At 40.6% G+C, this 57,671-nt stretch carries 56 protein-coding genes (2 of these 56 cut by a window edge); 35 read left to right on the top strand and 21 right to left on the bottom strand.

Annotated elements, in window-relative coordinates:
• From glgB to WG905_RS00250, 9 genes are all read left to right on the top strand, one after another.
• Window positions 1-274 carry the 3' end of a 1,4-alpha-glucan branching protein GlgB gene (gene glgB, locus WG905_RS00210; RefSeq protein WP_339589666.1) on the top strand. Its footprint begins 1,664 nt before the window's first position, so the window shows 274 of its 1,938 coding nt (coding positions 1,665-1,938); the start codon falls outside the window, past its left edge; it ends in the stop codon at window positions 272-274.
• A gap of 45 nt (window positions 275-319) precedes the next feature.
• Complete coding sequence (locus WG905_RS00215; RefSeq protein WP_339589667.1) at window positions 320-799, top strand: TlpA family protein disulfide reductase; 480 nt, start codon at window positions 320-322, stop codon at window positions 797-799.
• 487 nt (window positions 800-1,286) lie between these two features.
• Window positions 1,287-1,688, top strand: a complete 402-nt coding sequence (locus WG905_RS00220; protein ID WP_339589668.1) for a GreA/GreB family elongation factor — start codon at window positions 1,287-1,289, stop codon at window positions 1,686-1,688.
• 5 nt (window positions 1,689-1,693) lie between these two features.
• On the top strand, window positions 1,694-1,933 hold the full coding sequence (locus WG905_RS00225; protein ID WP_339589669.1) for a hypothetical protein: 240 nt from the start codon (window positions 1,694-1,696) through the stop codon (window positions 1,931-1,933).
• Window positions 1,930-2,415, top strand: coding sequence for a class I SAM-dependent methyltransferase (locus WG905_RS00230; RefSeq protein ID WP_339589670.1), 486 nt, complete (start codon window positions 1,930-1,932; stop codon window positions 2,413-2,415). The genes WG905_RS00225 and WG905_RS00230 overlap by 4 nt, the downstream gene beginning before the upstream one ends.
• Before the next feature lie 449 nt (window positions 2,416-2,864).
• Entirely contained in the window at window positions 2,865-5,942 is a 3,078-nt protein-coding gene (locus tag WG905_RS00235; protein WP_339589671.1) for a SusC/RagA family TonB-linked outer membrane protein, read from the top strand.
• A 10-nt stretch (window positions 5,943-5,952) separates the two neighbouring features.
• Window positions 5,953-7,632 (top strand): RagB/SusD family nutrient uptake outer membrane protein, encoded by a 1,680-nt coding sequence (locus WG905_RS00240; RefSeq protein WP_339589672.1) that lies wholly within the window; start codon window positions 5,953-5,955, stop codon window positions 7,630-7,632.
• 111 nt (window positions 7,633-7,743) lie between these two features.
• Window positions 7,744-9,687: an FAD-dependent oxidoreductase gene (locus WG905_RS00245; protein WP_339589673.1), complete on the top strand. Its 1,944-nt coding sequence runs from the start codon at window positions 7,744-7,746 to the stop codon at window positions 9,685-9,687.
• Between the two features lie 85 nt (window positions 9,688-9,772).
• On the top strand, window positions 9,773-11,002 hold the full coding sequence (locus WG905_RS00250; protein WP_339589674.1) for an MFS transporter: 1,230 nt from the start codon (window positions 9,773-9,775) through the stop codon (window positions 11,000-11,002).
• Window positions 11,003-11,071: 69 nt separating this feature from the next.
• Here the strand turns inward: WG905_RS00250 and gap are convergent, their stop codons facing one another.
• From gap to pfkA, 3 genes are read right to left on the bottom strand one after another with little or no spacing between them, the layout of a single operon-like run.
• On the bottom strand, window positions 11,072-12,073 hold the full coding sequence (gene gap, locus WG905_RS00255) for a type I glyceraldehyde-3-phosphate dehydrogenase (protein ID WP_339589675.1): 1,002 nt from the start codon (window positions 12,071-12,073) through the stop codon (window positions 11,072-11,074).
• A 4-nt stretch (window positions 12,074-12,077) separates the two neighbouring features.
• Window positions 12,078-12,920: a hypothetical protein gene (locus WG905_RS00260; RefSeq protein ID WP_339589676.1), complete on the bottom strand. Its 843-nt coding sequence runs from the start codon at window positions 12,918-12,920 to the stop codon at window positions 12,078-12,080.
• Between the two features lie 10 nt (window positions 12,921-12,930).
• Complete coding sequence (pfkA, locus tag WG905_RS00265; protein WP_339589677.1) at window positions 12,931-13,920, bottom strand: 6-phosphofructokinase; 990 nt, start codon at window positions 13,918-13,920, stop codon at window positions 12,931-12,933.
• 113 nt (window positions 13,921-14,033) lie between these two features.
• Between pfkA and WG905_RS00270 the strand changes: the two genes are divergently transcribed.
• Window positions 14,034-14,723, top strand: coding sequence for an NUDIX hydrolase (locus tag WG905_RS00270; RefSeq protein ID WP_339589678.1), 690 nt, complete (start codon window positions 14,034-14,036; stop codon window positions 14,721-14,723).
• Window positions 14,724-14,793: 70 nt separating this feature from the next.
• Here the strand turns inward: WG905_RS00270 and WG905_RS00275 are convergent, their stop codons facing one another.
• Window positions 14,794-15,657, bottom strand: coding sequence for an N-acetylglucosamine kinase (locus WG905_RS00275; protein WP_339589679.1), 864 nt, complete (start codon window positions 15,655-15,657; stop codon window positions 14,794-14,796).
• A 535-nt stretch (window positions 15,658-16,192) separates the two neighbouring features.
• Here WG905_RS00275 and WG905_RS00280 point away from each other — a divergent pair.
• The 3 genes from WG905_RS00280 to WG905_RS00290 are packed head-to-tail and all read left to right on the top strand — an operon-like array spanning window position 16,193 to window position 19,349.
• Window positions 16,193-17,218, top strand: coding sequence for a threonine aldolase family protein (locus WG905_RS00280; protein ID WP_339589680.1), 1,026 nt, complete (start codon window positions 16,193-16,195; stop codon window positions 17,216-17,218).
• Window positions 17,219-17,238: 20 nt separating this feature from the next.
• Entirely contained in the window at window positions 17,239-18,726 is a 1,488-nt protein-coding gene (accC, locus tag WG905_RS00285) for an acetyl-CoA carboxylase biotin carboxylase subunit (protein ID WP_339589681.1), read from the top strand.
• A 38-nt stretch (window positions 18,727-18,764) separates the two neighbouring features.
• Window positions 18,765-19,349, top strand: a complete 585-nt coding sequence (locus tag WG905_RS00290) for a riboflavin synthase (RefSeq protein ID WP_339589682.1) — start codon at window positions 18,765-18,767, stop codon at window positions 19,347-19,349.
• Between the two features lies 1 nt (window position 19,350).
• Here WG905_RS00290 and WG905_RS00295 read toward each other — a convergent pair whose 3' ends face one another.
• Window positions 19,351-20,517 carry a tetratricopeptide repeat protein gene (locus WG905_RS00295; RefSeq protein ID WP_339589683.1) on the bottom strand — a complete coding sequence of 389 codons (1,167 nt, stop codon included), beginning with the start codon at window positions 20,515-20,517 and terminating at the stop codon, window positions 19,351-19,353.
• Between the two features lie 193 nt (window positions 20,518-20,710).
• Between WG905_RS00295 and WG905_RS00300 the strand changes: the two genes are divergently transcribed.
• The 3 genes from WG905_RS00300 (at window position 20,711) to WG905_RS00310 (ending at window position 22,173) form a co-directional block, all read left to right on the top strand.
• A complete protein-coding gene (locus WG905_RS00300) occupies window positions 20,711-21,007 on the top strand; it encodes a hypothetical protein (RefSeq protein ID WP_339589684.1) in 297 nt (98 codons plus the stop codon).
• A gap of 168 nt (window positions 21,008-21,175) precedes the next feature.
• Window positions 21,176-21,757 (top strand): porin family protein, encoded by a 582-nt coding sequence (locus WG905_RS00305; RefSeq protein WP_339589685.1) that lies wholly within the window; start codon window positions 21,176-21,178, stop codon window positions 21,755-21,757.
• Window positions 21,758-21,906: 149 nt separating this feature from the next.
• Window positions 21,907-22,173 carry a hypothetical protein gene (locus WG905_RS00310; protein WP_339589686.1) on the top strand — a complete coding sequence of 89 codons (267 nt, stop codon included), beginning with the start codon at window positions 21,907-21,909 and terminating at the stop codon, window positions 22,171-22,173.
• 9 nt (window positions 22,174-22,182) lie between these two features.
• On the opposite strand, the gene WG905_RS00315 is transcribed toward WG905_RS00310, so the two are convergent.
• Genes WG905_RS00315 through WG905_RS00330 form a run of 4 tightly spaced genes read right to left on the bottom strand, consistent with a single transcriptional unit; the run spans window position 22,183 to window position 26,232 of the window.
• On the bottom strand, window positions 22,183-23,094 hold the full coding sequence (locus tag WG905_RS00315) for a YihY/virulence factor BrkB family protein (protein WP_339589687.1): 912 nt from the start codon (window positions 23,092-23,094) through the stop codon (window positions 22,183-22,185).
• A gap of 32 nt (window positions 23,095-23,126) precedes the next feature.
• Complete coding sequence (locus WG905_RS00320) at window positions 23,127-23,867, bottom strand: DUF72 domain-containing protein (protein WP_339589688.1); 741 nt, start codon at window positions 23,865-23,867, stop codon at window positions 23,127-23,129.
• A 14-nt stretch (window positions 23,868-23,881) separates the two neighbouring features.
• On the bottom strand, window positions 23,882-25,012 hold the full coding sequence (hppD, locus tag WG905_RS00325) for a 4-hydroxyphenylpyruvate dioxygenase (protein ID WP_339589689.1): 1,131 nt from the start codon (window positions 25,010-25,012) through the stop codon (window positions 23,882-23,884).
• Window positions 25,013-25,065: 53 nt separating this feature from the next.
• Complete coding sequence (locus tag WG905_RS00330) at window positions 25,066-26,232, bottom strand: homogentisate 1,2-dioxygenase (protein WP_339589690.1); 1,167 nt, start codon at window positions 26,230-26,232, stop codon at window positions 25,066-25,068.
• A 346-nt stretch (window positions 26,233-26,578) separates the two neighbouring features.
• Between WG905_RS00330 and WG905_RS00335 the strand changes: the two genes are divergently transcribed.
• Both WG905_RS00335 and WG905_RS00340 read left to right on the top strand, forming a co-directional pair.
• Complete coding sequence (locus WG905_RS00335) at window positions 26,579-27,595, top strand: fumarylacetoacetate hydrolase family protein (RefSeq protein ID WP_339589691.1); 1,017 nt, start codon at window positions 26,579-26,581, stop codon at window positions 27,593-27,595.
• A complete protein-coding gene (locus WG905_RS00340; protein WP_339589692.1) occupies window positions 27,573-28,466 on the top strand; it encodes a flavin reductase family protein in 894 nt (297 codons plus the stop codon). The genes WG905_RS00335 and WG905_RS00340 overlap by 23 nt, the downstream gene beginning before the upstream one ends.
• A 13-nt stretch (window positions 28,467-28,479) precedes the next feature.
• On the opposite strand, the gene WG905_RS00345 is transcribed toward WG905_RS00340, so the two are convergent.
• From WG905_RS00345 to WG905_RS00355, 3 genes are read right to left on the bottom strand one after another with little or no spacing between them, the layout of a single operon-like run.
• Window positions 28,480-28,995: a C40 family peptidase gene (locus WG905_RS00345; RefSeq protein ID WP_339589693.1), complete on the bottom strand. Its 516-nt coding sequence runs from the start codon at window positions 28,993-28,995 to the stop codon at window positions 28,480-28,482.
• 38 nt (window positions 28,996-29,033) lie between these two features.
• Window positions 29,034-29,735: an SDR family NAD(P)-dependent oxidoreductase gene (locus tag WG905_RS00350; RefSeq protein ID WP_339589694.1), complete on the bottom strand. Its 702-nt coding sequence runs from the start codon at window positions 29,733-29,735 to the stop codon at window positions 29,034-29,036.
• Complete coding sequence (locus WG905_RS00355) at window positions 29,736-31,523, bottom strand: aromatic amino acid hydroxylase (protein ID WP_339589695.1); 1,788 nt, start codon at window positions 31,521-31,523, stop codon at window positions 29,736-29,738.
• Between the two features lie 291 nt (window positions 31,524-31,814).
• Between WG905_RS00355 and WG905_RS00360 the strand changes: the two genes are divergently transcribed.
• Entirely contained in the window at window positions 31,815-32,135 is a 321-nt protein-coding gene (locus tag WG905_RS00360; protein ID WP_339589696.1) for a helix-turn-helix domain-containing protein, read from the top strand.
• Window positions 32,119-32,472, top strand: a complete 354-nt coding sequence (locus WG905_RS00365; protein WP_339589697.1) for a helix-turn-helix domain-containing protein — start codon at window positions 32,119-32,121, stop codon at window positions 32,470-32,472. Before WG905_RS00360 ends, WG905_RS00365 begins: the two co-directional genes overlap by 17 nt.
• Here the strand turns inward: WG905_RS00365 and WG905_RS00370 are convergent.
• From WG905_RS00370 to WG905_RS00385, 4 genes are all read right to left on the bottom strand, one after another.
• Window positions 32,469-32,942 carry a GtrA family protein gene (locus WG905_RS00370; protein WP_339589698.1) on the bottom strand — a complete coding sequence of 158 codons (474 nt, stop codon included), beginning with the start codon at window positions 32,940-32,942 and terminating at the stop codon, window positions 32,469-32,471. The genes WG905_RS00365 and WG905_RS00370 overlap by 4 nt on opposite strands.
• A gap of 19 nt (window positions 32,943-32,961) precedes the next feature.
• Window positions 32,962-33,678 carry a CAP domain-containing protein gene (locus WG905_RS00375; RefSeq protein ID WP_339589699.1) on the bottom strand — a complete coding sequence of 239 codons (717 nt, stop codon included), beginning with the start codon at window positions 33,676-33,678 and terminating at the stop codon, window positions 32,962-32,964.
• A gap of 14 nt (window positions 33,679-33,692) precedes the next feature.
• A complete protein-coding gene (locus WG905_RS00380) occupies window positions 33,693-34,322 on the bottom strand; it encodes a DUF4142 domain-containing protein (RefSeq protein ID WP_339589700.1) in 630 nt (209 codons plus the stop codon).
• Between the two features lie 268 nt (window positions 34,323-34,590).
• Window positions 34,591-36,072 carry a glycine--tRNA ligase gene (locus WG905_RS00385; RefSeq protein WP_339589701.1) on the bottom strand — a complete coding sequence of 494 codons (1,482 nt, stop codon included), beginning with the start codon at window positions 36,070-36,072 and terminating at the stop codon, window positions 34,591-34,593.
• A 144-nt stretch (window positions 36,073-36,216) separates the two neighbouring features.
• Between WG905_RS00385 and WG905_RS00390 the strand changes: the two genes are divergently transcribed.
• The 4 genes from WG905_RS00390 to WG905_RS00405 all read left to right on the top strand — a co-directional run bounded on the left by WG905_RS00390 (window position 36,217) and on the right by WG905_RS00405 (window position 40,172).
• Window positions 36,217-36,741 (top strand): outer membrane beta-barrel protein, encoded by a 525-nt coding sequence (locus WG905_RS00390; protein ID WP_339589702.1) that lies wholly within the window; start codon window positions 36,217-36,219, stop codon window positions 36,739-36,741.
• Between the two features lie 440 nt (window positions 36,742-37,181).
• Entirely contained in the window at window positions 37,182-38,306 is a 1,125-nt protein-coding gene (gene dnaN, locus WG905_RS00395) for a DNA polymerase III subunit beta (protein WP_339589703.1), read from the top strand.
• 75 nt (window positions 38,307-38,381) lie between these two features.
• A complete protein-coding gene (locus WG905_RS00400) occupies window positions 38,382-39,053 on the top strand; it encodes a DedA family protein (RefSeq protein WP_339589704.1) in 672 nt (223 codons plus the stop codon).
• 111 nt (window positions 39,054-39,164) lie between these two features.
• Window positions 39,165-40,172, top strand: a complete 1,008-nt coding sequence (locus WG905_RS00405) for a hypothetical protein (protein WP_339589705.1) — start codon at window positions 39,165-39,167, stop codon at window positions 40,170-40,172.
• A 3-nt stretch (window positions 40,173-40,175) separates the two neighbouring features.
• Here WG905_RS00405 and WG905_RS00410 read toward each other — a convergent pair whose 3' ends face one another.
• On the bottom strand, window positions 40,176-41,147 hold the full coding sequence (locus tag WG905_RS00410; RefSeq protein WP_339589706.1) for a YpdA family putative bacillithiol disulfide reductase: 972 nt from the start codon (window positions 41,145-41,147) through the stop codon (window positions 40,176-40,178).
• Window positions 41,148-41,460: 313 nt separating this feature from the next.
• Here WG905_RS00410 and WG905_RS00415 point away from each other — a divergent pair, with 313 nt between their 5' ends.
• Entirely contained in the window at window positions 41,461-44,016 is a 2,556-nt protein-coding gene (locus WG905_RS00415) for an adenosylcobalamin-dependent ribonucleoside-diphosphate reductase (RefSeq protein WP_339589707.1), read from the top strand.
• Between the two features lie 111 nt (window positions 44,017-44,127).
• On the opposite strand, the gene WG905_RS00420 is transcribed toward WG905_RS00415, so the two are convergent.
• The 4 genes from WG905_RS00420 to WG905_RS00435 are packed head-to-tail and all read right to left on the bottom strand — an operon-like array spanning window position 44,128 to window position 49,473.
• Window positions 44,128-45,084: a zinc dependent phospholipase C family protein gene (locus WG905_RS00420; RefSeq protein ID WP_339589708.1), complete on the bottom strand. Its 957-nt coding sequence runs from the start codon at window positions 45,082-45,084 to the stop codon at window positions 44,128-44,130.
• A gap of 39 nt (window positions 45,085-45,123) precedes the next feature.
• On the bottom strand, window positions 45,124-46,983 hold the full coding sequence (gene dnaK / locus WG905_RS00425) for a molecular chaperone DnaK (RefSeq protein ID WP_339589709.1): 1,860 nt from the start codon (window positions 46,981-46,983) through the stop codon (window positions 45,124-45,126).
• Between the two features lie 39 nt (window positions 46,984-47,022).
• Entirely contained in the window at window positions 47,023-48,138 is a 1,116-nt protein-coding gene (locus tag WG905_RS00430; protein WP_339589710.1) for a DUF3810 domain-containing protein, read from the bottom strand.
• A complete protein-coding gene (locus tag WG905_RS00435; protein ID WP_339589711.1) occupies window positions 48,139-49,473 on the bottom strand; it encodes a dihydroorotase in 1,335 nt (444 codons plus the stop codon). It lies immediately after the preceding gene.
• A gap of 58 nt (window positions 49,474-49,531) precedes the next feature.
• Between WG905_RS00435 and WG905_RS00440 the strand changes: the two genes are divergently transcribed.
• The 10 genes from WG905_RS00440 to ccsA (WG905_RS00485) form a co-directional block, all read left to right on the top strand.
• Window positions 49,532-50,845, top strand: a complete 1,314-nt coding sequence (locus tag WG905_RS00440) for a DEAD/DEAH box helicase (protein ID WP_339589712.1) — start codon at window positions 49,532-49,534, stop codon at window positions 50,843-50,845.
• Window positions 50,818-51,123 carry a hypothetical protein gene (locus WG905_RS00445; protein WP_339589713.1) on the top strand — a complete coding sequence of 102 codons (306 nt, stop codon included), beginning with the start codon at window positions 50,818-50,820 and terminating at the stop codon, window positions 51,121-51,123. Before WG905_RS00440 ends, WG905_RS00445 begins: the two co-directional genes overlap by 28 nt.
• A gap of 7 nt (window positions 51,124-51,130) precedes the next feature.
• Window positions 51,131-51,463, top strand: a complete 333-nt coding sequence (gene gldC / locus WG905_RS00450; protein WP_339589714.1) for a gliding motility protein GldC — start codon at window positions 51,131-51,133, stop codon at window positions 51,461-51,463.
• A 14-nt stretch (window positions 51,464-51,477) separates the two neighbouring features.
• Window positions 51,478-51,870: a hypothetical protein gene (locus WG905_RS00455; RefSeq protein WP_339589715.1), complete on the top strand. Its 393-nt coding sequence runs from the start codon at window positions 51,478-51,480 to the stop codon at window positions 51,868-51,870.
• Window positions 51,857-52,516, top strand: a complete 660-nt coding sequence (locus WG905_RS00460; RefSeq protein ID WP_339589716.1) for a heme exporter protein CcmB — start codon at window positions 51,857-51,859, stop codon at window positions 52,514-52,516. Before WG905_RS00455 ends, WG905_RS00460 begins: the two co-directional genes overlap by 14 nt.
• A 151-nt stretch (window positions 52,517-52,667) precedes the next feature.
• Window positions 52,668-53,342: a cytochrome c biogenesis protein CcsA gene (gene ccsA / locus WG905_RS00465; RefSeq protein WP_339589717.1), complete on the top strand. Its 675-nt coding sequence runs from the start codon at window positions 52,668-52,670 to the stop codon at window positions 53,340-53,342.
• 132 nt (window positions 53,343-53,474) lie between these two features.
• Window positions 53,475-53,693, top strand: a complete 219-nt coding sequence (locus tag WG905_RS00470) for a CcmD family protein (protein WP_339589718.1) — start codon at window positions 53,475-53,477, stop codon at window positions 53,691-53,693.
• Window positions 53,694-53,841: 148 nt separating this feature from the next.
• Window positions 53,842-55,263 (top strand): Glu/Leu/Phe/Val family dehydrogenase, encoded by a 1,422-nt coding sequence (locus WG905_RS00475; RefSeq protein ID WP_339589719.1) that lies wholly within the window; start codon window positions 53,842-53,844, stop codon window positions 55,261-55,263.
• 278 nt (window positions 55,264-55,541) lie between these two features.
• Window positions 55,542-55,952, top strand: coding sequence for a cytochrome c maturation protein CcmE domain-containing protein (locus WG905_RS00480; RefSeq protein ID WP_339589720.1), 411 nt, complete (start codon window positions 55,542-55,544; stop codon window positions 55,950-55,952).
• Window positions 55,953-55,959: 7 nt separating this feature from the next.
• Window positions 55,960-57,671: the 5' portion of a cytochrome c biogenesis protein CcsA gene (ccsA, locus tag WG905_RS00485; RefSeq protein ID WP_339589721.1), read on the top strand. The gene runs 763 nt beyond the window's last position; only the first 1,712 of its 2,475 coding nucleotides appear in the window; it begins with the start codon at window positions 55,960-55,962; its stop codon lies beyond the right edge, outside the window.

Raw genomic sequence — 57,671 nt, forward strand, 5'->3', positions numbered from 1 at the left:
TATTTATATTTATCAAAGAAAAGGGCTGAAGGCAAAAGACACCTTAATTGTAATTTTAAACCTGACGCCGGTTTACCGGGCTAATTACAGGGTAGGATTGCCGTTTAAAGCTAAATGGAAAGAAATATTTAATACTGATGAGCCGGAATTTTTCGGCAGCGGAAAAGTTAATGACCACGTTCATTTGCCTGAACAGATTGCTTGCCATTACCGGGAGTATTCCATAAATATGGCAATCCCTCCCTTAGGTGCAGTGGTGTTAAAGCAGGTTTAGGAGCTAATGATAACTTCATTACCATTTAAAAACAATAATATTCAAATGAAAACATTACTGATTGGGTTCGTACTTACTTTGTGTTCTTTTACAATGATGGCACAAAGTCCGGCAACGTTTATGCCGGCATTTAAATTTTATACTGCTAAAAATACAGGTTTTACCAAGGCACAGGTGCCAATAGGGAAATCCTCTTTAGTGGTATTCTTCGATGGCACTTGTGGACATTGCCAGAAGGTGATGACCATGCTGTCGGCACGAAATAAGGAATTACAAAATGTGAATGTTTATCTGGTTTCCATGGATGAATTCAGGACAATCAATTACTTCATGGACAATTATGGAAGTGCCTTAAAAGGCATGAAGAATGTCATGTTGCTGCAAGACCGCGACCAGATTTTTATACCGTTGTTTAAGCCCACTAAATACCCTGCGATGTTTGTGTACGGCGCAGATCAGCGCTTAAGAATATATTCTTCTGATGAAAAAGATATTCCTAAAATACTCAGCATGTTGAAATCTTAGCACTTGGTAGTTAGTTATATTTGTTCTATCTTTAAGATCTCGAGTCCAAAGCTTGAGATTTTTTGTTAATGGAAAATTTTAAAGATTATTATTCTGACAGCCTAATGTGTTACGCGATGAAGTCGCAGTGCGCCTATTTGTCGTATAATACGATAAATAACTTCCATTTCAGATTTGGATTTTCATTCCAGACAACAAGCAAAGACTTTCTAGTCTAAGCCCCAACCCGTATCGCTTCAGGTTTGGGGCGTTAATACAAAATCCATCTCGTATAAACATCACCATTCAGGACTAAGCGCTACATCGTATGTACGTTTGCAGATTTGTTTCTGCATTTGAAAAGAACTTAAATAAGAAAATTCTCATTTGGTTGTCTATTAGAAGGAAAAGATTATCAACAACAATTTTTTGATCAGTATTAACGTATCTATTAAATTAACGCATCTATAAAAAACGAATTAAGTAACCATTTACTAATATAAAAAACATGGAAACCGAAAAATTAATCATCACAAAAAAAGAGTATGATTTACTAATGAATCATTTGAAACTCAGTACCAATTTGTCTGAATTCAACAAGAAAAAGTTGAATAATGAGTTGAAAACTGCAAAAATTGTTAAAAAAGAAGTATTGCCCGATAATGTAATTGTCATAGATTCACTAGTAACCATTCAGGATACCAAAAGCGGACAGGAATTTACCTTCCATTTAGTTACCCCGGAGGAGGCTAATATGAAAAAGAATAAGCTGTCTGTACTTGCGCCAATAGGAATTGCTTTACTAGGTTATAGCAGTGATGCCATAGTGGAATGGGACATGCCAAATGGTGTAAAGCAATTTAGAGTCAAGAAAGTGACCAGGCATGAAAAGGACAGTGAAGTAGCATAAAATCGATGGCAGATCATGGTATAAATAAGTCTACAGTAGCAGAAATCAGAGAACGTTTTGATAAGGATGTAGCTCGTTTTTCTAACCTTGAAACTGGTCAGTTAACGACAATTGATGCAGCAATTACGATGGAATTATGCACGGATGCAGCTTTATATGTAAATCCAGATGCGATAAATTTGTTAGATATTGGCTGCGGTGCAGGAAATTATACTATGAAGTTGCTGGAAAAATGCCTGGCTTGAATTGTACCTTAATTGACTTAAGTATGCCGATGCTTGAAAAAGCATTTGAAAGGGTAAATTCCAGTGCCAGCGGACAGGTGAATATCTTACAGTCAGATATCAGAACTGCGGAACTGCCGGATGCACATTTTGACATCATTTTCGCTGCAGCGGTATTGCATCACTTACGTGATGACCAAGATTGGGAAGCTGTATTTACTAAATTATACCGTACACTTAAACCTGGCGGAAGTATGTGGATTTCAGATCTTATAACTCATGATACGCCTGCACTGTCGCGCTTGTTTAACCAAAATTATGCTGATTACCTTGATGCTTTGGGAGGGACGGAATACCGGCGAAATGTGCTCGCTTATATTGAGAAAGAAGATTCACCGCGTTCTATTAATTTTCAGCTGGAATTAATGAAAAAAGTAGGGTTTAAGTATACCGAAGTTTTACATAAAAATGGATCCTTTGCCGCATTTGGTGGAGTTAAATAAGGATGACTTAAAGTTATTTGCTATAAAAATATTTCCCGGGGCTTGTATCTGAAAATGATACAAGCCCTTTTTTTGTGCGCCGGGTACGGCGATTCGCTACAAAACATGACCACGCTGGGCACCTTAAACCAGCTGATCATTATTAAAGTCTTAAGTACTTGTTAGTCTTAAATTCTTTATCTAAAATAATACTTAATTAATTTTGAATTTTTTATATAATTATATAATATAATAATTATAATTTAAATAAATTAGAACTTCTAATTATTGCTATATTGTATTGACCAATTGAAAAGCTTAATTACTAATTGTAGAGCTTAATAGTTTCACAAACTCAATAGAGCAACTTATATACTGATAAAACAAAATTTAATTACCGCATTTACTCTGGTTTTTCAACAAGCAAGAGTGAGTTAACCAATAAATTAACCTAACCAAATGTATTACGTATGAAAATTTTTACTCAAGCCAGGGGTAAGCTATGGGCTTATTTCCAAAGAAATTTCATCCCGAAATTCAACCTCATTTTTATCTTTCTAATGAGCAGCTTCCTCCAATTAAGTCTTGCGGCAGACGCCCGCAGCGTGACATTGGATATGCCTCCAATTACAGTTAGAGGAAAAGTAACAGATCAGTCCGGAGGGGCTCTTCCGGGTGTAAGTGTCAGGTTAAAGGGATCTTCCACTGCTGCAACGACAGATAATGAGGGAATGTACACGATAAATGTGCCGGATGGAAGCGGCATTTTGGAGTTTCGATACATTGGTTATGCTCCTGCCGAAATTGACATTAACGGCCGAAATGTAGTTAACATTACCCTGAATGCAGAAACAACTGATTTAAGTGAAGTGGTAGTAGTTGGATATGGCACACAAAAGAAGGTAAACCTCACTGGCGCCATTTCAACGGTATCGAGTAAAGAAATAGGCATGAGACCGGTTGGACAAACTTCTGCCGCTTTACAGGGAATTGCACCTGGTGTAACGGTTACGCAGGCGTCCGGGAGACCAGGTGGGGATGCAGCTACGATCCGTATCAGGGGTATTGGTACATTAAGTGATGCCAATCCTTTGGTTTTGATTGATGGGATTGAAGGGTCTATGAATAACATTGATCCTAATGTGATAGAGTCAGTTTCCATTCTAAAGGATGCTGCCTCAGCTTCGATTTATGGATCTCGTGCTGCAAACGGCGTAATTCTCGTGACCACCAAGCGTGGAAGTACCGAAATTGGTATTAACTATAACAATTACCTCGGTTGGCAAAGTCCGACAAATATGCCTAAGGTAGTAAATGCCCTCGATCATATGTCTTTGATGAATGAAGCATATACCAATGTCGGCAGAACACCACTTTATGCGAACGCGCTTTTAGAACAGTACCATGCGCAAGGCGGCGTCAGTTCAGATGAATTCCCGAACACGGGTTGGCAGGATGCAGTGCTCACAGGATCTGGTTTTCAGCAAAGTCATTTTGTTACGGTAAATGGCGGGTCAGAAAAAGTTCGGATGCTTGCTTCCGCTGGGTATTTTGATCAGAAAGGTATCATTGAGAACTCCGGTTTTAAACGCTTTACCATAAGGAATAATACGGATATCACGATCTCTAAAAAACTTAGCGCCAAATTAGATCTTCAATATGTCAAAGCAGTAACTACTGAACCTGCGGTTGGAACGGCAAACATTTTTAATTACATGAATGGTATCCCTGCAAGCCAGTTGGGGGTGAATTCAAATGGAACCTGGGGTGTTGGATGGAATGGCCTCAATCCGATAGCCGCTAGTATAGATGGAGGAACAAATCAAACTACTGGTCCATTTGGCAGCATCAATGCTTCCCTTAATTATCATCCGGTCGATTGGCTGTCAGCAGAGGTAACCGTTGCACCGAAATATGCTGAAACTATCCGTAAAAACTTTAATAAATCCATTCAAACCTTCCTGCCGGATGGCACACCAAGTTTTAAAACACCTGCTTTAACTTCTCTTACGGAAAGTAGTAACCGTACGGTCTTTAATAATATGAGAGCATCCCTAACTGCTGATAAAACTTTTAACACACATAACGTAAAAGTGCTATTAGGTGCCTCTCAGGAAGACTTTTATGATGATTTTGTAAGTGCGTTCCGTGATACTTATATTTTACCCGATTACCCGGTTATTGACGCCGGTTCTGCTGTTAATCAGCAAACTGGTGGTTCCTCTGAAGAGTGGGCGTTGCGCTCTTTCTTCGGAAGGTTAAATTATGACTACAAATCGAAATATCTGCTGGAAATAAATGGCCGGTATGATGGTTCATCACGTTTTAACGAGGGTAATCGTTATGCGTTTTTTCCATCGGCTTCGGCGGGCTGGCGAATTTCTGAAGAGACTTTCATGCAACCCTTAAAAAAGGTGATCAATGAATTAAAATTCAGAGCTTCCTGGGGCCGCCTTGGAAATCAAAATATAGGAACTTATCCGGCAGCATCTCTGATTGCACTGGGATCCGCCACGCTTGGAAATCAAATTGTGAATATTGCGGCGCTTAATAACCTGTCTAACCGGGATATTTCCTGGGAAACTACCGAAATGACAGATATAGGTGTTGATATGGTTTTGTTTACCAATATCACCCTTACCGCAGATTACTACATCAGGAAAACGAAAGATATTTTACTCAATTTAAATATTCCTTTGATCATTGGGTTAGGTGCACCTGCTCAAAATGCAGGGATGGTTGAGAATAAAGGATGGGAGTTAGGAATAGGGTACAAGAACAATATCAACGAGTTTAGATATAACCTGAATTTCAACTTGTCTGATGTGAAGAATAAAGTTGTTGACTTAAAGGGAATCAACCAGACCGGCTTAACGGTAAGTAGGGAAGGTTATGCGATCAATTCTGTGTTCGGTTACGAGGCGGAGGGTTTCTTTAATGATGCGGCAGAAGTAGCAGCACATGCAAGGCAGTTCGGCGCTGTTGCGCCAGGTGATATCAAGTATAAAGACCAAAACCAAGACGGAATAATTAATGAAAGTGACAAAATAGTTTTAGGTACTTCCATTCCACGCTACACTTTTGGTGCGAATTTAAATGCCTCTTATAAGGGGATTGATGCTGGAGTATTCGTACAGGGTGTAGGAAAAGGTAATGGTTATTTATTTGGGCCTGGAATTATGCCTTTTAGTGTTGGAAATTTGGGAGGTACTATACTTGAACAAAACAAAGACCGGTGGACACCCGAAAATCCCAACGCTACTTATCCAAGACTTGCTTTTGGCGAATCCAATAATGAACAAGCTTCTAGCTTCTGGATGAAAGATGCTGCATATATCAGACTTAAGAATGTGCAACTGGGTTACACTTTTCCTGTTGGTTTAACCCGGAAAATCGGTGTTAAAAATCTTCGATTGTTTGCCAATGGCTCTAATCTTTTTACTAAAGATAATTTCTGGGGTGGTTTTGATGTAGAATCTCCTATCGGAACCGTAAGCGTATACCCGCAGGTTAAAGTATATAGTTTTGGTTTAAATGCAAATTTTTAATTTTTGAAAGATGAAAAATTATATAAAGATATCATTCCTGTTAACTTTTATTTTCATAGGTATTTCGGGATGTAAGGACACCTATTTGGAAAAAGTTCCCTTATCCGGCCCCTCAGATCAAACCTATTTCGCTAATCAGGATGAGTTGATTTTAGCAGTCAACGGAATTTATAGTGCAATGGTTATTCATCCAACTGATGATATGCCTTATGTGACTACGATTGATGCCGCAACGGATATTAACTGGGACCGGAACAACAGTGGTCTGCAGTCACTGGGTAAAGGAAATCAAGACAGTAACAATGATTATGCGCGGGCCCTTTGGACGCAGCTATATAGGCTGATAGCTAGGTGCAATTTTATCCTTGATAACGTGGAAAAAGTAAAAGATAAAACCTCACCGGAGATTTACGCCCGCTCTATCGGCGAGGCGAGATTTGTAAGAGCTTATGCCTATCAGAATTTAATCGAAATGTTCGGCGGGGTTCCTTTGGTTACCAAAATGTTAAGTTTGAGCGAAGCTCAGCTACCTAAGAACTCGAAAGATGAAGTACTAACTTTTATTTTTAGTGAATTAGATGCTGCTTCCGTAGATTTACCAGTAACGTATGGTGCAAATGATGCCGGGAGGGCTACAAAAGGTGCGGCCCTTGCCATAAAAGCGAGAGCTGCATTATTTAATGAAAAATGGGACGTTGCAGCACAGGCTGCTAAAAGTGTTATGGATCTAAATACTTATACCCTTCATCATAACTTTACAGAGTTATTCTCCTATAATGGTGAAAATTCAAAAGAAATCATCCTTTCTTTGCAATATCTAAAAACAGCCAAACGTACGCATGCGGTAACCAGGAACCTGCTGTCACGAAATGGGCAGGGAACCTCGAATAAAGTACCTTCACAATCTTTGGTAGATGCCTTTACATGTACCGATGGGTTGCCAATTGATAAGTCTCCGCTATATAATCCGTCGAAACCTTTTGAAAACCGTGATCCAAGACTCGGTTATACTGTGGCATTGCCAGGTTCTACATTTTTTAACTATCAGTTTGAAACGCATAAGGACAGCTTAAAATGCTGGAATTATAACAGCACACCAAGAGCCAGGGTCGATAACCAGGATGCCATCAATGCGTTTTCAAGTTTTACCGGCTACTGCTGGCGGAAATATGTAGATGTCATTGATAAAGTTGATGTAGCAAGATCGGAATTAAACATCATTTTAATCCGCTATGCAGAAGTTCAGCTCATCTATGCAGAAGCTAAGATTGAAAAAGGTGAAATTGATCAATCTGTTTATAACGCAATCAACCTTGTAAGACAAAGACCGGGGGTAAATATGCCGCCTGTTCCAACCGGATTATCTCAAGCGGCGCTACGTTCTATCGTCAGGAAAGAACGTTTATTTGAGTTGGCGATGGAAGGCTTCAGGCTTTTTGATATCAGAAGATGGAAGATTGCTGACAAGATAATGACTGGACCTTTTTATGGCCGTGTGCCCCGTGGTTTATTAGCAAGCGCGCCTGCAATCGATGACCATGGAATCGCCAATTACGCTGGTGTAGCTAACAGAGCTGAATTGCGGGTGGTGGAAACAAGACAGTTCGATGCTGGCCGGGATTATCTGTGGCCTATTCCTAATATCGAGATTGTAACCGACCCTAATATAATCCAAAATCCAGGGTATTAACTGAAAGAAAGAATTGTAAACAGACTAAAGATTAAAATTATGAATATTTATAAGTCAATATTAACGCTGTTTTTAATGTTGTGTGTCTTCACAACCTATGCTGCTAATTCTTTGAAAAATAAAGTTTTAGAGGCAGATATTGTGGTTTATGGAGGTACATCTGCTGGGGTAATTGCCGCATACTCGGCAAAAAAGATGGGTAAGAAGGTAATACTTGTCGAGCCGGGTAAACACTTAGGCGGAATGAGCTCCGGCGGATTAGGGTATACTGATATTGGTAATAAATATGTGGTAACGGGCTTGTCCAGAGATTTTTACCGCCGGATTGGTCAACATTACGGGAAGTTTGAGCAGTGGATTTTTGAACCAAAAGTAGCCGAAGGGATATTTAATGATTACGCAAAAAAGGGTGGTTTCACCATTTTATTTAAACATCGGCTAAAAGAGGTGAAGAAGACAGCTGATCAGATTCATGAAATTGTTGTTGAAGATTCGTATGCGCCTGCTGCCGAAAACATTGTCATTCGCGCAAAAGTGTACATTGACTGCAGTTATGAAGGTGACCTTATGGCTCGCTCTGGCGTTTCCTATACTGTTGGAAGAGAAGCAAACAGTGAATATAATGAAACCCTAAATGGTGTTGAACTCATGGATGGACATCAATTTCCAGATGGCATTGATCCTTACATTGTTCCGGGTGATTCAACAAGCGGTCTATTATATGGGATAGGTAACACGGCCTTACAGGCTCAAGGGTCAGCTGATAAAAAGGTCCAGGCCTATAATTTTCGTATAGCATTAAGCAATGTTCCAGAGAATCGTGTGCCGATCACTCAACCTGAAAATTACGATGCAAAAAAGTATGAACTGTTGTTGCGCTTAAAAGAAAAACGACCTTGGAAGACCCTTAGTGATGTGATGATATGGAGCAAAATGCCAAATGGTAAAACAGATATCAACAATCGAGGCGGTTTTTCTACAGATATGATCGGTGAAAACTGGGATTATCCTGAAGCTTCTTACGAGAAAAGGGCTAAAATTTGGAAGAACCATGAAGATTATACCAAAGGTTTTCTTTACTTTATTGGCAACGATCCAAGAATTCCAGCTGCTATTAGGGCCGAAATGAAAGAATGGGGCTATCCTAAAGACGAATATGTTGATAATGGAAATTGGACACCACAATTATATATCAGGGAGGCACGTCGGATGATTGGTGAACTGGTGATGACGCAGCACCACTGTCAGGGAAAGGAGTTGGTAAAAGATGGTGTCGCTATGGCGGCCTATACTATGGATTCACATAATTGTGATCGTCATGTGGTAAGTGGTATGGTTAAAAATGAAGGAAATGTTGAAGTAGGTGGTTTTGGGCCATATCCTATAGCTTACAGGGCTATTGTTCCGAAAAAAAACGAAGTAAGTAATCTAATTGTGCCTGTTTGTTTATCAGCTACACACATCGCTTATGGTTCGATCCGTATGGAGCCTGTATTTATGGTTCTTGCTCAGTCTTCTGCTATTGCTGCCTCTCTGGCAGTTGATCAAAATATTTCGGTACAGGACGTCGATGTCGCCAAGATCCAGCAAATACTTAAAAGTAATCCATTGTTAGATGGAAGTACACCAGAAATCCTTGTTGATAATGAAAATAGTGAATCAATTAAATTAACCGGAAATTGGTTTACCGAAACTAAAGGCGGTTATGGTCCTTCTTTTCTGATTGATACCACTGGTATGGCATCAGAAAAAGCGGTTCAATTTATACCCCAAATTGTAAAAGATGGAAAATATTTGGTGTATGCTTATTTTCCAAAACTAAAGAATGCTTCAAGTAAAACTTCCATACAAATTTTTAATAACGGGAAAGCTGCCGAACATACAATTGATCATGCTAAAACGCTGATCGAAGGTCAGACATCTGGAGAGTGGGTTCCACTTGGAGCACATAATTTTAAAAAGGGTAAGGGTGGCTATGTGCAAATTTCTAATAAAAATACTGATGGTACCTCCATTGCTGACGCAGTGCTATTTGTACCGGAAAAATCAAAATAAATGTTAAGTTGTTTAAATGAGCAGGTGCCATTAACCAAACTGGTCTAAGGTACTTGCTCTCTTTACTGAGTTGAATTTAACTACTGTGGAAAGGAAAATAATAAAGCAACATCTGTTAAGTACAGCAGTTATTGTTGCATCGTTAGGATATTTTGTTGATATCTACGATTTGCTGTTATTTAGTATTGTCCGTGTTACCAGTTTACAATCATTAGGCTATAGTGGGGCAGAGGTAACAAATTGGGGTATTTTTCTCTTAAATGTTCAAATGATGGGGTTGCTGATCGGTGGCATCGTCTGGGGTATTTTAGGTGATAAAAAAGGCCGCTTATATGTACTGTTTGGTTCTATCTTCTTATACTCAGTGGCCAATATCGCCAACGGTTTTGTTCAGTCTATAGAAAGTTATGCAATATGGCGTTTTGTTGCGGGCATTGGCCTGGCTGGAGAACTCGGTGCTGGTATAACGCTGGTTGCAGAGATCATGCCTAAAGAGAAAAGAGGTTATGCCACTACGATCATAGCCTCTGTGGGGATTAGCGGTGCAGTGGTGGGCTATTTTGTGGCTCAACATTTTGACTGGCGTACATGCTTTTTTATTGGCGGGGGCCTGGGGCTTTCCCTGCTGCTCTTGCGTATAGGTGTGGCTGAATCTGGGATGTTTGGTAAAATAAAAGAGGAGCGTGTGCGTCGGGGCGATTTTTTCTCCCTCTTTACCAGAGAACGGTTTTTTAAATACCTGCGGTGCATCATCATCGGTATTCCGCTTTGGTTTGTGGTAGGGATTTTAATCACACTTTCACCCGAGTTTGGAAAAGCACTCGGTGTAAGGGGTGTAGTAAATGCAGGTGCTGCAGTAGCTTGTTGTTATGCTGGCCTGGTATTGGGCGACATCGGCAGTGGTTTGCTCAGCCAGGTGCTGAAAAGCAGGATCAAAGTGGTTTATACTTACCTTTTTTTGTCTTTCCTGACCATTGCTACCTATTTTTCAATTCAAGAGGTCAGCTTGTTTACTTTTTATATCATCTGCTCTATTCTGGGTTTTACTTCAGGCTACTGGGTCATATTCATGACCATTGCTACAGAACAGTTTGGTACCAATGTGCGGGCAACGGTGACTACTACAGTACCCAATTTTGTGCGGGGCTCTGTTGTGCCACTTACTTTGCTTTTACAGTTGTTGCAGCGGTGGTTTAATGGGTCCATCATCAGTGCTGGTATTGTGGTGGCGGCTATTAGCCTGGCGCTTGCCTTCTGGGCCTTGAGTAAAATGCAGGAGACTTTTCATAAGGATTTAGATTATATAGAAGTTTAAACAAAGAAAGGGATGTTCCATCCAGACACATCCCTTTTCTAACCAAATATAAACCTGTATGAACGGGTTTTACTTTAAATTTCCATAGTATTCTACGAATTTCACTAAAGCTGATGAATAGCCCCATTCGTTATCATACCAGGAAACCACTTTTACGAAGTTGTCGTTTAATGCAATACCTGCCTCTGCATCGAAAATTGATGCACGATCATCTCCTATAAAGTCAGAAGAAACAACTGCGTCTTCTGTATATCCTAATACACCTTTCAAATACCCTTCTGAGGCATCTTTCATGGCTTTTTTAATTTCTTCATATGTTGCCGCTTTCTCTAAGCGTACCGTTAAATCTACCACTGAAACATCAGCAACTGGTACTCTGAAAGACATACCTGTTAATTTACCTTTCAACTCAGGAATAACTTTCGTTACTGCTTTAGCAGCTCCTGTGGATGAAGGGATGATGTTTGAGAAACCACCACGGCCACCTCTCCAGTCTTTTGCAGACGGACCATCAACAGTTTTCTGAGTTGCAGTTACTGCGTGTACTGTGCTCATTAAACCTTCAACAATTCCAAAGTTATCATGTAAAACTTTAGCAATTGGCGCTAAACAGTTAGTTGTACATGAAGCATTAGAAACAATTTTCTGATCTGCTGTCAATTTATCATGATTAACTCCCATTACATAAGTAGGAATTGAATCATCTTTAGCTGGAGCTGAAAGAACAACTTTCTTAGCACCTGCGGTTAAATGTTTCGAAGCATCCGCTTCAGTTAAGAAGAAACCTGTAGCTTCTATAACAAGTTCCACGCCAACTTCATCCCATTTCAAGTTTGCAGGATCTTTTTCTGCAGTAATACGGATGGTTTTTCCGTTAACAACTAAATGTCCGTTTTCTACTTCTACAGTTCCATCAAAACGACCGTGAGTAGAGTCATATTTTAACATGTAAGCCATATAATCCGGCTCAACAAGGTCATTTATAGCAACAATATCTAATCCTTTTTTTAAAGCAGCTCTAAAAACCAGTCTGCCGATACGGCCAAAGCCGTTAATTCCAATTTTGCTCATATTATTAATTTGAATAGTAGTTTAGTAAATTATATATTGGTTCTTTAGTAATTGTTGTAATTTGAATTCCGTACTTTTTGACGATGTTGCGTAACCTGTCTTGAAAATGTCCTGCCACAATGCCAACAAAATGTACTTCTTTTCCCGGATGTTTCTCTATTGTCGGCAACAAATAAGTTTGCGTATATGTTTCAAACGCTTCATCTATGCATTTTTGTATAAAACTGTGATCTCTGTTCTCAACCAGGAAATCAAAAAAAGAACTCAGGTACTGTTGCGCCAGGGGTTTTTTATACACCCTTTCCAGTATTGTTGGTCTGTCCAGATTGTATTTTCCTTCCAGTTGTATGCGTAAATCCTGCGGCAGTTTATCTGTTAAATAACTCATTAGCAACTTTTTGCCGAGGTAGTTCGATGAACCTTCATCACCAAGGATAAAGCCAAGTCCGAAGTTGTTATCTTCAAGATGTTTACCATCGAAATAGGCGCAATGTGCACCGCTTCCTAAAATGCAAACAATACCACTATCAGTGAAACAAGCCGATACAGCAGCGCCATATAAATCGTCTCTAACAAAAATTTTGCTGTTTTTAAAAAACAAAGACAGTGTCGCGGTGAGTTCATCTCTTTTTGCCACTGAGCTTGCACCTGCAGCAAAAACATAAATCTTTTTAATGCTTTCTGCATGATTAATCAAAACAGTTTTTTTATTTAATAACTGCAGAATTGATTTTGTATCATTAAAATAAGGGTTAATACCAGGCATACTACATTCAGCGATGGTTTTACCATCTTTCGCTAATTTCCAGAATGCAGTTTTCGAACCGCTGTATACTACCGCTATCATCTTATATATATTAAATTGACAAAACTTTTGTCATCTCTAAAAGGTCTTCCTCTAACTTAAAATTGTGGTTATTAAGCGCGTCGTCTATTTTTACGGTTTTAATTTCATTTCCACGTAAACCGACCATCTCGCGTGTATTACCTTTTATCAGTTCATTAACTGCTGCAAAACCGAGGCGACTGCCCAGGATGCGGTCGAAACTACTCGGACTACCACCACGTTGAAGGTGCCCTAATATGGTTACCTTGGTATCATAATGGTTAAACCGTTCTTTTACCTGCTTGGCGATGTCATAGGCTCCTCCGGCTTTATGTCCTTCAGATACAATCACAATACTGGAAGATTTTTTAGTGCTGGCACCCAGGGCTAACTGGGTTACCAATTCATCAATACTGGTAAAGCGCTCTGGTAGTAATACAGCTTCTGCACCACTTGCAACGGCACTCCTTAAAGCAATACAGCCAGAATCACGGCCCATTACTTCAATGAAAAATAACCTGTCATGTGAATCAGCTGTGTCCCTGATTTTATCTATTGCTTCGATAACTGTATTAATTGCAGTATCGTAACCAAGTGTAAAATCTGAACCGTAAAGATCATTGTCTATAGTGCCGGGGATTCCCATCACCTTGATGTCCTCATGTTTTTTGGAGAAATTCCGGGCGCCGGTAAAAGTGCCATCACCTCCAATAACGATTAATCCATCAATATCTCTTGATTTTAAATTCTTATAGGCAGTTTCCATGCCTTCTTCCGTTTTGAACTCTAAACAACGGGCTGTTTTTAAAATGGTACCACCTAAATGGATGATATTACTGACGGAGCGTGCGCCCATCGGAAAGATACTGTCGTTAATCAATCCCTGGTAGCCTTGTGTTACTCCAAACATATTGATACCATTGTATATGCCCGTGCGAACTACAGCTCTAATGCAAGCATTCATTCCCGGGGCATCTCCTCCGGAGGTAAGTACAGCTATATTTTTTATATTTGGCTTCATTTATGATACGAATATAGTGTGTATTAGGTACACTAAGTAATTTATTTGTGTTTTTTTTGTGTAATATTGCAAAAAGCGCATTTATTTGCTTCTATATTTAAAATATTAACGATTTGAAAGAAGACTTGCCACAGTTTAACTCCACCTTCTCCATTGATTGTGTTGTTTTCGGATTTGATGAAGGAGAATTAAAGATTCTTCTGATCGAAAGAAATGAAGAACCTTTCAAAGATTGGTGTGCTTTGCCTGGAAATATTGTGGATCCGGGTGAAAGTTTAGATCAATCTGCTTCAAGGATATTAAAAGAGCTTACGGGTTTGGGCGATATCTTTATGGAGCAGTTTTATACTTTTGGCGATGTAGACAGGCACCCTCAGGGTAGGGTAATCAGTATAGCTTATTATGCGATGCTGCGCCTCGGAGGGGAAAAGGCAGTAAAACCGATCAGTAGTTATGCAAAGAAGGCATTCTGGAAAAATATCAATGACCTTCCAAAACTGGCCTTCGATCACCAGCAGATCTTTGAAAAGGGATTAGAGAAGATCAAGCGAAGAATTAAACACCAGCCTATTGCTTTTGAATTACTGCCAGAAAAATTTACTTTAACACAATTACAGAATGTATATGAGCTGATTTTAGGTAAAAAGCTAGACAAGAGAAATTTCAGAAAAAAGATGTTAAGTTTTGGCGTACTGAAAGAATTAGATGAGAAGCAAAAAGGGGTATCCTTCCGCGCAGCCATGTTATACAAGTTTGACAGAAGGAAATATGCCAAATTATTCGGTAAGGAAATATCATTTTAAACATAGTCACCTAAAATAGGTCATAAAAAAACCGGAAGTTGATCTTCCGGTTTTTTTTATGTGTAAAGAATTAAGCTTCTTTTCTCGATTTTTTAAGGTGGTAATCTACCAGGTCATCTATAGGTGAGCGGATCAGTTTTCCAACTCCCATTTCATAACGGTCTGCAACAACACTTAATATATCTCTAAAGCTATAGCCGACTGAACCGACAACGTTTAAAGAATAGTTTTTGTAATTCGGGTAATGGACTACAAGGTTGTCGAAAAATGCTGTAAACGCATATTCAATGGTAGAAAAAGTGTAATCTTCGTAAGTATCTTTATAATCGTATAAAAATTTACTAAAACTTGCGCAAAAGCGGTTCGGCAGCGGTTTGTTATAAATATTATCGAATATATCTTCATTGGTCAGGGCAAAGTTATCATAAAAACTTTCCCTTAATCCTTTAGGCATATAACCTCTCATGTAGTCGCTTAAAATACGCTTTCCAATGAAACATCCACTTCCTTCATCACCAAGAAAATAACCTAAGGAATCTATGTTAAGGGTAATATCTTTACCGTCATATAAACAGCTGTTGGTGCCTGTACCCAGGATAGCTGCAAAACCAGCTTCATCTCCCAGTAGGGCACGACAAGAAGCCAAGAGATCATGGCCAATGTTTACTTGTGCATTAGGGAATATCTGTTGCATAGCATCGGCGACAATTTTTCTATTGGTATCGGTTGAACAACCTGCACCGTAATAGTGTACTTCTAAAAGTTTATCTGATTCTATGTGATCCGGGAGCGTTTTCCTTAAAGACTCTACGATATAATTGGTATCCGAAAAATAAGGGTTATAGCCCTCTGTATTAAAATGAATTTTTCTACCAGCTTCGTTAATTAAACACCAATTGGTTTTGGTTGAACCACCATCTGCAATAACTATCATCTTAATTTCTTTTTTTCGGGATAAATGTAATGTTTCTCACTGCTATATAGCTATTTTTTTTCATAATTTGATATATTTTAATAATTAAACACTTGTTAGTTGGTTCTCGGTTTTAGCTAGTAACTAAATGAATTTTATCAGTGTTTTTTCATCAGTATATTAGTTTGTTAGTTAATGGTGAGGAAGCTATTATAAGCTGATGATTTCATCAAAAATTATAACCTTTTTAGTCACCTTAAATCCTTAAATTAAGATATTGTGAAATAAACACTAAGCCTAAATTACATTTGTTATTTTAATTTGCAAATTTTATAAACCTAAATCCCTTCGGGCACCTACACTTAAAGATTAAAATTAGAAAGATTTTCGACGCTTAAATATATTAAAATCAGCGCTTAATGGCTGTTTTTAAGGAGTTTAATCTAAAATGGGGTGGTTGTAAAATCTGGTTTTTGTTTTTTATAATAATTTATTCAATTTTCAACATTTAATTAATAAAAACCTAATATTTGTAAACAAGTATTTTGATTAACATATGTATATAGATATGAGAAGTGATACGGTAACCAAGCCAACTGCAGGTATGCTGGACGCGATGATGAGTGCAAAGGTTGGCGATGATGTTTATGGTGAAGACCCTACTGTTGATGAACTCGAAAAAAAACTCGCAACTATGTTTCATATGGAGGCTGGTTTGTTTTGTCCGTCGGGTACAATGACCAATCAAATTGCCATCAAATGTTTTACCCAGCCCATGGATGAAGTCATTTGCGACCAGACCGCCCATGTTTATCGCTATGAAGGCGGGGGCATTGCTTATCATTCCCAGTCATCGGTTCGGTTATTGAATGGCCCCCGGGGAATATTATCTGCTGAAATGATAGAAAACGAGATCAATGAAGATAATATTCATTATCCTCATTCCAGTCTGGTCGTGTTGGAAAATACGGTCAACAAAGGTGCCGGCGCATGTTATACCCTCGACCTGATTGAACCCATCCATACTTTATGTAATATCAAAGGTTTAAAACTACACCTTGATGGAGCCAGGTTATTCAATGCCTTAGTTGCCACAGGTGATAAAGCCGCAGGCTACGGTAAATATTTTGATGGTATCTCTATCTGTTTGTCCAAAGGGCTGGGTGCTCCTGTAGGTTCAGTATTATTAGGATCGAAAGAAACCATCAAAAAAGCCAAAAGGGTAAGGAAGGTTTTTGGCGGAGGTATGAGGCAGGCTGGTTTTCTGGCTGCCGCAGGGATCTATGCACTGGATCATCATGTTGAAAGAATGGTCATTGATCATCAGCACACAAAAGTGCTTGCCCAGGTGCTCGAAAAACTACCGTTCGTGAAATCGGTGATGCCTGTGGAAACAAATATCTTGATTTTTGAAGTAGCTCCACCCTTTAATGCAACTCAAATTGTAGAGGCGCTGCGTAAAAAGGGACTTTTATGCAGTCCTACCGGACCGAAAACAATTAGATTTGTGTTGCATTTGGATGTTTCTGCACAAATGATTGACCGGGCCATTGAAATGCTGATACATTTACAACCATCATAAGTAAACCACAATATTGTCTGATGAAGAAAATTTTAATAGCTAACAGGGGCGAAATAGCCTTACGCATCATGCGGTCTGCCAAAGAAATGGGAATTAAAACTGTGGCCGTGTTTTCAGAAGCTGATCGTGAAGCCTTGCATGTTCGTTATGCTGATGAAGCTGTTTGTATAGGACCGGCGCCGTCAAACCAGAGTTACCTGGTAGGACAGCACATCATTGACGCTTGTTTAAAAACAGGGGCTGATGCCATTCACCCGGGATATGGATTTTTATCTGAAAACGCAGGATTTGCGAAAATGGTAGAGGCTGCTGGGTTAATTTTTATTGGTCCAAGTCCCGAAGCCATGGAGATTATGGGGAATAAATTATCTGCTAAGGCTGCCGCTTTAAAGTATAACATTCCCATGGTGCCGGGCACAGAAGAGGCGATCACAGACATTGAGGAGGCAAAACGCCGTGCGGTAGAAGTGGGTTTCCCTATTCTGATTAAAGCTGCTGCTGGTGGTGGCGGTAAGGGAATGCGTATTGTAAATCACGTTGATGATTTTGAAGAGCAGATGCAACTTGCTGTCAGTGAAGCTACATCAGCTTTCGGCGATGGATCTGTGTTCATCGAAAGGTATGTTTCTTCTCCCAGACATATCGAGATCCAGGTCTTAGGAGATACCCATGGTCATATTGTCCACCTCTTTGAAAGAGAATGTTCCATTCAGCGACGCCATCAAAAGGTAATTGAAGAAGCACCGTCCAGTGTATTAACAGAAGAAATCAGGTCAAAAATGGGTAAATGTGCTGTTGATGTAGCCCGGGCCGTAAATTATGTGGGGGCAGGGACCGTTGAATTTATACTGGACGAAAACCTGGATTTCTTTTTCCTCGAAATGAACACCCGCTTACAAGTAGAGCACCCTGTTACAGAACTTATCACCGGAATTGACCTGGTGAAAGAGCAAATTAAAATCGCCAGGAAGGAAAAGCTAAGTTATACACAAGCGGATCTGAAAATTAATGGTCATGCCATCGAATTAAGGGTGTATGCTGAAGATCCGCTGAATAATTTCCTGCCTGATATTGGTACTTTACAAACCTATCGGACGCCTAAAGGTAATGGTGTAAGGGTTGATGATGGTTTTGAGGAAGGGATGGAAATTCCCATTTATTACGACCCCATGATAGCCAAGTTAATTACTTATGGCAAGGATCGCAAGGAAGCTATTGACCGTATGACCAGGGCTATTGACGAATATGAGATTACAGGTATACAAACCACACTGGGATTTGGTAAATTTGTGATGCAGCATGAGGTGTTTACATCAGGTAAATTTGATACACACTTTGTTGAAAAATATTTCAATGCTGATAGCCTGAAGAACGATCTTGAAGATGAAGCATTTATTGCAGCTATAGCAGCGGTAATGGCTTTACAGCGAAAACCTATCCTTGGAGGGGCGGTTACAGCAGTTGCCGAACAGCAGCATTGGCGGAAAAACAGAACACAATTATCATAAACACACGAAATACTAAAAATAATAAATTCTACCCTTATATGTTTACAGGTATCATAGAAACCCTCGGACAGGTAACCGCAAGGGAATCAGCGGGCACTAACGTTCATTTCACCATTCAATCCGAGATCAGTAATGAATTAAAAATTGACCAAAGCGTGGCCCATAACGGGGTTTGTTTAACGGTCGTGAAGGTAAATGAGGGTACACATACCGTTACAGCAATTCAGGAAACGCTGGAAAAGTCAAATCTTGATCAGCTCCATGTAGGTCGTAAAATTAACCTGGAACGTTGTATGCAAATGAATGGCCGATTAGATGGGCATATTGTACAAGGCCATGTTGATCAGACTGCTGTATGTATCAAAAGAGAAGAACTGAATGGCAGCTGGGAATATCGTTTTAAATATGATGCCGCTGCCGGCAATGTGACGGTGGAAAAAGGTTCTGCCTGCGTAAACGGCGTGAGCTTAACGGTCGTAAATTCGGATACAGATGAATTTTCTGTATTTATCATTCCTTATACTTTTGAACATACAAACCTTCATGAAGTAAACGTCGGCGATACCGTGAACCTGGAATTTGATATCATTGGGAAATATGTAGCCCGCCTGATTAACAGGTAGGCTATCTTTTCAAATCCTCGAGCTTATTTTTGATAAAAGTGGCAAGCCTGGGGTTTTTCGCCATGCCGTCGAAATTCTTCAGATACAGGTTATAGTAAGTAATGGCATTTTTTTTATCGTTAAGCCTTTTTTCATAGACCAGGGCGATGTTATAATAAAGACTGCCATTATTTTCAAATAACAAGCCCCTTTTATAAGCTGCTATGGCTTCCTGGTTTTTATTGCTGTTTTCATAAGAATCTCCTAGCAAGCCATAGTAGGAAGCTGTTTTAGGAGAAATACCCTCATTAATTGCCTGATCCAGGTATTGACTGGCGCGTGTATAGTCTTTTATCCCGCGGTAACATAAAGCGATGTTATAAAGCAGACTTTCGGTGTCTTCAGCGCTTTCCTTTACTTTTAAAAAACAGTTTAGGGCATTCTTATAATCAAGCATTAAAAAATAACTTTTCGCTAAATTGCTCAATACAAAAGTCGAACTGTCTCCATAGCTCAACAATTGTTGTCCGGTTTGAATGGCAGCACTGTATTTTTTTGAAGCCATACTGATGGGCATTTTCATTTTTAATAACTGTCTGTTGGCAGAATCAGCTTTTATGGCCGGCCCCAATATTTCATTGGCTTTTTGATGCATCCCCATTTTAAAATAAATCTGGCAAAGCTCCACAACCACATCTGCTTCAGTAGGATAAAGACTGTTGGCTTTCTTTAGATAATTCAGTTTTTTTCCCGAAGAGTCTGCCTTGCTCAAACTGGCCAACTGCTTATAGGCATTGAAATTAGTGCTGTCTATTGCCACAATCTCCTGGTAGTAGCCCCTTGCTTTATCATCAGCTCCTCTTTTTAGCTGTATATTGGCAAGACTAAACAATACAGGCAAACTTTTGGGCTGCAGTGTATATAATTTAAGGTATATATTTTCGGCAGCAGACAGGTTGCCGGCCATCAGGTTAGCATAGCCTAATTGTGTGAGGGCCTTCTCGTCATTACTTTCTTCATTACCAAACTGTGCAAGGTAGTTTGCGGCTTCGGCATAACGCTGGGTTTGGTAATATTCCAGCAGCAAGTCTTTGTCCAGTTCATCCGACTGTTTCTTGTTTTGCCCCTTGACTGCAAATGCAGGGGTAAGGATTAGAAGTAGTAAAACAAGTTTTTTTATAGAATTCATAGGCATCAAATAAGGCTAATGATAAACTAAATTATTAGTTATAATTGAATAATGCAAGTAAGATTTTTTTTAACCTTATTTATCGCCACCTCTTCACGTCCAATAAACAAATATTATACAAAGGAATAGATCTTGGCAAAGTAATTGGTAGTATAGAGCTAGATAATATTATCAAATATTAAAAAATAAGCATATGGATACTTTAAAGAAGTTTGAATTAATGGCAAAGATTGTGCGTGAGTTGGAAGATCTACAACATTCGCAACAAGCTATAATTCAAAAACTAGGAAAAATAGAGGTTGATAACATTGAATTGGACGACAAGAGGCTAAGTAGTGATCTACCAGACATGCACCAAAGGGTTGCCGATAACTTGACTAGCATTGGTGGCATTCTTGAGTATTTTGCGGAGAAAACCCAAAACTTTGGTGATAAACATAATGTTGAAGCGCTAAAGGATCAGCAGAATATAGATAACGCTGGCCTTTAATTGGTCAACACGGTGGTTTTGAAAGATGCGAAAAGATATTGGGCTCAGTACCAATTACTTTTCGCCCATTAACAGGAAAATAAGCACAACATGATCCTGAATGAAACTATATGCGTATTTTTACGAGGATAAATCACACAAATATTCACGTCTATTAATTAAAATTTTATGAAAAAAATACTTTTATCTGCATTTCTGATGTTCTTCAGTACTGTAGCATTCAGCCAGTTGCTACCTTCTTTTCAATTTGGTGTCAAAGGGGGAGCCAATCTTTCAAAATTTTCGACCGAGAATACCTTCGGCAGCGATAATCGTGCTGGTTATTACGCGGGTATTTGGACTCGTATTGGTGCAGCAGGCTTGCATTTGCAGCCTGAAGTATACCTGTCTGGAAAAAACACCACGTTTACAGATGACAATAACATTGAAAACGATATTAAATTTACCAGCCTTGATGTTCCCGTATTGATCGGAACAAAATTAGGAGCAGCTGGAGTAGGTTTGCGTTTAAATACAGGTCCGGTATTTTCTTTCATACTGGACGATGAGCAGAAGTTTGGTGAGGCTGTAGGAAATGTCTCAAGATTTGACTTTAAAGGACAAAACATTGCCTGGCAATTTGGTGCAGGCCTTGATGTAGGTAATTTAGGTATCGACTTGCGTTATGAAACCGGATTATCAAAAGTTAATGAAAATCCAGATGTTAAATTGAAACTTTTCACTTTAGGTTTGGCTTGGAAACTATTCTAATTAAAAAGTTTTCCACATTTAAAACAAAAGGGTAAACATTAGTTGTTTACCCTTTTGTTTTGGCGCCATTTTTAAATAGCTTTAATTGAAATTATATCATATCTCAACAAAGCTTGTGATAGCTTCATGACCTTTAAAATCAAGATACTATGAAAATCAAGGAATTATTGCTAAATGGAAACAGTTTCGCTATGCTTTTGAAACAATTGTCTATGAATGTTGAGGATATAAATATAAAAGATGAAGAGTTGATCCTATTTGGCATTAATATGCGCAATCAGGAAACGATGAAGCAGAATATTTGTATCGAAGGCAAAAATAAAGATGGAGAAGTGAACTTAATTGGTACACTACATTACAATATGCTCAATCAGCTTGCAGTATTTGAAATGCAGGGTGTTGAAAAGGTTAATTAACAGATTGGATTAGACCACTTCTTTGATTTCATAGTTAAATGCACCTTTTATCGGACGGATCGGTGTTTCATGTGCATCACTTAATACTTTCACGAAACAAGCACCGAAGTAAAAAATAAAAGAGGAATAAAATACAAACAACATAATCAGTACAATAGATCCTGAGGCTCCATAAATGTTCCCGATATTACTTAGTGGAAGCATGATCCTCAGGATAAATTTTCCGACAGTAAAGAATATCCCGGTTAAAATTCCTCCACGAACCGCATTCCTCCAGGTTGGCCGTCCATTCGTTAAAAACCTGAATAATACAGTAAACCAGGTAGTCACAATGGCAACAAATAAAACCTGATTAAGGATCATCAGAAATACTTTCCCAAAAGTAGGTGCTGCGGGATTGATATAAGAACCTATGATCGCCTGGATGCTATCCGTCATTAAACCTACAAAGAACAATATTCCGGCAAGGATGATAATGACCATAGACCTGCCTCTTAATTTGAGTTTAAAAAAGAAAGAGGTCTGATCTTTTATGCCAATAGACCAGATCTGGTCCAGTGAATTTTTAATCACCCCGAAGAGTGTAGTCCCTACGAATATAAAAAAGACAAAGCTGATGAGCGTAGCATACCAGTGTTGATCCATCGAGCGGATATTGGTTAAGGTTTCTTTAACCTGTCTTGTGCTGGCATCGTCTATAAGATTTGATAACCTGTCAAAAAGACGGTTTGCCAGAACTTTCTTGTCTATAAATGAACCGAAAAGGCGTATCAGGATGAGCAGGATAGGTGGTAGCGCGAAATTCGCAAAGAAAGCAGTAGCGCCGGCCAAACGTAAAGGATCATTCTTTTGAAGTAACTCGAAGGCCATTTTAAAATGAACGATGAAGCGTTTTGCCTCGTGTAATAATTTCTTTAACATCCTCTGCCAGCTTTCTTAAGGTTCGAAAATAGCTATTTTTTATGAAATAAGGCTTGGAAAATTTGCTGTAGTGATTTCGCATTGTAAACCGCATTGGTATGGATGTCGTTATTAAAGAAAACGTAACCTTCTTCAATAGCTGCGAGTCCCGCTACTTCTGCCGCAAAGTCCTGTAATTGTTTGTCCGAGTATCTAGAAGCGTAAAGCTGGTCTTCCCCATGAAAACGGTAATAAAACAGAGAACTGTTCTGGATAATTGCTGATGGTAATTCAGGATGGCTCAGGCCACAAAAACTGATTTGATGTTTTGATAATTCCCTAAAAACAGCCTCCTGCCACCAACTTTCATGTCTGAACTCCATCACATTGCGGAAGGTTGGCTCAAGACTGCTGGTGATTTTTTCCAATCTTTCCGGTGTATAATGATAGGATGGGGGTAATTGGAAAAGGCAGCAGCCGCATTTTTCTTTTAAGCCTTGGTTTAAGGTGTTGTAGAAATTATCCAGCAGGCTTTTGCAGTCGTTGAACTTTTTATAATGCGTAATTAACCTCGGCGCCTTTACCGAAAAGCGGAAATTAGGCGGAGTTTTTTCATGCCAGTTTTGAAACACCGAAAGCTGTGGGAAACGGTAAAAAGTAACGTTAAGTTCCAGTGTATTAAAATGCTCGATATAATAGTCAAACCAGTTTTTTACAGCTAGCTTTTCAGGGTAAAAGGTCCCCCGCCAATGCTTATAATGAAATCCTGAACAACCAATATGCCATTTTTCCATGATAACCGCTGATCTTACAAATTGCCCCTTAGTTCCTGCTCCCTTTCCAGTGATTCAAAAAGTGCTTTAAAATTACCGGCACCAAACGACTGCGCACCTTTTCTTTGTATGACTTCAAAGAATAGCGTAGGCCGGTCTTCCACAGGTTTAGTGAATATTTGCAACAGGTAACCCTCTTCATCACGGTCGACCAGGATGCCCAATTCTTTTATTTTCTCCACATCCTCATCGATATGGCCAACACGCTCGGGCATCATGTTGTAATAAGTTACTGGTGGGGGACTTAAAAATTCTACCCCTCTTGATTTAAGTGCGGTTACAGTTTCTAAAATATTGTTGCAAGCCAATGCAATATGCTGTACACCTTCGCCTTCATAAAATTCCAGGTACTCCTCAATCTGAGATTTCTTTTTCCCCTCAGCAGGTTCATTGATCGGAAATTTAGAATAACCGTTTCCGTTGCTCATCACCTTACTCATCAAGGCAGAGTATTCTGTGTTGATTTGTTTGTCATCAAAAGTAAGAATGTTCACAAAGCCCATCACATCCTCATACCATTTTACAGTGGGGTTCATCCTGTTCCAGCCCACATTACCAACGCAATGGTCAATATATAATAAGCCGGTTTCAGCCGGATGATATTCACTCTCCCAGGCGCGGTATCCCGGTAAAAAAGACCCGTGATAATTCTTCCGTTCAATAAACAGATGCACGGTTTCGCCATAAGTGTATATTCCTGAAAGTCGTGCCTCACCAAACTCGTCAGTTTGTGTGACCGGCTCCAGGTAAGGTTTGGCTCCGCGGCGGGTAGTTTCTTCAAAAGCACCATAAGCATCATCAACCCATAACGCTAAAACCTTGACGCCATCGCCATGTAATTTTACATGTTCTGCGATACCACTGTCGGATTTTAAAGCTGTTGTTAATACCAGGCGGATCTTGCCCTGCTGCAAAACATAAGATGCCCTGTCGCGCAACCCCGTTTCTGGTCCGGCATAGGCCAGTGACTGGAAGCCGAAAGCAGTTTTATAGAAATGTGCAGCCTGCTTTGCATTGCCCACATACAATTCAATATGATCAGTACCGTTAATTGGCAGAAAGTCCTTTGCTTTGGAGATCTTTTCCGCAAATGTTTGTGTTGACATGACTTTTTAATTTTAATGAAGCGTTAGTTTTTCAGTTTTTTTATCTCGCCAGCTTATTCAATATTAATCTGCCAGCTCTTGTGGTAACTCTCATCTTCTATAGCAAGTGCATCCTCGGTTAACATCAGCGGACGGAAGGGATCGATCATAACCGCCAGTTCATCTGTTCTCTCTTTTCCGATGGATTTCTCCACTGTACCCGGGTGCGGGCCATGAGGAATGCCACCGGGATGCAAGGTGATTTGTCCTTTTACCACACTTTTTCGGCTCATGAAATCGCCATCAACATAATAGAGCACTTCATCACTATCCACATTACTGTGGTTATAAGGCGCAGGTATCGACAAAGGATGGTAATCATATTTACGGGGCACAAAAGAGCAGATCACGAAGTTATGTCCTTCGAAGGTCTGGTGTACGGGTGGGGGCTGGTGTAAGCGGCCGGTGATGGGTTCGAAATCGTGGATAGAGAAGGCCCAGGGATAATGGAAGCCATCCCAGCCTATAAAGTCAAACGGATGGGTGCCATAGGTATAAGGGTAAATGATATCTTGTTTTTTGATCAGCACTTTGAAATCGCCAAACTCATCATTTGTTTCCAGGTCCGCAGGGCGCCTGATATCCCGCTCACAATAAGGTGAATGTTCCATCAGCTGACCATATTCATTGCGGTAACGTTTAGGGCTCCTGATCGGGCTAAAACTCTCTACAATAAACAAGCGGTTATTTTCGTCATTAAATTCAAGCTGATAAATCGTACCGCGCGGTACCACTAAATAATCACCGTAGCCGAATTTAATCTTCCCATAGCCCGTTTTTAAAGTGCCGCTCCCTTCATGAATGAAGATGACTTCATCAGCCTGGCTGTTTTTATAAAAATAGCCTGTCATCGATTGCCGCGGCGCAGCGAGCGAAATGTGTAAGTCGCTGTTGACCAATACTGGTTTTCTACTCTGTAGGTAATCATCTTCAGGCTTGATGTTAAAACCAATTAAACTGGTATGGCGTAAATGCTTTTCGCGGGCAATTTTTGGAGCAACAGAATAGGGTTCTCCAAGTGATTTAACGATGGTGGGTGGGTGGGTGTGATAAACCAGAGAGTAGAGACTTGAGAAACCTTCTGTGGAAACCAATTCTTCTGCATATAATTCTCCATCAGGTTTGCGGAAAACGGTATGGCGTTTTTGAGGAATCAGTCCTAAAGTATGATAGATAGGCATAGCGTTAGGTGTTTGGTTAGTAGTGTTTATATTAGGGGTAACTATAAAAACGTGAAAACGTTTTTATAAAAAGCACGGTGGCGTAGCTCTATAAGGAATATTGCGCAAAAATGATTTTCGAAAGCATCGAATACCTGAAAGCAGCCAGTATTTCACTGGATATTTGCTTTTGGTAAGTGATTTGTTTTCGTGTCATAATTGCCTTACTAAGTAACGAAATTATCTTCATCATAACAAATCTATTATCTGCGCCGAAAACTGTTTGCTTTTTTAACCGGGTTTGAGTTTAATTTATCTAGCTTTGAAGAAGGAGATGAAATTCCTGGGCACCTAAATCAATTAAATTATGAAACTAGTATCTTATAAAACGGAAGACATAGAACATCTTGGGGTTTATGTAAACGGGCATATTTATAATTTGAATTCCTGCGACAAGCAGTTACCAGATCAAATGAATGCTTTTCTACAAGGTGGCGAGGTATTGATGGAAAGGGCGCAGAAAATTGATGCACAAATCAAAGCCCGAGCGATACAACCGAAAATAGAAGTATTCTTCGAAATCATTGCCCCTGTGCCTCATCCTGCTTCCTGTCGTGATGCTTATGCCTTCCGCCAGCATGTTGAAGCAGCACGCCGCAACCGCAGAATGGAAATGATTCCAGAATTTGATCAATACCCCGTATTTTATTTTACCAACCATAATGCGATACAGGGGCCGGGAGAAATTGAATGCATGCCTGATCACTTTCAGCAACTTGATTTTGAACTTGAAATAGCCGCAGTTATCGGCAAAAAGGGCCGTAATGTTACTGCTGCCGAAGCCGATGATTATATCGCTGGCTTCATGATCATGAACGATCTGAGCGCGAGGACTTTACAGATGGAAGAAATGCGACTCAACTTAGGTCCTGCAAAAGGGAAAGATTTCTCTACCGCTATTGGTCCCTGGCTGGTAACACCGGATGAACTCGAGCCTTATAAAACAGCGCCAAAACCCGGGCATACAGGCAATGCCTATAATTTAAAGATGACCTGTACCGTCAATGGCGTTGAAGTCTCAGCTGGAAATGCTGCGGATATGGACTGGACCTTCGCAGAGATCATTGAGCGTTGTGCTTATGGCGTTGATATTTTACCTGGTGATGTGATCGGGTCAGGTACTGTTGGAACCGGTTGTTTCTTAGAACTGAATGGAACGGGACTGCTTCATGATGAAAATTACCAGCCGCAGTGGCTTCAGGACGGTGATGAAGTAGAAATGGAAATCACTGGTTTGGGCCGTTTGATCAACATCATTAAAAAAGCAGACGCTGATTTTTCTTTACTTGCACTCAAAAAACATGCTGACTTTAAACACAGCTGATCTTAGTCCGGCGCAATTGCAGAATTACATGCAGTATGCCATTGCGCCGCGGCCCATCTGCTTTGCCAGCACCATAGACCAGGCTGGAAATATCAATTTAAGTCCCTTTAGCTTTTTCAATATGTTCAGCACTAATCCACCGCTGGTCATATTTTCTCCTGCAAGACGGGTGCGCGACAATACGACCAAACATACCCTGCAGAATATTTTAGAAGTGAAGGAATGTGTGATCAATATTGTTAACTACGCCATGGTACAACAAACCAGCCTGGCGAGTACAGAGTATGCCAGGGGTGTGAACGAATTTGAGAAAGCTGGCTTCACCATGCAAGCTTCACAAATGGTGAAACCACCAAGGGTTGCTGAGGCGCCGGTTCAAATGGAATGCATCGTAAGAGAGGTGATTCATTTAGGCGAAAATCCCGGTGCCGGAAACTTGATTCTGGCAGAAGTTAAACTGATCCATATCAAGGAAGAAATACTGGATGAAACGGGTAAAATCGACCAGGCAAAAATCGACCTGGTGGCACGTTTAGGGGGCGACTGGTACTGCAGGGTAACGCCGGAGAATCTTTTTAAAGTACCCAAGCCATTGACTACATTAGGGATTGGTGTAGATGCATTGCCTTCCGGGGTGAGAAATTCTTACGTGCTGAGTGGAAATGACCTGGGCATGCTGGGGAATATAGCGCACTTCCCTGAGGCCGAGCAGATAGCAGAAATCCGCAATGATGCCGAAGTGAAAGAAATATTGGATGCCACCATTGGCGATGCCAACAACCGCCAGCGGGAATTACATGAGCTGGCGAAGCTATGGCTCCGGCAGGGTAAATTTGACGAAGCGCTTAAGGTCCTGTTACTAGAAAGCTAAAAATTTAAAAACATTAAATGATGCTCACCGCCTTCATAAACCTGCTTTTATAATAAGCATTCATTTCCGTAATGGTAACGCCATTTGCCTTTCCAGAGCTGGAATGGATAAATTTAATGCCTTCTTCATCAACTGCATAAACAATGCCTACATGGCCTATAGCGCGAACCTTTGGGTTTGAACCCGTAAATATCAGTACATCGCCTACCTTGGTATTTTTAAGACTAACAGGCTTGCCCGCCGTCGTGAACTCACCAGAAGATCGTGGTACAGCGATACCAAAGTTTTCAAATACATAATTCACAAAACCTGAGCAGTCGAAACCTTTTTCAGGGCTGCTCGAAGCGTAACGGTAGGGAATGCCAATCAGTGTTTTAGCAAAACTGATCAATGCAGTGGCTTGTTGTGCTGGTAATTCCAGTGCCAGCATTTGTATTTTTTCCTTGAATTTTAAAGGAACAGCAGTTTGGGATTTTCCTGGTAAAGCAAACAGAAATACTAAGCAAAAAAACAGAAGGACTTTGTTCATACGGGGCTAAAGATATAAAAAAAAATGTAACCGCCTTTTTAAGGGGTGGTTACAGCTACTGGCAATATCTTTCCGTTAAAAAACTGATGGCCAGTTCGGGCAAAGTCTGCAATATATTTCCCCATTTCAAAAGCCATTACGGGCGACTGGTAACCAGGGAAAGCTTTTTCCAGCATCTCCGTTTGCGCAGAACCTAAAGCCAGGCAGTTCACCTTAATGCCTTTGTCGGCAAGCTCAAAAGCCAGGCATTCTGTTAAAGCATGTAAAGCGGCTTTGCTTGAGGAATAAGCAGCCAGGCCGGGGAATTTTACGCTGCCCTGGAAACCACCCATGCTGCCGATGTTCACAATATGAGCGCCGCTTTCCATCAGGGGTACAACATTTTTAATCATATTGAAATGGCCTACCACATTGCTTTGCAGCATGTTTGTCAGATCTGCTGTCGTGGTGTCCATAAATGATTTATTAATCAGGGCCCCGGCATTATTGATCAGGATATCAACATGTCCTAAGCGGGACTCTAAAAAAGGGATCAACGCTGCGTAATCATCATTAACGATGTCAAATTCAACAGGTAATAAAGTACACTCGGGATTAAGGCTCCTGGCAATTTCCAGTAATTTTCTCAATTTATCGGCAGAGCGCGCTATGCAGACTACTTTATTTTCGGTTTTTAAAGCAAATTCCAATGCGGCTTCAAAGCCTACGCCACTACTGGCACCAGTAAGTATAATATTCATTTATAAATCTTCTTCTGTAATTAATTGTGTAACAGGATGTTCTATAACATATAGGCCATCAGTGATCAGCTTTTTGTATGCTACTTGTTTTTCAGCTTTCTGCTGCAAATATAGCCGGATTTCTGTTTCCAGCTCAGGGAATAATTTTCTGTGAAAAACAATCTCAAGGATTTCAAGCGCACAAAGCCAGTCGGCCGGATAATCCTGCTGTAAATATTTGAATAAGGCGGGAAGTTCTCCTTCACCTTGTTCCTGCTCCCTTACCGAACGAACTTTTGCATAAATTTTATGCAGGTTTTGTGTAGCCTCATCGTATACGATCTTTTCTGTGTGCTTCGTACTCACATAGGTGTTTTCTTCAAAAGCGTCCTTATCTGCCGCACCATTAAAGACAGAAACGATCTTTTCCCCAACAGCCATGTCATAGGTGCCCCATTCAGGCTGGAACAACACATTGCCATCGCTTTCACGTACGGTGCAATCTTCCATCACTATCAAAATCGTTTTTTCTTCATGTCGCAAGATCCGGGTCACCCGGCCCTTCACATGTATTCCACTTTCGAAGGTAAAATCTGCTTTTTTACCTTCAGCAATGCCCAAGGTTGTTAACTCATCGGCACTGAATTCTTCCAGTGGCTTATCTGCATCCTTGAGTTTACCAACGGGAGATGAAAATCCATCTTTATGGTAAAACTTACTATGCCCTTCCAATTGTTTTGCAGCTGCGGCCAATGCTGTGCCGCCCGTAGTTTTAAGGAAACTCAGCTGGCCGGAAGCATCAACCCCCATTGTTGTAAATATTCCCGACACCTGTAAGCCTGAACTGTAGACAGCGGTAGCTACATTTTTGCAGTCAATGGCTTTTTTAATGCTTTCCGCGCCACCGCGCCTGAAGGCCATGGTATCTGCAAATTGTTCAAGCACATCAATCAGGTTTTGGAAGGTTTCCGTTACAAAAAGATAGGGCTGCGGTTTAGTGATGTCGTAGTTATAATTAATGGCGTCAATGGTGTATGGAATTTTCTTCACCTCCGGATTGCGGCAGCTTGCGCTCTCACCGATCGAGGAAAGTAGCCCCGCCCCATAAATTTTAGGGTCATCAAGACTGCCGATCAGGCCATATTCTACCGTCCACCAATGTAAGCGGCTTAACAAAGCCATTTCAGAAGGTTCACCAAGGTTCTCTGCAAGGTGTTGTAAATTTGCTTCTGCTTTTTCAATTTCAAGGGGATTGACACCTATAGCTTCTTTTAAAATGGATAGGTGTCGAATCGCTTCATATAACTCAAAATCACGGGCAGAGAACATCGCTTTTGTGCCAATAGATCCAAAATAGCTGAGGTAATTGTTATAATCAGGGTCAGCAATAATAGGGGCATGGCCTGCAGACTCATGAATGATATCTGGTGCAGGTGTGTATTCAATATGGTTGATTTGACGGATGTCTGCAGCAATGACCAAAACCCGGTAAGCCTGGTATTCCATGAAAGCCGACGGAGGTATAAAACCATCAACGGTTACGGCACCCCAGCCCAGCTTTCCGAGGTTGTCATTCATGTTTTGCAGATCTGGTATGCGCTCAATGCTTAAGCCTGCACGCTGTAAACCCTTGATGTAAGGGTAATAAGCGACCTGTTTAAGGTAGCTGTAGTTCTGTCTCATCACATAGCGCCAAACCGCCTGGTCGATTGGAGTATATTTTTCATAATGTTGATCTACAATAAATTGCCTCAGGTGTTTTGGCAATTTCGCTACTTGTGGATTATTGAAATCATTAAAATTGCTCATCTTGTCGCCCTTTTTTCCATGAAATATACCTGGTTATGTAAAGTTAATCAAAATTATTCTAGTTGAAATGAAACCATCTTAAGCTTACAGACTATAAATAAAATGAAAGAATTATAGACAGATGAAAACCCGGGCAACAATATCACTATCCAAATAATGATTTAAAAGGCATATAAAATTATTATTCTGAAATATTAATTATTTTCTTTTATAAAATAAATTCAATACTTTGGTTAATCAAAATTTGATGTTAATTTTGATCACCGACCAACCAAAAAAACTGAAGAACCAATGAAAAAAATTCTATCTAAAATCGCTGCCTTGCGGATGAAAAGGGGGCTCGGCAGGGGCAACCTGGCCAGCATCATCAATGTGAATACCAACACCTATACCAAAATGGAGAAGGGTGTTTACGTGGTCAGCATTCCGCGCCTGTACGAAATTGCTGATGCTCTAAATGTAAAATGTGATGCCTTATTGGATAATGACGATCCGGAAGCTGAATACCTGGAAGAACAGTACAGGAAAGCGCAGCAAAAACTGCAGGAGTGTCATCAAATGATTATTTCAGAACAAGGTAAATTAATCGAATTACATGAAAAACTTAAGTAATATCCATCAGGCAGCGGCATCTGTAAAGCTTTTAAGAGAAACTCATTCTTATGAAAAAGAACAAATAGCAGTTCTTCTTGGGCTGAACGTCAAAGAGTATGGTAAATTAGAGCGTGGAAGCAGGGCACTTAACCTGGCGCATTTGTGCATCCTTGCTGATTTTTATAATGTGCGCAGAAGCGTTATTCTCGATTATGGCAATCCGGAAAGTCAGGATACCAATGAGGCTATTCAGGATACCTTAGCCCAGCTGGAAACTTCAACGAAATGGCTAAAAGAAATCCAGGATAAGATAGCGGTATTGCAAATGAAATTAAATAAAAAGAAATCTGCTTAATTTTTTACTTTGAAAGAAAAGTGCTTTTGGGAAAAGTAGCTGAATAGCGCCAAAACCACTGTTGTAAGAAACTTTGCAATGGTTGGATAGAAGCCAAAAGCCTCAATAAGCACTTTTAAAAAAGCATAGTTCAACAGGATATTGGTGAGGACGACTGAGCCATACCTGAATAACTGCACCCTTCCCTTTAGGTTTGATTTCGTAAATACAAGGTATTTATTGAGTGTAAAACCTATGGTAAAGGTAATAAGTGACTCGATGGCTAAAGCTGCAATTGGCGCCGTAACCAGTAAAGAACCAACCTGTACATCCTGTTGTTTCAAAATGAGGTTATATACCAGGAAATATACAAAAACGCCTGTTGCCGAAGTAGCGCTGCCCGAGGCAAGGTACCTGAAAGTGTGCAGGGATAGCCAGGAGGAAAATGGTGGATAGAAGAAATCTATAAGCTTTAAAAGGGCTTTGCGCATGGTTAAACTTTGGGCAAAGTTAATTTTTTAGTTTTGGAATGCCAACAAAATTGATAGTCGCCGAGTATTTATACGTAGGATGGTTCTGTATGCTGACCCCTACCATGTTTAATCCGTTGCTGGTATTCAACATATTTTTACGGTGCCCAAGATCCGGCACCCCTTTGTCCAGTAAAAGCATACAGACATTGTCAAGGCCCTTAACAAACCCAAAAGCCAGGTTCTCTGCCATGGCATTATTCGGGTAGTATTTCGCGATTCTATCCTGCGGGCTACGTCCGTCGGAAGAGTTGTGGCCGGCAATATCATGACGGTTCATGTCCTTACCATGCTGCAAGGCTACATAAGTTAACGTTTCATCAGGGTAATAAAGTCCGTAGTTCTTTACCTTTTTAAGATCTATTTCCAGTCCGCGGTAATAACGATCGTACTCATTAATTTTAAGCTCTTCGTAATTACTGTATTTTTTCATTCGCTGGTTGTGCTCTTTCACAAATGCTTTGAAATAAGTATTGAAAAACTTCGAACCATCCATGCGGATCAGGTTCATATAGAATATAATGCGCTGTTCCTCCAGGCTAAGGTATTCAATATCTTTGGCGGTATTAGCCAAAGATAGCTCTTCCTCGCTCCACTTTTCATTCGCTAAGGTAGAGGTGTTTTCAACAACCGGCCTCACTTTTTCGGGCAATGGCAACACAGGCAAGGCCAGAAACAAGGCTAAAATCAATTTCATGAACTAAGTAACGCTTAATTAGGCTTTTTAGCATCCCGCTCCACATTGGAGTTGTCCTGGCCCATGTTCACTTTTTCTTTATGCAGGCTGTCGTTTAAAGTATTTGCCGCTTTATAATGACTTTCTAAAACCGGGATGGTGTTTGCAGCAAAGGCTTTAATGTCAGGATCTTCAAATTGTGCGGCCTTTCTGAAAAGTTCAAGTGTTTTGATGTGATCACTCACCATCATCTCCATGTACTGCCTGTCTAAACCTTTATCAGAAAATTCTCCCAGGGCATCCAGGTGTTTTTGCTGTTCTTCAGGAAACGTTGCAGGTAGCTGCAAGCCTTTGTTGGTCGCCAACTTTTGCAGTGCCGCATTGGCTTTGGCATGATCGCTTACCATCATTTTCGCAAATTCTTTTACTTTAGCGTTTTTAGACTTCTGCAGGATGAGGTTAGCTGCTTCGACTTCCATCATGCCGCCTACACCTGCTTGCTGGATGAAACCGGTCTCATCGTCTTCAAGATCAGCTTTGCTGTTTGTACCAATGGTATCCAAAGTGGAGTCAGAAGCAAGGGTATTGGTGTTTTCTTTATTCTCTGAGCCCTGGCAGGCCTGCAGCAGGCAAAATCCGGTAAGGAGCAGTACAAATAACTTCATGGGTTTCATAAGCATCTCTGTTTTTAGTCGGTGAGCATACCTGCATGAGCTTGCAGGAATTGCATAAAACTTTTTTTTGGGTTGTAACAAAATATTGTTCCCAAAATCTAAACATTAAAACTTGCTAAATGGTTTTAAAGAAAAACTCGATAAAGATTTTTTTATCTATAGGTGGATGTCTAAGATAAAAAAGGTGAATAATAATAATAATAAAAACAAAGGCCGGCTAAATTTAGCCGGCCTTGTCATTTACTTCAAATGATCTTTTCTATTTCAGTAGATTTTTCCAGCTTACTTTGCTGCCGATCACAAAATTAAGTTCCTTTATTTCTATACGCTGTTGTTCCATGGTATCACGGTGGCGAATGGTTACCGTATCATCTTCCAGTGTCTGGTGATCGATGGTGATACAGAATGGTGTACCAATGGCATCATGCCTGCGGTAGCGTTTACCGATTGAATCTTTCTCCTCGTAAATGATATTGAAATCATATTTTAAGGCATCCATGATTTCCCTGGCTTTTTCCGGCAGACCATCTTTTTTAGTAAGAGGTAAAATTGCCGCTTTAATTGGTGCAAGGGCAGGGTGCAGGCGCAACAAAGTCCGGCTGTCTTTTTTATCCCCAACACTTAAATCTTCTTCCTCAAAAGCATTGATCAGGGTTAACAAGAACAAACGGTCGAGGCCAATAGAAGTTTCAATCACATAAGGGATATAATTTCCATAAGGCTTACCCTCTTCATTCAGGTCGTTATCGAAATACTGCATCTTTTTACCAGAAAACTCCTGGTGCTGCTTTAAATCAAAATCTGTACGGCTATGAATCCCTTCCACCTCTTTAAAACCAAAAGGAAAATCAAATTCAATATCCGTGGCGGCGTTGGCATAATGCGCCAGTTTAACATGGTCATGAAAGCGGTATTTTTCCGCTGAAGTACCCAGTGCTAAATGCCATTTCAAACGCGCTTCTTTCCAGTAGGCAAACCATTTCTGATCTTCACCCGGACGAACGAAGAATTGCATTTCCATTTGTTCAAACTCACGCATGCGCATGATAAACTGGCGGGCAATTACTTCATTACGGAAAGCTTTACCGATCTGGGCAATTCCAAAAGGGATTTTCATCCTTCCGGATTTCTGTACGTTTAAGAAGTTCACAAATATACCCTGTGCTGTTTCCGGACGAAGATAAACTTCATCAGATCCCTCTGCCATGGCACCAAACTGTGTGCTGAACATCAGGTTAAACTGGCGTACTTCAGTCCAGTTTTTTGTGCCGCTCACCGGGCAAACGATATTGTGTTCTTCAATGATCGCCTTTAAACGGGGAAGATCTTCTGCTTTCAAAGCATCATCCATATCTGCCTGCAATGTTGCGGCTTTATCTGTTTTGCCGTCTTTTTCATAACGGCTAATTTTATCTTCAATTAACTGGTCGGCACGGTAACGTTTGTTAGAATCCTTGTTGTCAATCATCGGATCATTAAAACCATCTACGTGACCGCTGGCTTTCCACACTTTCGGGTGCATGAAAATTGCAGAATCTATGCCTACAATGTTTTCATGCATTTGTACCATGGCCTTCCACCAGTAGGTTTTTAAATTGTTTTTTAGCTCGGCACCCAGTTGCCCATAGTCATAAACGGCACTTAGTCCATCATAAATTTCGCTGCTTTGAAATACAAATCCATATTCTTTAGCGTGGGATATTACATTTTTGAATTGTTCGTCGTTGTTAGTTTTGGCCATAGTATCGCAAATATAACAAGTTGATCATAATATCATTGTTTATTTTAGTTTTGAAAAACATTTGACTACAATCTATGGATTGGCTACATTTTTGCTTATGGAGGATTGATGGTGCTATTGCCATTGATATTTAAAATTTAGGTTATGAAAAAATTACTTTTACTTACTGCAATTTGTGGCTTTTTATCGTTCTCCAGCGCTTATGCGCAAAAAGATCCGGCTATGACTGGTCCGAAATTAGGTGTAGGGGTGGAGTTTGGATTACCTGTAGGTGATTTTGGAGACGTTTTTAATTTAGGTGTAGGTGGATCATTGGTTTACCAGCACCCGATAGCTGCTAACTTGAACTTTACAGGTAGTGCAGGATATATCAATTTCTCTAATGAAGATAACGCATTAGTTGATGTCAATCTTGCTGCCATACCGGTTAAAGCTGGTATCAGGTATTTCTTTGCAGAAAACTTTTACGGAGGTGCTGAACTAGGTGCAGCATTTTATACAGGTGATGCCAGCGGAACTGCTTTCGCTTACTCACCAGGTATCGGTGTAGAATTTCCAGTAGCAGATAAAGCAGCCATTGACTTAGGTGTACGCTATGAAGGCTGGTCGAGAGATGGCCATACCAATTCTTTCATTGGTATCAGAGCTGCTTTTAACTTTGGTTTGTAGACTATAAATCTTATTCAATTGATAAGCCCGTCTCCTAAAATAGGATGGCGGGCTTATTTTGTTTTGCTGTATACTTGCAGGACATTAAAGGACCGCTAAACAACTCGTTGATATCCGCCCGCACCTGGCAGGGTATTAAACCGGCTCTCCTAGCTGATTTCCGGTACGAGGTCGGTAGCAGGTCCGGGTTTGTCCGGCTTTATTTTCTATTATACACCTGGTTTACTTCAACGCTTCATCAATTCTTTTATGAGGGGACATTAATGTCTCTTTAAAGATTTCTTGAACGCATCAATGTTAATTGGCGGTTAAGCTGCGGTATATTTTTGGCGCGAGTATGCCTTAAAAAGAAACGAGTTTGAATTTTTATCAACATTATTGAGGTAAATCTACGTATGCAAGGTTATTTTTATATTTTTGAGAATTGACAAGATCATATTATGAGATTTATAGTTTCCACTTCAACACTGTTAAAACATTTACAAACGGTTAATGGTGCTTCCAGCAGCAGTACTGTTTTGCCGATATTGGAAAACTTCCTTTTCGAGATTAAAGAAGGCAACCTGACCATTTCTGCAACGGATCTCCAGACCAGCATGACCACCTCTTTACCGGTTGAGTCTAAAGAAGACGGTAAAGTAGCTGTACCAGCAAAAATCTTATTAGATACTTTAAAAACCCTTCCCGATCAGCCTATATCATTCAATATTGATAACAACACTTTCTCTATTGAGATTAGTGCAGGTGAAGGAAAATATAAATTGAGTGGTGAAAACGGAGATGATTTTCCGAAAATACCTGTTGTAGAAAATGCTTCTTCGGTAAGCTTGCCTGCATCTGTATTAAGTGAAGCGATTACCAAAACTATTTTTGCCGTAAGTAACGATGAACTGCGACCAGCAATGACCGGGGTATTTTGCCAACTGTCTGACCAGTTCATTACTTTTGTAGCTACTGATGCCCATAAATTGGTTAGATACAGACGTATGGATAGCAAGGCTGATAAAACAGCTTCCTTTATTTTGCCTAAAAAAGCATTAACCTTGTTGAAAGCGGCGCTGCCGACAGGAGATATCAATGTGGCTGTGGATTACAATGCCACCAGCGCATTCTTTAAATTCGACAATATTAACCTGGTATGCCGTTTAATCGATGAACGTTATCCTGATTATGAAGCCGTCATTCCTGCTAACAATCCCAATAAATTAGTGATTGACCGTGCCCTGTTCTTAAATACTTTAAGAAGGGTGGTGATCTTCGCCAATAAAACTACTCACCAGGTACGCTTAAAGATCAATGGCAGTGAGTTAAATATCTCTTCTGAGGACTTAGATTTTGCAAATGAGGCTCATGAGCGTTTGAGCTGTCAATACCAAGGGGAGGATCTTGAAATTGGCTTTAATGCCAGGTTCCTGATCGAAATGTTGAGTAACCTCAGCGGTGAAGAAGTTACTTTAGAGCTTTCTACACCTAATCGTGCAGGCTTACTGATCCCTCAAACAAATGATGAAAACGAAAACGTACTGATGCTGGTGATGCCAGTTATGCTGAATAATTATAATTAAAATGACATTACACGGGTTAAAAACATCATGGTATTTAACATGATATTTTTATTTTTGTACCTTAAATAAAAGATATTGGAATTTTTCTCAGCACTCGTAGACTTTATCCTTCATATTGACAAACATTTGGAGGATATTATCCAGAATTATCAAACCTGGACTTATTTTATTCTTTTCCTGATTATTTTCGCAGAAACTGGTTTTGTGGTGACGCCATTTTTACCTGGTGATTCGCTTTTATTTGCCATGGGCACCCTGATTGCTGGTGGAAATACAGGTCTTAACATCTGGGTAATGGTCGCAGTTTTAATTGTAGCTGCCATACTCGGAAATACCTTAAATTATAAGCTGGGGAGTATTCTCGGTGTCAAGGTGTTTAAGGAAGATAATAAGATCCTGAAACTCGAATATTATTACCAATCACAGGAATTCTTTGAAAAACATGGCGGCAAAGCCATTATTTTCAGCAGATTCCTGCCTATTTTCAGAACAATAGCACCTTTTGTAGCTGGTATCGCTAAAATGCCTTTCGGCAGATATACCTATTATAATATAGTTGGTGGGTTTGCCTGGATCATAAGTTTAACGTTGGGTGGTTATTTCATCGGGCAGATTCCGATTGTTAAAAACAACTTTGATATTGTGATTATTACCATTGCCGTGGTAACTTTTGTTCCTGCAGTATGGGCTGCTGTTAAATCAAAAATGGCCAAAAAAGCAGAGAAAGAAGAAGAAAAAGTAGTGTAATAAATTGTTATCAGTCTTATAAAAAAAGACCTTATCAATCAAATGATAGGGTCTTTTTTTATATACTAGTTTTCCATTTAAGTCGTTAATACACCTGATTAAGGGCGAATTATGATGCAAACCCTCCTATTCATTAGCATACTTTTATTTTCCTTTACCACTTACGGCCAAAGTTCCTCACTTGATGACGCTGACCTTTTCAAGCCTGCCGGGTACTACATTGCTGCAGTGGCCGACGAAAGGGCAGAAACAAAGCCTGTAGCCGAGGGAATCAACCTGGCTTCCGTCAGCCAGTACTTTGTAAAGCATGTGCAAAAGAACACTTCGCAAGCTCCTGTGGTCATTACAATTAAAAATTTAACACGCACGGAAATCCCTTATGGTGATGGAGTGGATGGGCGGATTGCATTACATTTAGCCTTTGGCCTGGAGAAAAATTATGGTGTAGAGCACCTCACCGACTATCGTGGGGCATTGAATTATAAAAGAAGCGCTGGAAACAGGGCTGCCATGGAGCGCGATTTGCGGAGTATCCTTAGGGCGAGCCTGGTTTATTTCAATGACTGGATTCAATCCAATTCGGATTCCAACAGGAAGCTAGCCAAAAATGTGAAGATCAGCTTTACAGATTACACAGAAGACCTGGAAGGAGATACCCTCTATTATTCGGCTAAAAGACCTTTAACCTGGTCAGATTTTCAATCCAGAAACCGGCCCAGCAGCAAGTTTATGGCTGTAGTGATGCCAAGCCTGGGTTATACGCAGGAAGCGAAGCTAATTAATGGTACCATCCATGTGAAGATTGCCATGAAGGCTTTCCTGCCCAAGAGTGCCTGCTACGCCGATGTGACCGGCAGGAATGCTTATACCTTAAACCATGAGCAAAGGCATTTTGATATCGTAAAAATAATCAGCGAACAGTTTAAGCAAAAGATCCTCGCTAAACCTTTAACACCTGATACCTTTGAGGCCATCATCAATATTCAATACCTTGATTCTTTCCGTGACATGAATGCGATGCAGAAGGCTTACGACAAGGAAACAAGTAATGGCATGAACCGGTTTGCCCAGGAAGAATGGAACCAACGTATCGACAAGGAATTAAAGTCTTTTAAATAGGCGCTATTTGACCGGCTGAAGCATACAATTTCTGATGATCTTGACCGCATGTTCTCTCGAATTTTCGATAAACCACAAATGGGTATCCATGCCGCCACAAACCACCCCAGCCAGGTAAAGTCCTTTTTGATTGGTTTCCATAGTTTCAGGATCATGCTCCGGGAGCAACTTTTCATCTTCAGAAAGTTTAACACCAAAATTCCTCAATAATTTAAAGTCAGGACGATAGCCCGTCAATGCCAGAACGAAATCGTTAGGTATAGTTACTAAACCATCAGGTGTTAATATATCAGCATCGAAAGGTCGGACTTCTGTGAGCGACGAATTAAAATAGGCCTTAATACTCCCTTCTTTAATTCTGTTGATGATATCAGGGCGCACCCAATATTTTACCCGCTGACTGATCTCCGTATCTCTCACGACCATCGTTACCCGTGCACCCTTTCTGTAGGTTTCCAGTGCCGCATCTACAGAGGAGTTGCTGGCGCCAACTACAATTACGTTTTGCATAGCGTAATAGTGGGGATCTTTATAGTAATGGGTTAGTTTGGAAAGGTGCTCGCCGGGGATATTCATGGTATTGGGAATATCGTAAAAGCCCGTGGAAATGATCACATTTCTTGCCTGGTATTGCCCTTTAGAAGTGCTGATGTGATAAACATCTGCTATTTTCTCTACCTGTTCAACCGTCTCAAATAGGCGTACCTTCAAGCTGAATTTAAGCGCCACCCGACGGTAATATTCCAATGCTTCTGCACGTGTGGGTTTGATATTGGTGGATACAAAGGGTACGCCTCCAATTTCCAGTTTCTCGGAAGTAGAGAAAAAGGTCATGTTCTTTGGGTAGTTGAACAGGGAATTAACCAGACAGCCTTTCTCAACAATTGCATAAGTTAACCCTGCTTGTTGTGCCTCTATACCACAGGCCAGACCGATTGGCCCTCCACCAATTACAAAAACATCTAAAACATCCATTCGGGCTAATTTAATAAATTTTCATTATTTAAACCGCCGGCTTGTGTAGGTGTAATGCCATTTTCGGGTGCAGTAGTCAATGTTACGCTGCTTCCCCGGAGCTAAAGCCTTGATAGCAATGCGCTTAGGGTAAATTTCACACCTCATGTCTTCGTTGTGTTTTAAAATTTGTAAACATTTTGGGGTTGTGGAAAATGTATTTTGTTGATATTCAGAATTTTACACTAAATTAATGAAAACTTTATTTTTATTCCACTGTTCCGAGTTTTCAAATAAGTACTTTTGTTCTTTATAAAAATTCAATAAAATATTCATGAAAGTTGTAAATCAATCTGAAATTCAGGCTACTTATACTGCTGATGAAGCATATAACGCATCGCTGGATTACTTCAAAGGTGATGATCTTGCTGCACGTGTTTGGGTAAATAAGTATGCACTGAAAGATTCTTTTGGTGCTATTTTTGAGAAAACGCCTGACGACATGCACAGGCGTATCGCACGTGAGATTGCGCGCATTGAGGAACGGTATGCAAATCCCCTCAGTGAAGATGACATATTCGAGTTGATCCGCAATTTTAAATATATCATTCCCCAAGGAAGCCCGATGACAGGTATTGGTAATCCTTACCAGATCGCTTCCTTGTCCAACTGTTTTGTAATTGGTAATCCGGGGGATTCTGATTCCTACGGGGGAATCATGAAAATTGACCAGGAGCAGGTTCAGCTGATGAAAAGAAGAGGCGGCGTAGGTCATGACCTTTCTCACATTCGTCCGAAAGGTTCACCTGTTAAAAACTCTGCTTTAACTTCTACAGGTATTGTTCCTTTTATGGAACGCTATTCTAATTCTACCCGTGAGGTAGCGCAGGATGGAAGAAGGGGTGCGTTGATGCTTTCAGTAGCGATTAAACATCCTGATGCTGAAGATTTTATCAATGCCAAGCTGGAACAGGGTAAGGTAACCGGTGCCAATGTGTCTGTACGCATTGACGATGAGTTCATGAGGGCTGTTCAATCCGGGCAGACTTACCAGCAACAGTATCCAATAGACAGTAAAGATCCTTTATACACAAAAAATATAGACCCATTAGCCTTATGGGAAAAAATTGTTCATAATGCATGGCGTTCTGCAGAACCGGGCATTTTGTTCTGGGATACCATCATCAAGGAATCTGTTCCTGATTGTTATTCAGACTTGGGTTATAAAACAGTTTCTACAAATCCTTGTGGCGAAATACCTTTATGTCCATATGATTCCTGCCGCCTGCTGGCCATTAACTTATTCTCTTATGTAGAGCAGCCCTTTACTGCTGAGGCTTATTTTAATTGGGAGTTGTTTAAAAAACATATCCATGTTGCGCAACGGATCATGGATGATATCATTGACCTTGAACTCGAGAAAATCGATGCCATTTTACAAAAGATTGCAGAAGATCCGGAAGATGAAGAGGTGAAACGTACAGAGCACAACCTATGGCTTAATATCAAGACTAAAGCTAACGAAGGAAGAAGGACCGGTATAGGCATTACTGCTGAAGGCGATATGCTTGCTGCTTTGGGTTTGCGTTACGGAAGTGATGAGGGTGCTGACTTTTCAGTTGAAGTACATAAAATCATTGCGCTGGAGGCTTACAGGGCATCGGTTATCGCAGCAAAAGAACGTGGCCCTTTCGCCATTTTTGATGCAGAAAGAGAAAAAAACAATCCTTTCATCCTTCGTTTAAAAGAGGCTGATCCTGAACTTTATTTCCAGATGCTTGAACATGGCAGAAGAAATATTGCCCTGCTGACCATCGCACCAACAGGTACCACCAGCCTGATGTCGCAAACAAGTTCTGGTATTGAACCTGTATTTATGCCTGTTTACAAAAGAAGAAGAAAAGTGAATCCAAATGATAAGGATGCACGGGTTGATTTTGTTGATGAGGTGGGTGATTCATGGGAGGAATATATTGTTTTTCACCATGGTTTTAAACTGTGGATGGAGATCAATGGCCATGACCTGACTAAAAATTATGGTCAGAAAGAGTTGGACCTGTTGGTTAAACAGTCGCCATACTATAAAGCAACCAGTAACGATGTAGATTACCTTAAAAAGGTAAAAATGCAGGGCAGGATCCAGAAATGGGTTGACCATTCGATCAGCGTGACCATTAACATGCCTGCTGATGTAACCGAAGAACTGGTTGGTGAATTGTATATGGAGGCTTGGGAAGCGGGATGTAAAGGGGTAACAGTTTACCGTGATGGTTCGCGTTCAGGTGTGCTTATCGCTAATACGGAAACACCGCCAAAAGCTGAAGAAACCAGTGCCAGCACTAATTTCCCTACACAAAGACCAATCATTTTAGAAGCAGATGTTGTCCGTTTCCAGAATAACAGAGATAAATGGATTGCTTTTATTGGCCTCATTGATGGAAAACCTTACGAAATCTTTACCGGGTTTTCTGATGATGAAGATGGCATCCTGATCCCTAGATGGGTGAACGATGGCCTGATCATCAAAAACAGAGAGGCTGACGGCAGCTCTCGTTATGACTTCCAATACCAAAATAAACGTGGTCACAAGACTACGATTGAAGGTTTGTCTTATAAATTTAACCCAGAATACTGGAACTATGCGAAACTGATTTCCAGTACGCTGAGACACGGTATGGCGATAGAGAAAGTTGTTGACCTGATTAACAGTCTACAATTGGATGAGTCTATCAATACCTGGAAAAATGGTGTTGCAAGGGCCTTGAAACGTTATGTTCCTGATGGTACCGAGGCAAAGAAACAGAAATGTCAGAACTGTAATTCAACGAACCTGCTTTACCAGGAAGGTTGCCTGACTTGTAAAGATTGCGGCTCGTCTAAATGCGGGTAATTTTTTAGTCGTCATCCTGAATCCATCGTCATCCCGGACCCCGTTCGGGGATCTATTTTAAGGATGATATAAACATAAAACAGGCTGTATCAACATGGTTGGTGCAGCCTTTTAATCTTCCCTTCCTATAATTTTCCCTTGTTTAAACTTCTCCTCTTGTTGCCGGCTTTCCTGCTTTTCGGCAGCATTGAGTTCTACTTTCTTTAAATTTTCTAATGATGGCTGCCCTGCATCAACCCAGGCAGAATACCAATAGGCACCCGTTAATAAAATGGCTGCACGCATTTGCTTTTCCACCATGTTGTTCATGGCCTCATGGTAGGCTTTGGAATAGCCTTCTGAATATTGCCTTTGTAAGACATGGTTTCTTTTTGAATAACTGTATTTGCGGTAAAGTGGGAAACTGGCATGGAGCCTTGCCTCCAGGGTGAGTACAGAATCTACGAGGAGGTGTGTATGTGTGATTATTTTCCAGGCTTCTTTCAGCGGGTCGTCCAGATAAGGTGCCCTGCCGACCACAAAATTATATTTATCTGCAAATAACTCCGGCAGCCTGCTTTCCCAGAAAGCATGAAGGCCAAGCTGATTGCTGAGTTGTCCGTTATGGTTATGTGTTGTGTGTAATGGTACATGTGCATCGGCAATGTAATGGCCAAGGGCAGCAGAATTGGTTAGAATTCTGATGGAGTCTTTTTGTTTAAAAGCGTTTACCAACTGAAAATAGCTGCGTTGAATATGCCAGGGGAGGATGCCGTTTTCGTTTAGCTTTTTAAGCCCGTACTTTTTAACGGCATCGTCCCATTTCCTGGGGATGCTGTCGATGTGCAGCTCGTAAAGTTCTACATCAAGGTAATGCCGGGGTGCTTCTGCCGTGTCTGCATAACGGCGTTTATCGGGATCTACGGCATGATCGCTTAAATAAGCAATGTTGGCCTTGTAAAACCTTCCCGGTCCGGCAGGCAGAGTGAAAACGGCCAGGCGGTTAATACGCATGTGTGCATAAAACCCCCAGGAGCTTAAGGTAAGAAGGAGTATAAAAAGCAAAACGTAAATCAAGGTGACCTTCATTTACGTAAAGCTATATTAAAGACCAGTTGCGGTGGTTATTTAATCAATACTTTTGCCTTTCATGGCTTTACCTACAGCGATGTCCATCAATCGTTCTGCAAAAGGACGGGTAAACTCATTCAGCTCATCAGCCTTCTTCAAAATCAGATCTTTGTCTCCGCTTTGCAGGGCTTCCTTTAAAGCATCAACATAAACAAGGGTATCTTTTATTTCTTCTGCGGTGAGCACCTCTCCGTTTTTAGTAACGAAACGTTCGACGGTATAAACCAGTTGCTCACCCTCACTTCGGGCTTCGATCAGCATGCGTTGGGCAACATCACTCTTGGCGTAAGTGATACTGTCGACCAGCATTTTTTCTACCGTATCATCCGTTAAGCCAAATGATGGCGTGATTTCTATTTCCTGTTTAACACCCGAGCGCAATTCAACCGCCTGAACGGTTAAAATACCATCAGCATTCAGCAAGAAATTGATGTCCACTTTCGGTAAACCTGCAGGCATGGCTGGTATCCCCTTAAGGTCAAACTCAGCAAGCTTACGGTTTTCGTGAACCAGGTCACGTTCACCCTGGTAAACCGCAATCTTCATGTTTACTTGTCCGTCGATCGAAGTGGTGTATTGGCGACCTGCTTTAGTAGGCACCTTAGTGTTTCTCGGAATAATGACATCCATTAAACCACCCATGGTTTCTATACCTAAAGAGAGGGGGGTAACATCTAATAAAAGGATATCTGAACGGTTACCGGCAAGGATATCTGCCTGTATGGCGGCACCAAGTGCAACAACTTCATCAGGATTGATCTGGTCATGCGGCTCACGGCCAAAGAAATCGGTCACTTGTTTTTTTACATAAGGGGTTCTGGTAGAACCGCCCACTAAAACAACCTCATCTATGTCGGCAGTACTTAATTTGGCATCTTTCAGGGCCTGTACACAAGCGTTCAGCGTTTCCTGCACCTTCGCCTGGATCAGTTCCTCGAAAGTGATTTTGGTGATGCTGCACCAAATCTCGCCCAGCTTTTCATTGTAAATATTTTGTGTGCTGAGGGCAACTTTGGCTTCTTCTGCTTTGAGGCGAAGTTGCTGCATAAAACCAGGATCTGCTTCCAACTCAGCTTCACTTAAATTATTTTTTTCAATCCAGTAATGTACAATGGCGCGGTCAAAATCATCACCCCCTAAAAAGGTGTTTCCATGCGTAGACAACACTTCAAAGATTCCGTTTTGTATCGCTAATATAGAGACATCAAATGTGCCGCCACCTAAATCGTAAACTGCAATTGTTTTATGTTCTGTAGGGTTCAGGCCGATGCCATAAGCCAGACTGGCTGCCGTAGGTTCGTTAACGATCCGGAGCACATCAAGTCCTGCAAGTTTTCCGGCGTCACGGGTGGCCTGGCGCTGACTGTCGTTAAAATAGGCAGGGACAGTGATCACAGCCCTGTTGACAGGGGTTTTCAGCGTGTGCTCTGCACGTGCTTTTAATTCTTTTAATATCTCTGCTGATAATTCAATAGGGGTATAAAAGCGGTTTCCTGCTTTGATTTTTACCAGTGAATCATTGTCGTCATCATCGATGATCTTATAGGAGAAAGTATCCTGATGAGCAGCCACATCTTTATAAGAGCGGCCAAGGAGTCTTTTTACCGAAAAAATGGTGTTCTCAGGGTCTGTAGTTAAAAATTCTTTGGCTTCATTACCAACCAGTGCATCGCCAAGTTCATTGAAGTGAACCACAGAAGGAACTAGCAGTCCTCTGCCCAAATCATTAATGACCTGTGGGTTTTTATCCGGATTAATAAAGGCAACCAGGCTATTGGTGGTTCCTAAATCAATACCGACGATGATTTCTTCTTGTTGTAATGATCCCGTTCCGAGGTTAATGGATATTTTTGCCATAGTGTGGCAAATTTAGGAATGTTTTAAGGGATTTTTGTTTTAAGGCTGTAATGTTTTTCCTTTAATACCCTTTATTTCTTGTTCATGCACATTGTAAACCCATAAAACAATGTCCTGGTAGCTGTCGATCCCTTTTTGCTGGTTATTGATTTTCAGAAAACTATCCAGGGTTGCACTCATATAGCCGAACATTTTGTTGTTGTAGTAGCGCCAGAAGGCAATGCCGTTTTGATAGTCTTGCATCGTGGCGGGGTTGATACTTTCATATAATGCTTCAAATTGATCGGGGGCAATCAGCCGCACTTCAAAAAGCACATTTTTTAAGATGGCATAATAGCCTGAATATTGGAAATGTAAATCATCGCTGTTGGTGGCGACAAGATAGCCTACTAAATTGGCTTCATCTTCGCGGGCGACACCGATCTGGTGAGCAATTTCATGACTGGTGACAAAGGGCAGATCTGGTTCAGGAAGGCGCATGTTGACATTGGCTTCGCCCGACAAAGGGTTATAATAGCCTTCGAGGCCAATGATTGTGATGAGCCAGCTGTTGATGACTGGTTTTACCACCGGGCTGCGGTACCTGAAAAACGCTTGGTTTTTACTGAGTTTATAATAGGATTTGGTGGCCTCTGCCTGCAGTTCTTGAATGGTGTATGGCCTTTTTGAAGGTGGCAAATCCCGGCGAAGTGTTTGCAAGTGATTGATTTTTCGGATCAGCAACTGCGCCAATTGCACCAATTGTTTGTCGCTGTATTTATTGTTACTGATGCCGAGGGTATTGGAGATGGAAGGCCTTGAATAGTTTAACCCCCATAATATTTTAAAGGCAATATAAAGGATTAAACCAAAGTTCAGCACCTGGAGGGGGATGAGCAGGCGGTGAGTTTTGTTTAATTCTTTTCTGAATAGTTTTTTGGCGAAAACATAAATACGCCTGATCATATATAGAATCAGTAACACATATAATATATCCCCGATTGGGAAGGGGAGCAGGGAACTGATGGTTCTTAGGCAAACAGAAATCACGGGATAAACCGTGTTGGAATACAGGTTTTCTGCGAGGCTGCTGCTAAGGCCCCAAACAAAAACAACTGCCGCCAGGGTGCCCGTCAGCAGCAGTTGTCTCCAGGTTTTCCTGTATATCGGATTCATTTATCTGTTGAAAGATAGTCTTTTACCGGTTTCGTTGGTGGTGAATTTGCCCTTGTGGTAGGCCAGATTACCAGAAACAATAGTATGGGTAATTTCAGACTGAAAGATTTGTCCTTCAAAAGGCGACCAACCGCACTTGTAAAATATATTGTTCCTGGTCACCTTCACCGGATCCTTAAGGTCTACCAACACGAGGTCTGCCCAGTAACCTTCCCTGATATAACCACGGCGGTCTATGTTGAAGCAGACTGCAACGTTATGCGCGGTTTTTTCAACGATCTGCGTTAAGCTTATTTTTTGCTGGTGATACATTTCCAGCAAAGCCGGAAGGGCATGCTGTACGAGTGGTCCGCCGGAAGGTGCCTTTATATAAGGTTGTTCTTTTTCTTCAATGGTATGTGGGGCATGATCTGTAGCAATAATATCAATATGACCATCCAGTACACCTTTTAAGATGGCGTCTTTATCGGCCGCGGTCTTTACAGCAGGGTTCCATTTGATCCAGTTGCCTTTACTGGCATAATCGCGGTCATCAAACCACAAATGGTGTACACATGCTTCTGCGGTAATCCTCTTTTCTTTTAACGGGATTTCATTGTTAAATAAAGCAACTTCCCTTGCGGTAGAGATATGAAGGATGTGTAAACGGGTATTGTGTTTTTTTGCCAGTTCTACGGCCATTGACGAAGAAAGGTAACATGCTTCCGCGCTGCGGATCAGGGGATGCATTTCTATGGTGAGGTTGTCGCCGTATTTCTCCTGATATGCTTTGAGGTTATGCTGTATGGTTTGCTCATCTTCACAATGTGTGGCAATCAGCATTGGTGCCTCTTTAAAAATATTTTCCAATACTTTTTCATTGTCGACCAGCATATTGCCTGTGGAAGAACCCATGAAAACCTTAATGCCACATACGGTTGCAGGGTCTGTTTTCAGTACTTCATCAAGGTTGTCATTGGAAGCCCCCATAAAGAAAGAATAATTGGCGAGGGACATTTCTGAAGCAATCTGGTATTTGTCGGCCAGTAATTTCTGACTCAGTGTATTAGGTACGGTATTGGGCATTTCCATGTAAGAAGTGATCCCTCCGGCTACGGCAGCCATACTTTCCGAGAAAATATCTGCTTTGTGTGTTAAGCCCGGTTCACGGAAATGGACCTGGTCGTCAATCATGCCAGGTAACAAGTGCAGGCCCTCGGCATTGATTTCATTTGCGCCGGGATGGCTGATGTTCGTTGCAATTTTTTCTATTAATCCGTTTTTAATTAATACATCAGCAACAAAGATTTGACCTTCGTTAACCAGTGTTGCCGCTTTTATCAGAATGGTATCCATGGCTCCAAATCTATAAAAATGTAATTAGCCATCCTATAAATAAACGTATATTTGCAAAATGCCCAAAAAATTCGAAGAGTTCAATCTCAACCGACAAATTTTAAATGCCGTTGAAGATGCGGGGTTTACCGTAGCGACGCCGATACAGGAAAAAGCTATTGCACCTGTGCTTTCTGGTCAGGATATCTGTGGGATAGCTGAAACAGGAACCGGAAAAACTGCTGCTTACGTGTTACCGATGCTGATGCAGTTAAAATATGCGCAGGGAGATGCTGCGCGGGCTTTAATTCTTGCTCCTACACGTGAACTTGCTATGCAAATTGCTGAGCATGTGCTAATGTTCTCCAAATATACCGACTTAAGGTCTGCCGTTATTTATGGTGGCCTGGGCCCGAAATCGCAGATTGCCAAGTTAAAAGAAGGTGTCGATTTGATTATTGCCACCCCAGGAAGATTTTTAGATCTGTACCTTGCCGGACATATCAATACACAGTACATCAAGTTTTTAGTGCTGGATGAAGCCGATAAAATGATGGATATGGGCTTTATTGGCTCTATACACCGGATTTTGGAGGTGGTGCCACGCCGTAGACAAAACCTGTTGTTCTCGGCAACGATGAGCGACCTGGTACAGAAAATTGCCGGAGATTTCCTTAAACACCCCACCATTATTGAGGCGTCTATGCAGGCTACACCTGCAGCCACGGTAACCCAGTCTTTGTATGAGGTACCTAACTTTAAGACTAAAATTAACCTGCTGCAGCACTTGCTAAAGAATGTTGATGACTTTAAGCGGTTGATCATTTTCTGTAAAACCAAAACTGTTGCCGACAATATTTTCAGTTTCATTGAAAGAAGGTTTGGTGCAGATGCTGTGCGGGTAATCCATGCCAATAAAGGGCAAAACACCCGGATCAACTCCATCAATAGCTTTAAAGAGGGCAACGTAAGGGTGCTGGTGGCAACCGATGTGGCTTCCCGTGGTATCGATGTGTCTGAAGTGAGCCATGTCATCAATTTTGATGTGCCTATTATCATTGAAGATTATGTTCACCGTATTGGGCGTACAGGAAGAGCCTTTGCTACCGGAGATGCGATCACGTTTTGTACCGAGGCAGAAAAATATTACATCAGGAAGATAGAAAAGTTGACCAGACAATACATTCCTGTTGTAGCTTTACCCGCAGAAGTTTTTGTGGAAGAAACGCCTTATGATGAACGTCAGGCTTTAGCAAAGGAAATAGATCTTCAGAAGCGGAAAGAAGACCCCACATTTATGGGTGCTTTCCATGAAAAGAAAAAGCAATTTGCCCCGGCAGCTAAGAAAACCGACAAGACCCCTGCATGGAAGAAAAAGAAGTTCAAAAAATAAATCCGTCCAAACTCAGGTTAACGCCTTTAAACGTGATCACGGCAATGAGCTTTATGGCCGCTGCATGGATGTTGTTTAACGGATTTGGTACACCAATGGAAAAAACCGTTAACCTTTTGATCTTTGGCCTGTGCATTTTGGGAGCCGTGGTTTCCTTTGTTTCCGACTTGATTTTTAGAAAGTCAATACCTTCCCTGAAAAATTTATGGATTGTGGAAATTGCATTTCTTGTGTTTACAGTTGTGCTGATCCTTATTATAAAAATTGTATTATTTTAAATAGAAAATGAAGAAAGCTGAGATTAAAATTACTGTGGAACTGGATGATAATAATGTTCCTGAAAATATGGTTTGGGAATCAACGGATTCTGAGACCAAGGAGCAGGTTGCTGTTAAATCAATGATGCTGGCCTTGTGGGACCATAATTATAAAAACTCTTTAAGGATTGATTTGTGGACTAAAGATATGCCTGTTGATGAAATGAAAAGGTTCTTTTATGAAACTTTGCAAACGATGGGCGACAGCTTTTTAAAAGCTACAGGTGAGAAGCTTATTGTGGAAGACCTGCGCGACTATTGTGCTCATTTTGCTGATAAAATGGGGATTACCCAACAGTAACCCTACAGCATACCATGAAATATCAGGGGATTTTAGGTGCTGTAGTAATGGCAGCCGGTGGACTTTGTCCTTTACTTCGTGTACCTGTTTTGGGCAACTGGAATTATTTTGATGTAGACCAAAGGTTGGCGATCATATTTTATATACTGGTGGTGGCCGGGCTCACCGGCGCATTTTTACAACGGCCGGGGTTGATCAGATTTTCTGGCTGGGCAGTGGTTGTGTTAGTATTGCTGTCTTTGGCGGGTATTTATTTCAAGGTGCACGATTCTTTTAGCTTTATTCAGTTTAAGAAAGTGATTAACCTTGCCGCAGGCATGGTCAAGTACAAGTGGGGCTGGTTTGTCATTATTGCAGGAGCCCTATTGATGGTAACGGTGAGGAGGCCTGCTCATGCTGCTGTTTAGCCAGGTAAAACACCTGATCAGGAAAGAATTGCTGTTGGAATGGCGGTCAAAGTATGCGATGAATGGCATATTGCTGTATGTGGTGTCTACTATTTTTGTATGCTTTCTGTCGCTGAGAAGTGTTAATCCCATCACCTGGAATGCCTTATTCTGGATCATCATGTTGTTTGCTTCTATTAATGCGGTTTCTAAAAGCTTTCTCCAGGAAAGCCAGGGCCGGCAATTATATATTTATACCATCGCCAGTCCTTTAGCGCTGATTATTTCAAAAACCATTTATAATGTATTGCTGATGATGGTGTTAACTATTGTCGCATTGGTTTTTTATATGCTGGTATTTGATTACGTGCCGGAAGACCTTGGTTTATATATGGTAGCAACCATTTTAGGGAGCATCAGTTTTTCTACCATATTTACCATGGTGTCTGCCATATCTTCAAAGGCCGGTAACGGTGGCATGCTGATGGCAATTTTAAGCTTCCCTGTCATTATTCCTGTTTTAGTGGTGTTGATTCAACTCACTAAAAATGCAATTGATGGCCTGGACAGGAGCGTGAGTTTGGATGAGATTGGCTTGTTGCTGGTGATTAATGTGTTGGTGATGGCCGTATCGTTATTGTTGTTTCCCTACCTGTGGCGCGATTAGCCGTTAGGTCTTCTTGTTAAGGGGAAACTCCTGATTGTGGTTATTGATAGCTTCCTGACTGAACTTTGACAGCCGGGTCTGTACATTTCCGCCATTAAAATAAAAATATTCAAAGAGATGATTACCTTTGGGAAGTTTAAAATCTATATAAATGTATAAATCCTGGTGGAAAATTTTAGGGGCAATATTGGTTATATATTCTACCGTTTATGGCTTTCTGGGTGATGTTCCGACCTTACCCATCTTATATCAAAGCATCAGAAACCTGTACTTCCATGTACCGATGTGGTTTAGTATGATTGTACTTTTTGCCGTTTCGGTTTTTCATAGTATAAAATATCTTAGTTCAGGGAACTCGACAGATGACCTCAAGGCCGTTGAAAGCATCAATACCGGTATTGTGTTTGGTGTTTTAGGTATTATTACAGGGGCCGTCTGGGCAAAATTTACCTGGGGACAGGCATGGAGTTTTGATGTGAAACAGAATTTTGCCGCTATTGCCTTGTTGTTGTATTTTGCTTACCTGGTGTTGCGCAATGCCATTGATGAGGAACAGAAAAGGGCTAAAATTTCGGCCATCTATAATATATTCGCCTTTCCAATGATGGTGGTCCTCTTATTTGTCCTGCCTAGGCTATCAGATTCTTTACATCCAGGTAACGGTGGTAATCCGGGATTCAATTCTTATGACCTCGACAGCCGAATGCGCATGGTGTTTTACCCTGCATGTCTGGGCTGGATCTTGATTGGCTATTGGATTTACACGCTTTTGTATCGCGTGCGTACGCTGGAAAAAGCTGATCAGAATTCGCAAATAACTTCATGAGGTTATCATAGCTTCATCACCAGTAGCATACTAACTATATACTAATGAAATTATCATAAGCTTGCAGCCTATAAAAAGCAACGAATAAGCTTATGATAGCTTCATCACCGTTAAAAATCAAACTAAAAACAGATGAAAAAAATAACCGCAACTATTTTAATGTTAATGATAACGTTGCAATTATTTGCCCAAAATAGCAGTTCAGCCCTAACAGAAACCATGTATGGATCTGAGAAAATATACGTTGTTGTTGTTTGTGTTGGTGTAATTCTTGTGGGTTTACTGATATTCCTATTTACAGTGGAAAGAAGATTAAAAAAGTTAGAGAAAAAATCTACTGCTAAAAACTAAATTTAAACGGTTTAATCCGTGTTTTTGGTTCTTTTTTGATTAGGTGTTTTGTGTACACTAAGACCTTTGCGATTTGTATAAATTGTTTTTTTTAATGCAATTTTGTAGCCTGAGGAAACGAAACTAACTTAAATTCATAAAAACAAAAATGTTGAAGATAGCAAACGAGACAAACTTTTTTACAGATGTCTGTAAGAACTTTGACAGTGCCGCACAATTTACCTCTCATCCTGAAGGGTTATTAACTCAAATTAAAGCTTGTAACAGTGTTTACCGTTTTCAATTTCCCATACGGAGAGGGAATGGATTTGAAGTGATCGACGCCTGGCGCGTAGAACATTCACATCACATGAGCCCTACAAAGGGAGGAATCCGTTACAGTGAGATGGTGAATGAAGATGAGGTGATGGCCCTGGCTGCACTAATGACCTATAAATGTGCCATCGTAAACGTTCCTTTTGGTGGTGCAAAGGGCGGTATCAAGATCAATCCTAAAAATTACACTACCGCCGAACTCGAAACCATTACCCGACGGTACACGACAGAATTAATCAAGAAGAATTTCATTGGCCCAGGCATTGACGTGCCTGCACCTGATTATGGTTCTGGTGAACGTGAAATGAGTTGGATTGCAGATACTTATATGACCATGAACCCCGGTCAGCTCGATGCTTTGGGCTGTGTTACCGGTAAGCCAATTGCTTTACATGGTATCCGCGGACGTAAGGAAGCTACCGGAAGGGGTGTTGCTTACGCAGTTAGAGAATGTGTAACTGTAGGCGAAGATATGCGGAAACTTGGTCTTACGGCAGGTCTCGGCGATAAAAGAGTGATTGTACAGGGATTAGGAAACGTGGGCTACCATGCAGCAAAATTCTTAAATGAATTTGGTGCTACAATCGTTGGCCTGTGTGAATTTGAAGGTGCCATTTATAATGAAAATGGTTTAAACATCGATGAAGTGTTTGCCCACCGTAAACTGACCGGTTCTATTTTAGGTTTCCCAGGTGCTATTGAATTTGTTGATTCCATGGAAGGACTAGAGCAGCCTTGCGATATATTAGTTCCTGCAGCTTTGGAAAATCAAATTACAGAAGAAAACATCAGAAATATCCAGGCTAAAATTATTGCCGAAGGAGCAAACGGACCAACTACACCGGAAGCTGAAGCTATTTTTACTGAAATGGGCGGTATGATTATCCCTGATATGTATTGTAATGCCGGTGGTGTGACTGTTTCTTATTTTGAATGGTTAAAAAACCTATCGCATGTGGCCTTTGGCCGTATGGAAAACCGTTATGCGGAAAATTCAAATGCAAACTTAATTAATACCCTTGAATCAGTTACGGGGAAGACAATTCCTGCTGAACACCGCTCGATGTTGGTGAAAGGCGCTTCAGAATTGGAATTGGTTAATTCAGGTTTGGAAGATACGATGATCCATTCTTACCATGAAATCAGAGAAACTTTTTTAAACAAACCAGGCATTCAAACTTTAAGAACGGCCGCTTTAGTGGGTTCTATCGACAAAATAGCGGTTTCTTATATGAATTTGGGTATTTGGCCATAATAGGTAAAATTAAATATTAATATATTTGTGATATATTATGTTGTATATATAAATAATATTACTACATTTATATCAGCCAGCTGGCCCCTGGTTAAATTAAAGATTCGAAGTGAGAAGAACCGCAGGGATGCGGTTTTTTTTTGTTTAACGATTTCTGGCCGCTTCATTTAAAGAAGAACTATCAATATACTGTCATTAATTTCATTAAGCGCCTTTGTGAACAGATTAGGCAGGGATATTTTTTATCTTTGAAATTCCATTCTTCAAATCGAATAACAATGAGAAAAAGTGCAATCATCGGATTAATTACGATAGCCATCTGTGTAGGTGTTTTATTTAGCTTAAACGCAGATACCAGTAGTTATGCTACTTTTAAAGAGGCCGCTAGAGATTCAAGAGAATTTCATGTGATGGGCTATTGGGAGAAAGAAAAAGGAATGTACTATGATGCTCAAAAAGATGCCAATCATTTTGCATTTTATATGAAAGATGCCAAAGGTGATGTAGGCAAAGTTGTTTACAATGGTACCAAGCCCCAGGACTTTGAGCGATCAGAGAAACTGGTTCTTATTGGGGAAATGAAAAACGACACCTTCTACGCCTCCAAAATATTAATGAAATGCCCTTCTAAATACAATGATGAGCTTGTTGAAGTGAAACAAGACGGACAAGTTAAACAATACAACTAATTTTTTAATGGATATACAATTTGTTGGAGAGACCCTCCTTCCCGGTAGAATCGGACAGTTCTTTATTGTACTGGCATTTGCGGCCTCTTTACTTGCTACCATATCTTACTTCTTTGCTTCGGATGGAAAAAATCCGGAAGGACAAAAATCATGGCAACTTATAGGTAGAATATCTTTCTTTACCAATGTGGTCAGTATTATTGGTATAGGTATTACTTTATTTTACTTAATTCTTAACCATTATAACGAATACTATTACGTTTATTCCCACTCTTCAAAAGCTTTACCTGTTTATTATATTGTTTCTGCCTTTTGGGAAGGTCAGGAGGGTAGTTTCTGGTTATGGGCATTCTGGCAAGCACTGCTGGGTGTAATTCTAATCTGGAAAGCTAAATCCTGGGAAAATAGTGTAATGACTATAGTTGCTTTCTCACAGGTCTTTTTGACCTCCATGCTTCTTGGTGTGGAAATTTGGGGAGAAAGAATAGGAAGTTCACCTTTTATTTTATTAAGGGATGCTGTGGACCTGAAGTCAATGGCGCCGGCAGTTTTTGCTGATCCGGAGAACTTCAAACATTACCTTAAATTTATTACTGATGGCAGGGGCTTAAATCCATTGCTTCAAAATTATTGGATGGTTATTCACCCGCCAACCTTATTCCTTGGGTTTGCGGCCATGATTGTTCCATTTGCATATGCTGTTGCCGGTTTATGGCAAAGAAAATACAGGGAATGGGTTAAACCAGCAATGCCCTGGGCCTTATTTGCCGTAATGATATTAGGTGCTGGTATCATCATGGGTTCCTTCTGGGCTTATGAAGCACTTAACTTTGGTGGCTTCTGGGCTTGGGATCCGGTAGAAAATGCTTCTATTATTCCATGGTTGATGCTCATCGGTGGTATCCACGTGATGATTGCTTTTAAAAATACTGGTCACGCTTTCTTTACCGCTTATGTATTGGTGGTGTTAAGTTTCGTATTGGTGTTATATGCTTCCTTCTTAACCAGAAGTGGTATTTTAGGTGAAACTTCGGTTCACTCTTTCACGGATCTGGGGATGTTCGGTCACCTGATCCTTTATAACGTCACCTTTTTACTTATCCCAACGGTGTTCCTGATTCTGAGATGGAAAGAACTTCCCATCACGAATAAGGATGAAGAAACCTATTCAAGGGAATTCTGGATGTTTATCGGTGCCCTGGTGGTTACCGTAGCCTGTATCCAGGTTATATTTTCCACCTCAGTACCTGTATTTAATGCTGCTTTTGGAACTAACTTTGCACCGCCGATTGATGCCATCAAATATTATAACCAATGGCAGGCTCCATTTGCCATATTGGTAACTATAATCTCGGGTTTCTCTCAGTTTTTAAAATATAAACGAACTGATCCCCGTAAATTCTACAGTAAGCTGATTTCAGTAATTCTATTTTCAATTGTAATTACCGGTTTGTTTGTTTGGATTACTGATGTTTACAGTAACCTGATGTACATCCTGCTTTCATTCAGCTGTATCTTTGCCGTGATATCTAATGCACGTGTCGTGTTTCAAGGTTTTGGAGGCAGAGGTAAATTGGTTGGTGCTGCAGTTGCACACATGGGCTTTGCGTTCCTATTGCTGGGTGCTTTAGTGGCCGCGGCAACCAGTAACCCGATTTCCATTAATGCAAGTAATTTTATCCCGGTTAAAGACTTCGAAAAAGTTGAAAAACCAGGACA

The sequence above is a fragment of the Pedobacter immunditicola genome (assembly GCF_037482985.1).
In the GTDB taxonomy this organism is placed as follows: Bacteria; Bacteroidota; Bacteroidia; order Sphingobacteriales; family Sphingobacteriaceae; genus Pedobacter; species Pedobacter immunditicola.

Coding starts and splice junctions, on each gene's coding strand:
- WG905_RS00215 (WP_339589667.1), top strand. CDS start 320: ATGAAAACATTACTGATTGGGTTCGTACTTACTTTGTGTTCTTTTACA.
- WG905_RS00220 (WP_339589668.1), top strand. CDS start 1,287: ATGGAAACCGAAAAATTAATCATCACAAAAAAAGAGTATGATTTACTA.
- WG905_RS00225 (WP_339589669.1), top strand. CDS start 1,694: ATGGCAGATCATGGTATAAATAAGTCTACAGTAGCAGAAATCAGAGAA.
- WG905_RS00235 (WP_339589671.1), top strand. CDS start 2,865: ATGAAAATTTTTACTCAAGCCAGGGGTAAGCTATGGGCTTATTTCCAA.
- WG905_RS00240 (WP_339589672.1), top strand. CDS start 5,953: ATGAAAAATTATATAAAGATATCATTCCTGTTAACTTTTATTTTCATA.
- gap (WP_339589675.1), bottom strand. CDS start 12,073: ATGAGCAAAATTGGAATTAACGGCTTTGGCCGTATCGGCAGACTGGTT.
- WG905_RS00260 (WP_339589676.1), bottom strand. CDS start 12,920: ATGATAGCGGTAGTATACAGCGGTTCGAAAACTGCATTCTGGAAATTA.
- pfkA (WP_339589677.1), bottom strand. CDS start 13,920: ATGAAGCCAAATATAAAAAATATAGCTGTACTTACCTCCGGAGGAGAT.
- WG905_RS00275 (WP_339589679.1), bottom strand. CDS start 15,657: ATGATAGTTATTGCAGATGGTGGTTCAACCAAAACCAATTGGTGTTTA.
- WG905_RS00280 (WP_339589680.1), top strand. CDS start 16,193: ATGTATATAGATATGAGAAGTGATACGGTAACCAAGCCAACTGCAGGT.
- accC (WP_339589681.1), top strand. CDS start 17,239: ATGAAGAAAATTTTAATAGCTAACAGGGGCGAAATAGCCTTACGCATC.
- WG905_RS00290 (WP_339589682.1), top strand. CDS start 18,765: ATGTTTACAGGTATCATAGAAACCCTCGGACAGGTAACCGCAAGGGAA.
- WG905_RS00295 (WP_339589683.1), bottom strand. CDS start 20,517: ATGAATTCTATAAAAAAACTTGTTTTACTACTTCTAATCCTTACCCCT.
- WG905_RS00300 (WP_339589684.1), top strand. CDS start 20,711: ATGGATACTTTAAAGAAGTTTGAATTAATGGCAAAGATTGTGCGTGAG.
- WG905_RS00305 (WP_339589685.1), top strand. CDS start 21,176: ATGAAAAAAATACTTTTATCTGCATTTCTGATGTTCTTCAGTACTGTA.
- WG905_RS00310 (WP_339589686.1), top strand. CDS start 21,907: ATGAAAATCAAGGAATTATTGCTAAATGGAAACAGTTTCGCTATGCTT.
- WG905_RS00315 (WP_339589687.1), bottom strand. CDS start 23,094: ATGTTAAAGAAATTATTACACGAGGCAAAACGCTTCATCGTTCATTTT.
- WG905_RS00320 (WP_339589688.1), bottom strand. CDS start 23,867: ATGGAAAAATGGCATATTGGTTGTTCAGGATTTCATTATAAGCATTGG.
- hppD (WP_339589689.1), bottom strand. CDS start 25,012: ATGTCAACACAAACATTTGCGGAAAAGATCTCCAAAGCAAAGGACTTT.
- WG905_RS00330 (WP_339589690.1), bottom strand. CDS start 26,232: ATGCCTATCTATCATACTTTAGGACTGATTCCTCAAAAACGCCATACC.
- WG905_RS00335 (WP_339589691.1), top strand. CDS start 26,579: ATGAAACTAGTATCTTATAAAACGGAAGACATAGAACATCTTGGGGTT.
- WG905_RS00340 (WP_339589692.1), top strand. CDS start 27,573: ATGCTGACTTTAAACACAGCTGATCTTAGTCCGGCGCAATTGCAGAAT.
- WG905_RS00345 (WP_339589693.1), bottom strand. CDS start 28,995: ATGAACAAAGTCCTTCTGTTTTTTTGCTTAGTATTTCTGTTTGCTTTA.
- WG905_RS00350 (WP_339589694.1), bottom strand. CDS start 29,735: ATGAATATTATACTTACTGGTGCCAGTAGTGGCGTAGGCTTTGAAGCC.
- WG905_RS00355 (WP_339589695.1), bottom strand. CDS start 31,523: ATGAGCAATTTTAATGATTTCAATAATCCACAAGTAGCGAAATTGCCA.
- WG905_RS00360 (WP_339589696.1), top strand. CDS start 31,815: ATGAAAAAAATTCTATCTAAAATCGCTGCCTTGCGGATGAAAAGGGGG.
- WG905_RS00365 (WP_339589697.1), top strand. CDS start 32,119: ATGAAAAACTTAAGTAATATCCATCAGGCAGCGGCATCTGTAAAGCTT.
- WG905_RS00370 (WP_339589698.1), bottom strand. CDS start 32,942: ATGCGCAAAGCCCTTTTAAAGCTTATAGATTTCTTCTATCCACCATTT.
- WG905_RS00375 (WP_339589699.1), bottom strand. CDS start 33,678: ATGAAATTGATTTTAGCCTTGTTTCTGGCCTTGCCTGTGTTGCCATTG.
- WG905_RS00380 (WP_339589700.1), bottom strand. CDS start 34,322: ATGAAGTTATTTGTACTGCTCCTTACCGGATTTTGCCTGCTGCAGGCC.
- WG905_RS00385 (WP_339589701.1), bottom strand. CDS start 36,072: ATGGCCAAAACTAACAACGACGAACAATTCAAAAATGTAATATCCCAC.
- WG905_RS00390 (WP_339589702.1), top strand. CDS start 36,217: ATGAAAAAATTACTTTTACTTACTGCAATTTGTGGCTTTTTATCGTTC.
- dnaN (WP_339589703.1), top strand. CDS start 37,182: ATGAGATTTATAGTTTCCACTTCAACACTGTTAAAACATTTACAAACG.
- WG905_RS00405 (WP_339589705.1), top strand. CDS start 39,165: ATGATGCAAACCCTCCTATTCATTAGCATACTTTTATTTTCCTTTACC.
- WG905_RS00410 (WP_339589706.1), bottom strand. CDS start 41,147: ATGGATGTTTTAGATGTTTTTGTAATTGGTGGAGGGCCAATCGGTCTG.
- WG905_RS00415 (WP_339589707.1), top strand. CDS start 41,461: ATGAAAGTTGTAAATCAATCTGAAATTCAGGCTACTTATACTGCTGAT.
- WG905_RS00420 (WP_339589708.1), bottom strand. CDS start 45,084: ATGAAGGTCACCTTGATTTACGTTTTGCTTTTTATACTCCTTCTTACC.
- dnaK (WP_339589709.1), bottom strand. CDS start 46,983: ATGGCAAAAATATCCATTAACCTCGGAACGGGATCATTACAACAAGAA.
- WG905_RS00430 (WP_339589710.1), bottom strand. CDS start 48,138: ATGAATCCGATATACAGGAAAACCTGGAGACAACTGCTGCTGACGGGC.
- WG905_RS00435 (WP_339589711.1), bottom strand. CDS start 49,473: ATGGATACCATTCTGATAAAAGCGGCAACACTGGTTAACGAAGGTCAA.
- WG905_RS00440 (WP_339589712.1), top strand. CDS start 49,532: ATGCCCAAAAAATTCGAAGAGTTCAATCTCAACCGACAAATTTTAAAT.
- WG905_RS00445 (WP_339589713.1), top strand. CDS start 50,818: ATGGAAGAAAAAGAAGTTCAAAAAATAAATCCGTCCAAACTCAGGTTA.
- gldC (WP_339589714.1), top strand. CDS start 51,131: ATGAAGAAAGCTGAGATTAAAATTACTGTGGAACTGGATGATAATAAT.
- WG905_RS00455 (WP_339589715.1), top strand. CDS start 51,478: ATGAAATATCAGGGGATTTTAGGTGCTGTAGTAATGGCAGCCGGTGGA.
- WG905_RS00460 (WP_339589716.1), top strand. CDS start 51,857: ATGCTGCTGTTTAGCCAGGTAAAACACCTGATCAGGAAAGAATTGCTG.
- ccsA (WP_339589717.1), top strand. CDS start 52,668: ATGTATAAATCCTGGTGGAAAATTTTAGGGGCAATATTGGTTATATAT.
- WG905_RS00470 (WP_339589718.1), top strand. CDS start 53,475: ATGAAAAAAATAACCGCAACTATTTTAATGTTAATGATAACGTTGCAA.
- WG905_RS00475 (WP_339589719.1), top strand. CDS start 53,842: ATGTTGAAGATAGCAAACGAGACAAACTTTTTTACAGATGTCTGTAAG.
- WG905_RS00480 (WP_339589720.1), top strand. CDS start 55,542: ATGAGAAAAAGTGCAATCATCGGATTAATTACGATAGCCATCTGTGTA.